A 54,884-nucleotide genomic window follows, 5' to 3' on the forward strand; every position below is an offset into this window, starting at 1 on the left:
TGGAGGAGCGGCCGAACTTGTCGAAGGACAGCCGGAAGCCGTCGGAGAGGTTCTTCTGGACCTGCCACATCTCGGCGCAGTACTCGGCGACGGGCTTGCCGGCCTTGGCGGCGGCGAGCTCGGCGGGGGTGCCGTGCTCGTCGGTGGCGCAGATGAACATCACCTCGTGGCTGCGGGCGCGCATGTAGCGGGCATAGAGGTCGGCGGGTAGCTGGGAGCCGACGAGGTTGCCCAGGTGCTTGATCCCGTTGATGTAGGGGATCGCGGAGGTGATGAGAATCCGGGCCATGAAAGCGTCCTGTCTGGGTTTGCCGGGGCCTTAGCGTATTCGGACGGCAGGGACCAGAGGAGGTGCGCCTGTCCGAGGGTGTCCAAGGTTGGACGGGGGTTCAAGCCCTTGATCTTTATGGTGATACCGCTAACGGCTTCGCGTCCGGGTCCGCGTCCGGGTCATGGCGGGACCGGCGGGTGCAGGATCGGATCAGGGGGCGGACTTTTCTGGAAAAGTCCGGAAGACACGATCTTCTAGAAGATCGTGCCGGGCAGGAATTTCTAGAAATTCCTGCTGTGCGGGGGCGCGCGTTTCGGTCAGGCCGGTGCGGGCGACAGCGGTGCGGCGTGCAGGCGGCCCTCGGCGGGGCTCACGCGCCAGCTGGCCACCGGGGCGGTGCGGGCGCGCAGGCGGTGCAGGTGCCAGGCGCGGACCCCGCCCGGCCCGTGCGCGGCCTGCATCTGCCAGCGCGTCTCGACCCCCGGGGCGCCGCCGGTGCCGGGGGTCAGCAGAAGGCCCAGGGGCGGCGGAACGCCCTCTTCCTCGGCGCCGGTCTCGGCGGCGAGGTGCAGCCGGCGCACCGCCGTCAGCCCCGGCGGCGCGGGCAGGTCGGCCACGGCGAGCGAGACCACGCCGGCGCGCAGCACCTCCTCCAGGCACCACAGCAGATCCTCCGCGCGCTTCGGCTCCAGGAACACCAGGCGGCCGGGGTCGAACAGGTGCAGCACCGCCTCGGGGTTCGGCCGTTCGGGCACCCAGGAGGGGACGATCCAGAACACCGGCCCCTCGGTCCGCGCCGCGACCAGCGCCGCCAGCGTGCGCCGCGCGTCGCCGCAGATCTCGTGCGCCCGGCCCATCGGTAGCGACAGCTCGCCCAGCACCGGCAGGGCGGCCAGGGCGGCGCGCGCGCTCGCGCGCGGGGCGTGGCGGTGGCGGGAGAGGGGCGGGGCGGTCATGGGGCGGAGTATATGTGTTCCTATTTCGTTCTCAAGCGGAACGCCGGAAAAGAAATTTCCTGAAGACATGTATACGAAATCGAATATAGTGATGGGATCGAGAACAGGGAGGAAAAGCCATGAAACGACTCGCACTGGCCGCCGTTCTGGCGGGGCTGCCGATGGCCGCGCTGGCCGAGGGCAAGACCCACTACGTCGCGTTCCATATCGACGACAGCGACAAGCGCGTGATGAACATGGTGCTGAACAACGTGCAGAACACGGCGAACCACTATCGCGCGCAGGGCGACTCGGTGGTGATCGAGGTGGTGGCCTACGGGCCCGGCCTGCAGATGTACGTGGATGGCGGCAGCCCCGTCGCCGACCGCATCGCGGCGATGTCGCTGGAACTCGACGACATCACTTTTTCGGCCTGCGGAAATACCCATCGCAAGATGAGCGAGAAGGCCGGGGCCGAGGTCGCCCTGCTCGACGAGGCCGGCATCGTCCCCTCGGGCGTTGTACGCCTGGTCGAACTGCAGGAAGCGGGATTCGCCTACGTCCGGCCCTGAGGCCAGAGATCGGGACTGATCGGGACCGGACGGTCGCCCCCGTTCCCGGTCCCGCCCCGATCTCCCCTTGTCCCTGCCGGTCGGGTCGTTAGCCTTGCCGCGACGACACGCATAAGGACACGAACTGGGGACAGGGATGGACAAGATCACGCTCGGCCGCAGCGACCTGACGGTCACGCGGCTCTGCCTCGGCACGATGGGCTGGGGCAGCCGCAACACCGAAGACGAGGCCCACGCCCAGCTCGACCGCGCCCATGCGGCCGGGCTGACCTTTCTCGACACCGCCGAGGTCTATCCGACCTATCCGGTGAAACCCGAAACCGTGGGCCGGACCGAGGAGATCCTCGGCACCTGGTTCGCAAGGACCGGACGGCGCGACGACATGGTGCTGGCCACCAAGGTCTCCGCGCCGCGGCAGAAGGCGGCGCGCAACGGCGAGGGCTACAGCGCGGCGGTGCTGCCGAAGACGGTCGACGGCTCGCTGCGGCGCCTGCAGACCGATGTCATCGACCTTTACCAGACGCATTTCCCGACACGTCCGATCTATCACATGCGCGCCAACTGGCGCTGGAACCCCGCGCCCTTCGACATCGCGGCGGTCGAGGCGGAGATGGTCGACGTGCTGGAGGGGATGGACGCCCTGATCCGGGCGGGCAAGATCCGCCACTGGGGCCTGTCGAACGAGACCGCCTGGGGCACGGCGACCTGGCTGCGGCTGGCGGATGCCAACGGGCTGCCGCGCCCGGTGTCGGTCCAGAACGAATACTCGCTGCTGTGCCGCCTTGCCGACACCGACCTCGCCGAGCTCTGCGTCGCCGAGACGGTGCCGCTTCTGCCCTTCTCGCCCCTGGGCATGGGGCTGTTGTCGGACAAGTACGCGCCGGAGGTGACGCCGGAGAACACCCGCCGGTCCGTGGAAGCGACGCTGAACGGCCGGATCAACCCCAAGGTCTGGCCGGCGGTCGAAGCCTACACCGCCATCGCCGCGCGGCACGGGCTGGACCCCTGCGCCATGGCGCTGGCCTGGACGCTGACCCGGCCGATGGTGGCGGCGCCGATCTTCGGGGCGTCCTCGGTGGCGCAGTTGGACGTGGCGCTGACGGCGGCGGAGCTGGAGCTGTCCGACGAGGTGCTGGAAGAGATCGACGAGGCCAACCGGCAGCATCCGATCCCGTTCTGAGCGGTCCGGGCGGGGCCGTCGCGCGGAGCGTGCGGTCGCCTCGCCGGGCCGTGCGGGCGGGATTTTCGTATTTTTCAACGAGAAGAAGCAGGGGGGCGTGTCGCGGGGCTGCGGCCGGCGCGGGCCGCCCGTGCGCCCGGCCCGGAGGGGGCCTTCGCCGGGGGCTGAGCGGCGGGCTGCCGCGCGCCGGGTCTTGCGCGGGCCGGCGGATTCGGGCTCTTCTGAGCGGAGGACCGGGGCGGCCGTGGCGCGGACCGGACCCTTCGGGTGGAGCAGTGAGACAGGGAATGCAGATGCGGTGGATTCTGGCCGGGCTCGTGGTGGTCCTTGTGGCGTCCTGCGGACAGCGGGAGGGCCTCGGCGGGTTCGGAGGCGGCGGCGGGTTCGCCCTGTTCGGGCAGCGCGAGGCGCCTTCGACCCCGCCCCCGGACGGCCCGCCGGACAGCGGCCCGCCGGGGCCGGAGGTGGAGGCGGCGCCCGCGCCGTCCGATCCGCCGGCGCCGCGCAATGTCGACCTGGACCCCGCGAACACCAACGCGCTCGACAGCGACCGGGTGATCTGCGAGGCGAAGGGCGGCCGCTGGAGCCGGGCGAGCGGCAGCAGCTACACCTGCGTCTACCCGACGACCGACGCCAACAAGGCCTGCACCGCGCCCGACCAGTGCGAGGGCTACTGCCTGGCGCGGTCGGGGACCTGCGCGCCGGTCAAGCCGCTCTTCGGCTGCCACGAGATCGTGTCCTCGAATGGCGGGATGCAGACCGTCTGCGTGAACTGACGCCGCCGGACCGGGGCGACCCGGGCGCGGCGGTCAGGTCTTGCGGGCGACGACGAACCAGGTGGCGGGGGCGCCTTCGAAGGCGCGCGCCTCGACGATTTCGAAGCCGGCGGCGCGGATCTCGGCCTCCAGCTGGTCGCGGGTGAACACGTTGACATAGGGCGCCTTGCCGATGGCGCGCAGGACTGGCAGCGCCAGGCGCAAAAGCGGGTTCATGTTGCCGAGGCAGCCGGACTTGGTGATGTAGAGCCCGCCCGGCTTCAGCAGCGCGCGGGCGCGGGCGATCCCGGCGGGCAGGTCGCGCAGCAGGTGCAGAAGGTTGAAGGCGAGGACGGCATCGAAGCTTTCGGGTTCGAACGGGTCGCTGTCGGCCGGCGCCGCGGTGAAGGTCAGATTCGGCACACCGGCCTCGGCGGCCTTCGTCTGCGCGATCTCGATCATCCCGGGCGAGATGTCGGTCGCGGTGTAGTCGGCAACATGCGGCGCCAGCTTCAGCGCGGTGGAGCCGGTGCCGCAGCCGCTTTCGAGAACGCGGTCGGTCTCGGTCAGGTAGCTCCGCACCCGGTCGAGCGTCGCCGCGTAGGCGGCCGTGTTGCGGACGGGGCTGCGAGCATAGCGCGGCGCGGCGCGGTCCCAGAAGGCGGTGTCGGTGGTCATCGGGGTCTCCTTTGCCGCCGCTTTACCCATGCGCGGGCCGCAGGGGAATTGCCTGATTCCGGATATGATGTATACGGAAATGCATGAATTGGGCGGCGATCTCCTTCGACTGGAACCATATCCGCGCGTTCCTGGCCAGCGTCGAGGAAGGCTCGCTCTCGGCGGCGGCCCGCGCGCTGGGCCAGTCGCAGCCGACCCTGTCACGCCAGATCGCGGCGCTGGAGGCCGAGCTGGGGCTGGTGCTGTTCGAACGGGTCGGCCGGCGGCTGGCGCCGACGCCGGCGGCGCTGGACCTGGTGGCGCATGTCCGCGCGATGGGCGAGGCGGCCGGCCGCATCTCGCTGACCGCGGCGGGGCGGTCGGAGGCGGTGGAGGGCACCGTCTCGGTGACGGCGTCCGACAGCTTCTCCGCCTATCTCCTGCCCGGTATCCTGGGGCGGCTGCGCGAGGTGGCGCCGGGGATCACGGTGGACGTGGTGGCCGCCAACGACATCCGCGACCTGCAGCGGCGCGAGGCGGACATCGCGGTGCGCCACGTGCGGCCCGAGCAGCCGGAGCTGGTGGCGCGGCTGATCCGGTCCTCGGGCGCGGGGCTTTACGCGGCGCCGGCCTACCTGGCGGCGCGGGGGCGGCCGGAGACGGTGGAGGCGCTGGCGGGGCACGACTTCGTCGGGTTCCAGCCGGTGGACCGCTTCGTCGAGCTGATGAACGGCTTCGGCGTGCCGGTTGCGCAGGACCGCATCCGCGTTGTCACCGACAGCGGCATCGTCGCCTGGGAGATGGCGCGCGCGGGGCTGGCGATCGGGGTCCAGGCGCGCGAGGTGGCGGCGCTGTTTCCCGAGATGGCCCCGCTTCTGCCGGAGTTCGAGCCGATCCCGGTGCCGATCTGGCTGACCTGCCACCGCGAGCTGCATACCAGCCGGCGGATCAGGCTGGTCTACGACGTCCTGGCCGACGCGCTGACCGAGCTTTCGCGCTCCGACAGGTAGGCGGGAAAGTCGCGGTCGGACACGGTCGCCTCGCGCACCAGAAGGTCGAAATGGCGCGTCAGGATCTGCACGCGCTCGGTGTCGCGGAAGGCGATGTAATGGCCGCCGGCGTAGATCACCGCCTGCAGCGGGCCGAAGATCGTCACCGGCGAACAGTAAAGCCGGCGGGCGTCGAACAGGTAGAGCCGCAGGCGCGGGTAGAGCTGGTCGTAGATCTCGCGGATGCGGGCGGCCTGGCTGCGCCGGAGATCGCGCGGCAGGTCGCGGTAATAGCCCTCGCCGCGCACGAAACAGTCGATCTCGTAGAGCGGCAGGGCGATCTCGTAGTCGGATTGCGCCGTCAGCATGAAGTTCAGCCGGTCCTCGGAGGCGCCGATCGCCTGTTCCGTCGTGCGGCCGAGATGCGGGCTGTACTCCCGTTCCAGCATGGCGCGGGTCTTGAGCATGTCGGGCAGGGCAGCCGGAACATGGCGGATCTTGTAGCCCGCGGCCTCGCGGTGCCAGTCGAAGATCTGCTGATCGACGAGGGCGCGGGGCGCCTCGGTCACGCTGAGCGAGTTGGCGACGAGGTCGGCGGCGCTCTCGGGCCGGTCGGACAGGCCGAGGAGCCAGTCGGCCGAGACGCCGAGCGCCGCGGCGCATTCGCCCACGACCTGCGCATTTGGCAGGCGCGCGCCGTCGCCGGACAGAAGCTGCGAGACCGTGGAGCGGTCGACGCCGATGGCCCGGGCGAGCGCGCTCTGGCTGGTGTGGCTCGTCTCCATCGCCTGGACCAGGCGGGTGCGAAGCAGCATGGCGCGGGTGCGTTTGTCGAGTTTGGACATCTTCGTTGCGTTTTGTCACCAATCGCGGGGTTGAGATAACCATATCCGGAATTCGCAACGGGCCCCAGCGCGATTATCACGGCCGGGAGACGCGACACGACCGGAGGCGAGATGGAGACGCGGCGGAGAACCGTGGTGAAGGCCGTTTTATGGGCCGTCTGGGGCTGGGTGGCGATGGCCGCCGTGGGGCTGGCCTTCACCGGCTCGATGCTGGCGGGCGGCGGCATGGCGGCGGTGAACACCTGTGTCGGGCTGCTGTGCTATGTCGTCTACGAACGGATCTGGGCCAATATCGGCTGGGGGCGCGCGTGAGGCGCGCGCGGGCCGAATGGCCGACGCTGAGGCTCATGGCGCTGTGCTACGGGGTCTGGGCGCTGGGCACGACCTGGGCCGCGGCGCTGTGGCTGCCGCTGGGGATCGGGCTGACGGCGCTGGCGGTGGCGCTGCATTCGTCGCTGCAGCACGAGGCGATCCACGGGCATCCGACGCCCTGGCCCCGGGTCAACGCGGTGCTGATGGCGCCGGGGCTGACGCTGCTGGTGCCGTATCTGCGGTTCCGCGACACGCATCTCGACCATCACGACAACGCGGTGCTGACCGACCCCTATGACGACCCGGAATCCAACTACATGGACCCGGCCGTCTGGGGCCGGCTGCCGCGGCCGGTGCAGGCGCTGCTGGTGGTCAACAACACGCTCCTGGGCCGCGTCACGGTGGGCACGGCGATCGGGCTGGTGGCCTTCCTGCTGGGCGAGGCGCGGCTGGCGCGGCAGGGCGACGCGCGGGTGATCCGCGGGTGGCTGTGGCATGGGCCGGCGCTGCTGCCGGTGGCGGGATGGCTCGCCTTCGTCGCGCAGATGCCGGTCTGGGGCTACCTGCTGGCGGCCTATGGCGGCATGTCGCTGGTGCGCATCCGCACCTTCCTGGAGCATCAGGCGGCGGAGCGGGCGAGCGCGCGGACGGCGATCATCGAGGATCGCGGGCCGCTGGCGTGGCTGTTTCTGAACAACAACCTGCACGTGGTGCATCACATGCATCCGAAGGTGCCGTGGTATCGGCTGCCGGAATTGTACGAGGGCAACAGGGACCGCTATGTGCGGCGGAACGGGGGCTACGTGTACCGCTCCTATGCCGAGATCTTCCGGCGTTACCTTTTGCGGCCGAAGGATCCGGTGCCGCATCCGCTCTGGGGGCGGCGGGGGTAGTCTCGGAGCATCCGCGGGGTCCGATCCAGAGGGCGCTGCGCCCGTCTTCCATCGTGCTTGCTGCACTGGCGCGCCCTTTTGAGTATTTTCAGCCAGAAGAAGGCAGCGGGGCGCTGTCTGCCTTGGGGGCACCGTGCTGGCGGCCGGCGGCGCGGCGCGCTACGGTCGCGGCATGTGCGGACGCTATGCCATAACCCTGCCGCCCGACGCGATGGCGCAGCTGTTCGAGGCGACGCCGGCGAACGACCTGCCGGAGGTGCCGAACTACAACGTCTGCCCGACGAACGACATTCACACCGTCGTCTCGGCCGATGGCGCGCGGCGGCTGGGCGCGATGCGCTGGGGCTTCATCCCGCATTGGTACAAGACGCCGAGCGACGGGCCGCTCCTGATCAACGCGCGCGCCGAGACCGTGGCCGAGAAGCCCGCCTTCCGCGCCGCCTGCCGCACGCGGCGCTGCCTGGTGCCGGCCAGCGGGTTCTACGAATGGACCAAGGACGACGAGGGCGTGCGCTATCCGTGGTATATCACCCACGCGGACGGCACGCCGCTGGTCTTCGCCGGCGTCTGGCAGGTCTGGGAGCGCGGCGGCGAGCGGCTGGTGACCTGCGCCATCGTGACGACCGAGGCGAAGGGCGTGATGAAGGACATCCACCACCGGATGCCGGTGACCGTGACGCCCGAGAACTGGGGCCTGTGGCTGGGCGAGGCGGGCAAGGGCGCGGCGGTGCTGATGCACGAGGCGCCGGGCGAGGGGTTCACGGCGCACCGGGTGGACCGGGCGGTGAACTCGAACCGGGCGAGCGGGCCGGAGCTGATCGAGCCGATCGAAGAGGAATAGCCCGCGCCGAACGCCCCTCGACCGCGCGAAAAAAAGGCCGCGCCAGCGGCACGGCCTGTCCAGTCAGGGAGGAAATCTGGCGCCACACACCAACGCCGTAACTTGCTCTGAACACTTATCGTTACCACTCAACATGGCGCGGAATTGCGGCGACATTGCGGCATTGTCGCGCAAACGGGCGTTGCACCGCGGCGACAACGGGATTGTTCACGTCTCGCGGCCCACCGGGGCGCCGCCCTCGAACAGATTCCCGCCCGTGTAGTCGCAGGGCGCCTCCTGCATCTGCAGGTGCAGCGCGCTGCCCTCGTAGGCATGCGCGCGCGCCAGCGCCTCATCGAAGTCGATGCCCAGGCCGGGGGCCTCCGGCACGGTGATATAGCCGTCCTCGACGCGGATCGTGTCGCGGATCAGCTGGGCGTGGAACGGCGACTCGATGGTCTCGGCGATCAGCAGGTTGGGGATCGACGCGGCGAGGTGGACGTTGGCGGCCCATTCGACGGGGCCGGCATAAAGATGCGGCGCCATCTGGACGTTGAAGCTCTCGGCCGTCGCCGCCAGCTTGCGCATCTCCCAAAGCCCGCCCGCGCGGCCCAGCGCCGGCTGCAGGATCGACGCGCCGCCGGTGCGCAGGAGCGTGGCGAACTCCGCCCGCGTGGTCAGGCGCTCGCCGGTGGCGACGGGGATCGAGGTGGCCCGCGCCACGGTGGCGAAGTCCAGCGGGTTGTCGGGCGGGATCGGCTCCTCGAACCACAGCGGATCGTAGGGCTCGATGGCCTTGGCCATGCGGATCGCGCCGGCGGTGTTGAACTGGCCGTGGGTGCCGAACAGCAGATCCGCCCTGTCGCCGATCGCCTCGCGGATCGACCTGCAGAAGGCGACCGAGGTGGAGATGTCCGACTGCGCCGGGTGATGCCCGCCGCGCACGGTGTAGGGGCCGGCGGGGTCGAACTTCACGGCGGTGTAGCCCTGGCCGACGAGGTGCAGGGCAGACTCGGCCGCGGCCTGCGGGTCGACCCAGAACTCCGGCAGCGCGTGATGCGCCAGCGGGTAGAGATAGCTGTAGGCGCGGATACGCTCGTTCATCCGGCCGCCGAGCAGCGCCCAGACCGGCCGGTCCCGCGCCTTGCCGAGGATGTCCCAGCAGGCGATCTCCAGCCCGGAAAAGGCGCCCATGACCGTCAGGTCGGGGCGCTGGGTGAAGCCCGAGGAATAGACCTTGCGGAACATCCACTCGACATTCTCGGGGCTTTCGCCGGCCATGTGCCGCTCGAAGACCTCCGTAATGACGGCGCGCATGGCATCGGGGCCGACGGTCGCGGCATAGCATTCGCCCCAGCCGGTGATGCCGTCGTCGGTCGTCAGCTTGACGAAGATCCAGTAGCGGCCGCCCCAGCCGGGCGGCGGCGGGGCGGTGACGACGATGTCGAGGTCTTTCAGGCGCATCGGCAGCTCCCTTTACTGCGCACCCTCCGGGAGCACGATCTTCCAGAAGATCGTGCGCGGCAAAATCTTCTAGAAGATTTTGACCCCGCAGGATTTTCTGGAAAATCCTGCAACCTGCGCACGCTCACAGCCGGTGGGTCCGGACGACCCGCCGCAGCACCGGCGCGTAATGCGCGAAGGCCGGCGCCGCATGGTCCGGGTCCTTGCCGATGTCGTCCCATATCCGCACCTTCAGGATCGCGTCGAGATGCGGGGTCTTCTCGAACGCCGCGACCTCCTCGTCCGACATCGGCCCGCCCTGCAGCTTCAGCGAATGCACCGAGGCGTCGGACAGCTTCGCGGCATAGTCCGGATCGGTCGCGCAGAGATACCGCTTGGCGTCGACGTGATACCGCACGCAATCGGTCACCAGCGTCGGAAAGAACCGCGCGACGACGCGGGCGCCGGCGGCCTCGTGACGGGTGTCCACGTCCTGCGCCGCCGCGTCCGCGGGAAACTCGTGGGTGAAATGCCCGATATCGTGCAGGAGCGCCGCGGCGATCAGCTCGTCGCCCGCGCCCTCCCGCTCGGCCAGCTCGGCGCATTGCCGCATGTGCTCGGAGATCGTGACAGGCTCGCCCAGATATTCCTCGGCGCCGCGGCGGGCGAAGATCTCGGCGAGGAAGGGCACGATGGTGTCGGCGCTCAGCGCGTCGGGGCGGGTCATGCGGCGGGCTCCGGGTCGAAGAGGATCACGTTGCGGCGGGCGCCGCCGGTGCGGGTGTCGGCGATGGCCTCGTTGATGCGGTCGAGCGGCCAGCGCCCCGAGATCAGCTCGTCCAGCTTCAGCCGGCCCTGGCGGTACAGCTCCGCCATCCAAGGAATGTCGCGGCGTGGCACCCCGTCGCCCATCTTCGAGCCCAGGATCTGCTGGCCGGTGGCCGAAAAGATCACCGGCTCGTAGCCTGCCGTCTGCCCGTTATGCGGCATCCCCACCAGGGTCATCCGCCCGTGAAAGCCCAGAAAGCGCGGCGCGGTCTCGAATGCCTGGATCGCCCCCGTGGCGACGAAGACGTGATCCGCACCGGTGCCGATGATCTGCCGGACCGCGCGCCACGGCTTCTCCTCCGATCCCAGAACGGCCGCGGTGGCGCCGAATTCCCGCGCGATCTCCAGCTTCTCGGGCACCATGTCGACGGCGACGATATGGGTCGCCCCGGCGAGCCGCGCCCCCTGGATCACGTTCAGCCCGACGCCGCCCGCGCCGATGACCACCGCCGTCTGCCCGGCGCGCAGCCCGGCGGTGTTCACCACCGCGCCGATACCGGTGATCACCCCGCAGGACAGAAGCGCGGCGGAGTCGAGCGGGATGTCGGGCGGGATCGGCACGATCTGGGTCTGGTCGACCACCACGCGCTCGGCGAAGGCGCCGCAGCGGATGCCCTGGGCATAGGGGAGGCCCTCGGTGCCGGAGATCGGGTGGTCGTGGCGGTCGGTCGCGCCCAGGCAGGTCGCGGGCCGGGCCGAGAGGCAGGAGGGGCAGGCGCCGCAGGACTTGAACAGGGTGACCAGCACCGTGTCGCCCGGCGCCAGGCTCGGCACGCCGGGGCCGGTGCGCACCACGTGACCGGCGGCCTCGTGGCCGTAGACCGCGGGAAGATGCCCGCCCCAGCCGCCATCCATCATCGAGATGTCGGAATGGCAGACGGCGCAGGCGGCAAGCCGGACCTCAACCTCGCCGGGGCCGGGATCGGCCAGCGTGACCTCCTCGATCACCAGCGGTTCGCCGAAGGCGCGGCAGACCGCCGCCCTGACCCGTGTCATCCCGTGTGCCTCCCCGGTCTCCTGCCGGGCAGCTTGGACAGCCCCGCCCGCCCGCGCAAGCGGGAATGCGCGCGGCACGGCGTGGCGTTCCGGATGACGCTACGGGACCGGCTATTCCGCCGCGTGACGCGCGGGCGTTGTCTTGGCCGGGCTCACGTCGTCGCCGTACAGGTAGTCGCGCGTCAGCGGCACGTTCTCCTGCTTGGGCGCAAGCTGGAACTGGAACACGCACTGGTCGTTCAGCCGGAAGGTCAGCTCGCAGGCCACCAGGTAGAAGCGCCACATCCGGCAGAACCGCTCGTCATACAGCGCCGCGACCCGGTCGCGGTTGGCCATGAACCGGTCGTGCCAGTGGCGCAGCGTCTCGGCATAGTGCAGCCGCCAGACCTCGATGTCGCAGGTATAGAGATCCTCCTTCTCGATGGCCTGCACCGCCTCGGACATCGACGGGCAATAGCCGCCGGGGAAGATGTACTTGGTGATCCACGGGTTGGTGTGGCCGGGCGGGCAGGTGCGCCCGATGGTGTGGATCAGCGCGACGCCGTCCTCGCTGAGCTTCTCGCGGACCTGGCGGAAATACTCGCGGTAATGCGGCACGCCGACATGTTCGAACATGCCGACCGAGACGATGCGGTCGAAGGTCTCGTCCACGTCGCGATAATCCATCAGCCGGAACTCGCAGCGGTCCTCCAGCCCCTCGGCGCGGGCGCGGGCGTTGGCGATCTTGTGCTGTTCCTCCGACAGGGTCACCCCGACCACTTTCGCGCCGTAGTCGCGCGCCAGCGTCAGCCCCATGCCGCCCCAGCCGCAGCCGATATCCAGCACGCGCATGCCCGGCTCGATCAGCAGCTTGTTGGCGATATGCCGCTTCTTGGCGGTCTGCGCCTCGTCCAGCGTCATGTCGGGCCGGGCGAAATAGGCGCAGGAATACTGTTTGTCGGTGTCGAGAAACAGGTCATAGAGCTGCCCCGACAGGTCGTAGTGATGCGCCACGTTCTCGCGCGCGCGGCCGGCCGGGTTCTTCTGCGCCAGCCAGCGCAGGGCGTTCCGGGTGTGGTTCAGCCCTTTCTGCCAGCGCGTCTCGTGCCCCGAGGCGATGTTGGTGATCGCCATGGTCAGCAGGCCGTAGAGGTCGTCGTCCTCGATGGTGAACGAGCCGTTCATGTAGGACTCGCCCAGCCCCAGCTCGGGGTTCATGGCAAGCGCCCGGACGGTGGCGCGGTCGTGGATCGTCACGCGGACGGGGGCGCCGGTTCCGTCGCCGTATTGCCGCGTGTTGCCCTCGGGATAGGTGATGAACAGCGTGCCCTTGCGCATCAGGTGCCGCATCATCCGGTCGAACAGCGTTTCCATCATCGGTCGTACCCCCAGGTCGGTCTGGCCCTCGCCTTGCGGCCGCGGCGCCCGGCCACCCCGAGGCCGCCGCGCCGCATCCAAAGCGAAAGAAACCCGGTTAATTTGCAACGAATTCGGGGTATTGTCCAGATTTTCGCCTTGCTTTTGCTGATTCTAGCCCATCCGGCGCGTCCGGCCAGTGGCCGGTGCCCGGATTCGCGGCGCGCTGCACGGTCCCTTGACTTCCGCCGTCCGGCGCGGTGTATCGCGCGGGATTTTCATGCCTTGCAGACCGAAGGGACCGTCCCGATGCATGCCTACCGCAGCCATACCTGCGCCGAACTGACCAAGGAGAACGTGGGCGACACCGTGCGCCTGGCCGGCTGGGTCCACCGGGTGCGCGACCATGGCGGCGTGCTGTTCATCGACCTGCGCGACCATTACGGCATGACGCAGGTGCTGTGCGACCCGGACTCGGCGGTGTTCTCCGAGGTCGAGAAGGTGCGCAGCGAGTGGTGCATCCGGATCGACGGCGAGGTCAAGGCGCGCGACCCGGAACTGGTGAACCCCAGGATCGTCACCGGCGAGATCGAGGTCTACATCCGCGACATGGAGGTGCTGGGCGCCGCCGAGGAGCTGCCGCTGCAGGTCTTCGGCGACCAGGAATACCCCGAGGAGACCCGCCTGCGCTATCGCTACCTTGACCTGCGCCGCGAGGTGATGCAGCGCAACATGGCGCTGCGCTCGGACGTGGTCGCCTCGATCCGGCGGCGGATGTGGGACATCGGTTTTCGCGAGTACCAGACGCCGATCATCACCGCTTCCTCGCCCGAGGGCGCGCGCGACTTCCTGGTGCCCTCGCGCCTGCATCCGGGCAGGTTCTACGCGCTGCCGCAGGCGCCGCAGCAGTTCAAGCAGCTGCTGATGGTGTCGGGCTTCGACAAGTATTTCCAGATCGCGCCCTGCTTCCGCGACGAGGATCCGCGCTCGGACCGCTCGCCCACCGACTTCTACCAGCTCGACATGGAGATGTCCTTCGTCGAGCAGCAGGACATCTTCGACACGGTCAAGCCCGTCATCCAGGGCGTGTTCGAGGAATTCGGCGGCGGCCGCAAGGTGGACGCGAGCTGGCCGCAGATCTCCTATGCCGACGCGGCTTTGTGGTACGGCACCGACAAGCCCGACCTGCGCAACCCGATCAAGATGCAGGACGTCTCCGAGCATTTCCGCGACTCGGGCTTCGCGATCTTCGCGAAACTGCTGGAGCAGGAGGGCACCCAGATCCGTGCGATCCCGGCGCAGGGCGGCGGGTCGCGCAAGTTCTGCGACCGGATGAACGCCTTCGCCCAGAAGGAAGGACTGCCCGGCATGGGCTATATCTTCTGGCGTGACGGCTCTGACGGGATGGAAGCCGCCGGTCCCCTGGCCAAGAACATCGGCCCGGAGCGGACCGAGGCGATCCGCCAGCAGCTGGGCCTCGGCACCGGCGACGCCGCCTTCTTCCTCGGCGGCAAGCCGTCGTCCTTCGAGCGCGTCGCCGGCCGTGCCCGCGACGTGATCGGCGAAGAGCTCGGCCTGACCGAGACCGACCGCTTCGCGCTGGCCTGGGTCGTCGACTTCCCGATGTACGAAAAGGACGAGGAGACCGGCGAGATCGACTTCAGCCACAACCCGTTCTCGATGCCGCAGGGCGGGCTGGACGCGCTGTCGGGCGACCCGATGGACGTGCTGGGCTTTCAGTACGATCTGTCCTGCAACGGCTACGAGATCCTGTCGGGCGCGATCCGGAACCACCGCCCCGAGATCATGTTCAAGGCGTTCGAACTCGCCGGCTACGGCGAGGAGGAGGTGCGCAAGCGCTTCGGCGGCATGGTCAACGCCTTCCGCTTCGGCGCCCCTCCGCACGGCGGCTGCGCGGCCGGCATCGACCGGATCGTCATGCTGCTGGCCGACGAGGACAACATCCGCCAGGTCATGCTGTTCCCGATGAACCAGCGCGCCGAGGACCTGATGATGCAGGCCCCGACCGAGCCCTCGCCCGAGCAGCTGATGGAGCTGGGCCTCCGGGTGCTCCCGCGGGAAGAGTGATGTTCGACCGGCTGCGCCGCGCGGGGTTCGACGTTCTGGCGAAGAACCACGCCGAGGCGATCCTGTCGGTCGACTTCCCCACCGTCTCGGACGGGCTGATCGAGGCGCTTCTGTCCTTCTCGCTCGACGCCCGCGAGATCGTGCGCAGCGGCGGCGGTCAGGCGCAGTCGACCATGCGGCTGCGCGACGCGCTCTATGCCGGCGGCTGGCCGAAGCACGAATTCGTCGTCAAGACCATCGTCGACGGCGAGGAACGCGAGGCGGTCAGCCACGAGATCGACCACGTCAAGCGCGCCGACCAGGGCACGCTCGCGCTGGAGATCGAGTGGAACAACAAGGATCCGTTCTTCGACCGGAATCTGGAGAACTTCCAGCGCCTGCACGCGCAGTCGGCGATCTCGCTGGGCGTGCTGATCACCCGCGGCGCCTCGCTGCAGAACGCGATGGTCGACATCGTCGAATGGGTCATCCGCTCCGAGGGCATCCTCGACGCCTGGGAACTGGAGGCCTGGGGCATGAAGGAGCGCACGGCCCGGCAGCGCAATGCGCTCGACCGGCTGATCGAGCGCCGGGTGCCCTTCGCCCGCGCCTTCGCGCAATCCTTCGTGGCCGACAAGTTCGGGCAGGCGACGACGCATTGGGCGAAACTGACCGCCCGCGTGTCGCGCGGGGTGGGCAACCCGTGCCCGCTGTTGCTGATCGGCCTGCCGGTCTCGGCGGTCGGCGACTACTCCGCCGCCATGGCCGAATTGTAGGGATAGGTCTTCCAGCTGGGCTTGTAATCCGCGTCCGCCTGGTTGCCCCAGACGGTCCAGTTCGGCCGGATGCCGCGCCCGAACAGCTCCAGATACGGCCCCCAGGAGCAGCTCTCGATCAGCTCGTACTGCTCGTCGGGCTTGCGCGAATGCTCGCGCTTGCGGGTCTGCATCATGTTCACCTGCCGCCGGCCCGGCCCCAGCGTGCGGGCGTTCTTGCCGCGCGTGCCGAACAGCAGAAGCTCGGTCACGTTGCGGAAATAGAACCCCACGCCGCGCCCGTCGCTGCCGCCGTCCTTGCGCACCTTGTGCCAGACGATGTTCGACTTGTAGTCGAAGCCCCAGGCCTGCAGCACCGCCAGCCCCTCCGGCAGCAGCGCGTTCGGCACCCACAGATAGCAATGCGCCCGGTCCTCCAGGTACTCGGCCACCGGCAGCGCGCAGATCTCCTCCAGCGTCATGGTCGGATAGCGCGACAGCCGCTTGTGCTCCGGCGCGACCTTGCCGGTGCGGTTGGTGAACCGCCAGGGCGGGTCGGCCATCACCGTGCCGAACCGGTCATCCGCCAGGAATGCGCGCAGGTCTTGGGAAGGGGTCATCTGCATATACGACATGTTGGCGTCCCGCGGCGGAAGAGGCAATGAGAACATCTCTGGAACATTGCTACAGGACGGTTGATGACCCGTCAACGCGACAGCGCCGGCGGCGCGGCGCCGAGCGCGGAAACGTGTGTTTGCCGCACCGGCGCCTGTGGTATCCTCCGCGCACGACCTCCGAGGCACTGCGCATGACCCTCTTCGACCGGCCCGTCGGGCCCGAGACCTACGCGATGATCCGCTATGGCTATGGCTGGCCCGCCCGCGGCGCACCGGTGACGGCGCAGGGCATGCTGGGCCGCCTGCTGGCGCCCGATACGGCGCAGGCCCGGTTTCCCAAGGTGCCCTTCGCCGAGGCGGTGACGCTCGGCCGCGACTACATCTCGGCCTCGCGCGAGATGAAGCGCGGGGTGGAGGGCGCCGACCGGCGCCGCAAGCTGGCATGGCGCGCGATCCGGCACGCGCAGCTTCGCGGCCTCGCCGCCGATCTCGCCCGCATGGCCGAGACGGACGATCCCCTCCGCGAGCGGCTGGTGCAGTTCTGGAACAACCATTTCGCCACCCGGACCACCGGCCGCGCGGCGCGCGCCACCGGCCCGGCCTATGCCGACGACGCGATTCGCCCGCATCTCACCGGCTCGTTCGCCGATCTGCTGAAATCGGCGGTGACGCATCCGGTCATGCTGGCCTTCCTCGATCAGCCCTCCTCGGTCGGCCCCAATTCGCCCTACGGCCAGCGGCGCGGCCGCGGGCTGAACGAGAACCTCGCGCGCGAGGTGATCGAGCTGCACACGCTGGGCGTGGGCGCGGGCTATTCCCAGGCCGATGTGCGCCAGTTCGCCGAGCTGCTCACCGGCCTCACCTTCAACCTGCGGCGCGATGCCGAGGGCGTCTTCGACCCGCGCCGCGCCGAACCCGGGGCCGAGACGGTGCTGGGCACCTCCTATGGCGGCGACGGCACAGCGAGCCAGGCGGACATCCACGCGGCGCTCGACGATCTCGCGGCGCATCCGGCCACGGCGGCGCATCTGTCGCGCAAGCTGGTGGCGCATTTCACCGCCGACACCCCCGACCCGGCGCTGGTCGCCGCGGTCGAGGCCGCCTGGCGCGACACCGGCGGCGACCTGTTGGCGGTCTATACCGCGCTGCTGACTCATCCGGCGGCGTGGGACGGCTTCGGCGCCAAGGTCAAGCAGCCCCTCGAATTCATGGGATCGGCGCTGCGCGCGCTGGAGGTCCGGGGCGAGACGCTGCAGGAGATGAAGCCGGGCCTTGTCCTGCGCGCCTTCCTGCGCCCGCTGGCGGATATGGGCCAGGCCTATCACGGCCCGCCGGGGCCCGACGGGGTTCCCGACGAGGCGGCGGCCTGGGTGCAGCCCTTCGGCCTGGCGCAGCGCATCACCTGGGCGGCGGCCGCGGTGGACCGGGCGGCGACCAAGGGGCTGGACCCGGTGGCGTTCGCCCGCGCCGCGCTGGGCGACGCGGCGAGCGAGCGGCTTCTCTGGGCCGCGGCCCGGGCGGAAACGCGCGACCAGGGGCTGGCGCTGGTGCTGGCCTCGGCAGAGTTCAACCGGCGATGAAGGGGACCGGCATGGCGACAGGGATTTCCCGGCGGGGGCTTCTGAAGGGCGGGCTGGGCGCGGCCTGTTCGCTCGCGGCGCACCCGCTGACGTCGACGATGACCATGGCGGCCGCGCCGTGGGACGCGCGGCTGGTGGTTATCGTGCTGCGCGGCGCGATGGACGGGCTGGGCCTTTTGCCGCCCCTGGGCGAGCCGGACTTCGCGCGCTACCGGCCCGCGCTGGGCGCGCGGGCGGCGGAGACGGCGATCCCGCTCGACGGGATGTTCGGGCTGCACCGGGCGATGGCGCCGCTTATGCCGCTGTGGCGGGCGGGCGAGCTGGGCTTTGCGCAGGCGGTCTCGACCCCCTATCGCGACAAGCGCAGCCATTTCGACGGGCAGGATCTGCTGGAGGCCGGCACCGGCATGGACGTGGCCCTCGCGGCGCAGCGCGACGGCTGGCTGAACCGGCTGTTGCAGGCGGTGCCGGGGACCGAGGCGCAGACCGCCTTTGCCGTCGGCCGGCAGGAGATGCGGATCCTGCGCGGCGACGCGCCGGTCTATCAGTGGGAGCCCGAGACCGACATCGAGGTGACGGCGCAGCAGCAGCTTCTGCTGGAGCATGTCTACGCGGCCGACCCGCTGTTCTCGGCGGCGGCGGGCGAAGCGCTGGAGCTCGCCGCGCGCATCGACCGGCAGGACCTGCCGCCGCTGTCCACGGGCGCCCGGCGCGAGCCGCTGGGCGCCTTCGCGGCGGACCGGCTGCTCGAGGACACCCGGATCGTGTCCTATTCGCTGACCGGCTGGGACACGCATCGCCGGCAGAAGGGCGCGCTGGCCCGCGCGCTGGACGATCTGCAGCGCTCGATCCTGTCGCTGCGCGAGGGGCTGGGGCCGGTCTGGTCGAAGACGGCGGTGCTGGCGATGACCGAGTTCGGGCGCACGGTGGCCGAGAACGGCTCGGCCGGGACCGATCACGGCACCGGCGGCGCGATGGTGATGGCCGGCGGCGCGCTGCGCGGCGGGCGCATCTACGGCGACTGGCCGGGGCTGGCAGAGGCCGATCTCTACGACCGGCGCGACCTGATGCCGACGGGCGACGTGCGCGCCTATGCGGCCTGGGCGATGCGCGGGCTCTACGGCCTGGACCGCGCGACGCTGGAGGGCGCAATCTTTCCCACGCTCGACATGGGGGCGGATCCGGGGATGGTGGCCTGAGGCGTCAGCCGACCGGCGATTGCGCCGCCTCGATCACCGCGCTGGCGCCGGGCGCGTCGTCGGACAGGCGGGTGACGGCGGTGGCGGCGACGGCCGTGGTCAGGCTGAACAGGCCGACGGCGAAGACGGTCATGTCGATGCCGCGCTGAAGCCTGTCGCGCATCCGCGCCTCGGTCGGTATCGCTGTCTGCGTCGATGACTGCCTCGCTGTCGGCATCGCGCGCCACTCTCCTCTGGTATTCCTCGCCTGTTGCGGCAAGGTGGCGGCGGATTGCGGCGGCAATGGGAGCCAGGCGGTGACATTTTCCGGTGAAAAAGGTGAGGATTTGTCGACCTGGACGCCGCCCCGGCGCCCGGATGCGGCGGTGCTGGAGGGCCGCTACGCGCGGCTGGAGCGGCTGCGCCCGGACCACGCGCCGGCGCTGTTCGCCGCCAACGCCGAGAGCGACGCGATCTGGGACTGGCTGCCCTACGGCCCGTTCGGCGACCTGGCGGCCTATCGCGACTGGATGACGGCGGCGGCGCTCGGCGCGGACCCGCGCTTTTATGCCATCCGCGACCGGCAGGCGGATGCCTGGGGCGGCGTGGCGAGCTACCTGCGGATCGCGCCGGAGGCGGGGACGATCGAGGTGGGGCACATCAACTTTGCGCCGCGGCTGCAGAAGACCCGCGCCGCGACCGAGGCGATGCTGCTGATGATGCGCTGGGCCTTCGAGGCGGGTTATCGGCGCTACGAGTGGAAATGCAACGCGCGGAACCTGGGCTCCCGGCGGGCGGCGCAGCGGCTGGGCTTCAGCTTCGAAGGCGTCTTCCGGCAGGCGGCGGTGGTGAAGGGCCGCAACCGCGACACGGCCTGGTTCGCCTGCATCGACAAGGAATGGCCGGCGCTTCGGGCGGCCTTCGACGCCTGGCTCGACCCGGCGAACTTCGATGCGCAAGGCCGGCAGCGACAGAGCCTGTCGGCGCTCACCGCCCCGATCCGCGTCGCCTCGGACCCGGCGTTGGGTTAGCCGCGTCGCCTCTGACATGGCGCTGGTTTGACCGCGCCGCCGCGGACCCGGCGCTGGATTGATAGGGGCGCTTCTGACCCGCCATTGGGCTGACCGCGTCGCCGCGGACCCGGCGCCGGTTTGACAGGGCCGCCAGGGCGCCTCGGCGCCGCGACCTGACGCCGGGCCGAGAGCACTGCTGCCCTCGCCCCTCGGCGCCGCGCCACTCCGCCGGTGGCGAGGAGACCACACGAGACGCGCCTCCTGACCCAACGCAGCCCAGCCCGTCCGACAGGGCGCCCCAAACGCCCCCTCAGATCGCCGCGCGCTTGTCCAGCCGGTCCTGCAACAGCCCCGCGACCCGGGCGAGGTCGGTGCCGAACGACCGGCCCAGCGCGCGCTGCCGGGCCAGCCGCTCCGCCGCCTGCTCCAGCGCGTCGTCATGCGCCGATCGCGCCACGCCGGCCAGAAAGTGCGCCGCGTAGTCCAACGTGCGGTCGTCGTCGGAGCCGCTCAGGATCTCGGCCACATGGGCCAGATCGTCGTGAAAGGCGATCGGGTCGGGCACCACGATCTCGGAGGGCACCGCGCGCAGGCCGGCCGGCTGCTGCTCGGGCGGCAGGATGTCCAGCACCGAGGCCTGGAACACCGCCAGGCTCTCGATCGGTTTGCACAGCACGCCGTCCGCGCCGGCATCGTGCGCGGCGGGAAACAACCGGTCGTCGCCGGAGGTCGCCAGAATCACCGGGATGCGGGGCGACGCGCCGGCCAGGTTGCGGATCAGGTCGAGCCCCGAGCCGTCCGGCAGCCCCAGATCCACGATCACCACGCTGGGCCGGTAGACCGACAGGTGCCGGCGCGCCGCCTGAAGCGAATCCGCGCGCCGGATGCGCGCCCCGCTTTTCAGGCACAGAAGGCGCACCGCCTCGGAGGCGAAGCGGCTGTCCTCGATCACGAGCACGGTCAGGCCGGCAAGCGGCCGCTCCGGGCTGGCGCCGGAATGGTGGGCGGGGCGGTCGAGCATCGAAGGCATGGTCGATCTCCTGTCAGCGATCGCCTTCGACCCTAGCGGCAAGAGGATGAATCCCCGGTTAACGCGCCCGGAATTCGACGCAGCCATTTCGCACACGGCCGCGCACGGTCGCGCGATGCGACGATGCGGCGCTGGCAATTCGCCCCGCGCTTTGGCAGGAGGAAGCCGCCCGAGCCAAGGAGGATCCCATGATCGGCCGCCTCAACCATGTCGCCATCGCCGTGCCCGACCTCGACGCCGCGGCGGCGCAGTACCGCGACACCCTGGGCGCCACGGTCGGCGCGCCGCAGGACGAGCCCGACCACGGCGTGACCGTGGTGTTCATCGAGCTGCCGAACACCAAGATCGAGCTGCTCCACCCGCTGGGCGACGCCTCGCCGATCCACGGCTTTCTGGAAAAGAACCCCGCCGGCGGCATCCACCACATGTGCTACGAGGTCGCCGACATCCTCGCCGCGCGCGACCGGCTGACATCGGCGGGCGCCCGCGTCCTCGGCGACGGCGAACCCAAGATCGGCGCCCACGGCAAGCCGGTGCTGTTTTTGCACCCGAAAGACTTCAACGGCGCGCTGATCGAGCTGGAGCAGGTCTGATGGGCATCACCTCCGCGCTCGTCCTCTTTGCCGTGATCTGGTTCATGACGCTCTTCGTGGTCCTGCCGCTGCGGCTGACCACGCAGGGCGACAACGACGACGTGCTGCCCGGCACGATGCCCGGCTCGCCCGAGGTGCATCACCTGAAGAGGAAATTCGTGATCGTGACCGCGATCGCCGTGGTCCTCTGGGCGATCATCGCCGGCATCATCTTTTCCGGCATCGTCAGCGTCTGCGACCTCGACTGGTTCAACCGGACCGATTGCGCGACAGGCGATGGAACATATGGGTGAAGGTCGCCGCGCCCAGGATCGGGATAATCAGGTTCAGAAGCGGCACCGATAGCGGCACCGCCATCAACATCCCGGCGATCCAGATCGGCAGAACGTTCGCGCGATAGATCTCGCGCGCGCCCTGCCGCCCGACCCGGCGCATGGCGGCGATCTGGAAGTATTCCCGGCCCAGCAGGAACCCGTTCACCGCGTAGAAGATGAACGGCGCGAAGGGGGCGAAGACGATGGCCAGGACAAAGGCCACCACGTTGACGCCCACCAGCAGGCAGAAGAAGGACAAGGTATCGGCCAGCACGTCGCGCCACGGGATGCGGGGGACGGGGGGCAGCTCGGGGTAATGCTTCGCCTCCACCGCCGCGGCCACGTCCTCCAGGAACAGCCCCGTGAACAGCGAGGCGACCGGCATCATCAGGACGACGCTGAGCACCAGCATCAGCGCGATCGAGGCGAAGGACAGAAGGTCGTCGACCCAGGCGACCTCGCCGAAATAGGGCAGCAGCACGGTGTCCGGCGCCACCCAGTTCACCAGCCCCAGGAACGCGGCATAGACGCCGAACAGCAGCGCCACGCTCAGCCCCAGCCCCAGCCACAGCACGCGGCGGAAGCGCGGATCGCCGGTCTGCCCCAGCGCCTTCAGGAAATCGCCGAGGATCATGCGTCGAGCCAGGTGGTGATCGCGTCGATATCCGGCCGCGGCCGCTCGGGCGGGGCGACGGTCTCGGTGCCGATATGGATGAACCCGGCCACGTGCTCGTCGCGGCCCAGATCCAGCGCCTCGGTCACGAAGTCCCGGTCGTGGCACGGCCAGCCGGTCAGCCAGTTGGCCCCCCAGCCGGCGGCCAGCGCCGCGTTCAGGAGCGCCAGGCAGACGGCGCCGGCGGAATAGACCTGCTCGATCTGCGGCACCTTGTCGGAGGCGACGGGGGCCGAGATCACCGCCACGGCCAGGTCGGCATCGGCGAACTGCGCGCGCGACTTCGTCACCTTCTCCTCGTCCAGGCCCAGCCGGGCGCCGTGGTCGGGCACCATCGCCGCCAGCCGCGCCAGCGCGTGCTTTTCCAGCACGATGAACCGCCAGGGCTCCAGCTTGCCGTGGTCGGGGCTGCGCGCGGCGGCGGTGAGCAGGGGGCGCAGCGCGTCGCGGCCCGGCACCGGGGTCGTCAGCGTCTTGGCGGGGCGCGAGCGCCGGGTCAGCAGAAAGTCGAGCGCGTCGGGATTCGGGGCGGGCATGGCGTCTCCGTGGTCGTGCCGCTCACATGTCGGCGCTTTGGCGGCCGGATGCAAGGCGGCACCGGCGCAGACCGGCGCAGCGCCCTCCCGTGTCCCGGGCGCGGCCGGTCGTTCCGCGATGCACGAGACGCTGCGTGAAGGGTTAAGTCATTGTTAATAAATTCAAAATGTTTCGCGCGCGAAACATTTGACCCGACGCTCCGCCCCGACGCCCTCTGGCCTCACGGAAACCGGCCTCACGGAAAGAAGAACGCCTCCAGCTCGCCCAGATAGCCCGATAGGAACGCCTCCATCTGCGCGTTCGGCTGACGGATCTCCAGCGTCGGCGCCAGCGGATCGGGCGCCCCGGTCGCGCTGCCCTTCAATTCCTGGATCACGGCATGGCCGCAGAACGGCACATGCGCCTCGGAATAGCCGCCCTCGTGCACCATCACGACCCGCCCGCCGCACAGCTCCTCCGCGGCGGTCATCACCGCGCGCGTCATCAGCCGGAAGGTCTCGGCCGTGGCCATCATCCGCCCCAGCGGATCGAAGGCCGAGGCGTCGTAGCCGCAGGCCACCACGATCGCCTCCGGCGCGAAGGCGCGCAGCTTCGGCAGGATCAGCCGCTCCATCGCCTCCATGTAGGTCGCGTGCCCCGCCCCCGGCGGCAGCGGCAGGTTCATGTTGCAGCCCGCCGCAGCGCCCTCGCCGGTGACCTCCGGCTCGCCGGTATCCAGCGGGTAGTTGTGCTCCTGGTGGATCGACACGGTCAGCACGTCCGGATCGTCGAGAAAGATCGCCTCGGTCCCGTTGCCGTGATGCACGTCCCAGTCCACCACCGCCACGCGCTTCGCCAGCCCGGCGGCGCGGGCGGCGCGGATCGCGATGGCGATATTGGCCAGCAGGCAGAACCCGTTCGGCCTGTCGGGCAGACAGTGATGCCCCGGCGGCCGCGACAGCGCATAGGCATTGTCGGCCGCGCCGGTCAGCACCGCCTCCAGCGCTGCCTTCGACAGCCCCGCCGACAGCGCCGCGATCTCGTAGCCGCCGCGCCCGAACGGCGTGCGCAGACCCAATTCGCCGCCGCCGGCGTCCGACAGGTCGCGAAACGTCTTCAGGAAGTCCACCGGATGCACCCGCGTCAGATCCTCCTCCGTCGCCGGAGGCGCGCTGCCCGCCTCCAGCTCCGCCAGCAGCCCCGTCAGGTCCAGAAGGTTCTTCAGCCGCCGCTTGCTCTCGGGGCTCTCCGGCAGGCCGCCCGCGGCCAGCGGCTGCACCAGCCCGCCCACGGGAAAGGTCAGCGCATAGTTCCCGCCCGCGTGCCAGAAACAGCTCTCGTCCCAGAAAAAGGCGGTGCGGCGCATGAAACCCCCGTTGGTCTTTTCGGCTGCCGCACACTAGAACGCCCCCGCACGGGAGCCAAGCGAATGACCGACCTCACCCACCTGGCCCGCGAAGGCACCGAGATCGCCGTCCGCGTGACGCCCAAGGCGTCGCGGAGCGCGATCAAGCGCGACGGCGACACGCTCCGCGTCTACGTGACCGCGGCGCCCGAGGGCGGCAAGGCCAACGCGGCCGTCGCGAAACTTCTGGCCAAGGCCCTGGGCCTGCCGAAATCCCGCCTCTCGCTGATCCGCGGCCAGACCGCACGCGACAAGGTCTTCCGCGTGCTCTAGCTTCTCTTGGCCGAAATACTCCGGGGAGCGCGAGGGGCCGGCCCCTCGCATCCAAAGAAAAAGCGTGCGCCGCAGGCGCCCCGTCAAAAAGCCGCCTACTCCCCGTAAGGCACCCAGATCGTCTTGACCTCGGTCGCGGCGGCCAGGAACGCGCGGCCTTCGCCCTCCGCCCCGGCCCAGTCGCGCGCCCGGCCGTTATTCACCCAGGTCCGCTTCAGGTTGCCGGCCGACTCGCGCTCGATCAGGCCGGACAGGTCCGACGAGGAGAACGACCACACCGCGTCCACGCCCAGATGCCCGGCCAGATGCGGCGCCAGCTCCTCGTGCTTGCCGGTCAGGATATTCGCCACCCCGCCCGGCACGTCCGAGGTCTCCAGCAGCTGGTAGAAATCCGTCGCCGCCAGCGGGTAGGGCTCAGACGCCACGGCGACCAGCCGGTTGCCCATCGCCAGCGCCGGCCCCAGCACCGAGACGAGCCCCAGAAGCGGCGCCTCGTTGGCACAGAACGCCCCGACGATCCCCACCGGCTCGTTCATCGCCAGCGCGATCCCCCGGAGCGGCACACCCTTCGCCGCGCCGTCGTACTTGTCGGCCCAGGCGGCCCAGGTGAACAGCCGCGAGACCGACTGCTCGACCTCCTCCGCCGCCGCCTTCGCCGGCGCGCCGGTCAGGTGCCGCAGCCGGTCGGCGAACTCGCCCGCGCGCGCCGACAGGTTCTCGCCCAGGTAATAGAGGATCTGCGCCCGCAGATGCCCGGTAGTCCGTCCCCAGCCGGCCGCGCCGCGCGCCGCCTCGACGGCGTTGCGCACGTCCTTGCGGTTGGCGCGCGAGACGTGGCCCAGAAGCTCGCCCTTGGCCGACCAGACTGCCTGGGAATAGCCGCCGTCGGGCCGCGCCTGCTTGCCGCCGATATAGAGCTTCGCCGTCCGGTCCAGCCCGTCGACCTTCGGCTCGGCCGGCGCCGCGACCGGCTCCAGCCGCTTCAGCGGCTTCCGCGCGCCCTTCGGCCGGGTATAGGCCAGAAGCCCCTCCCAGCCGCCTTCGCGCCCGAACCCGCTCTCGCGCACGCCGCCGAAGCCCGCGGCCGCGTCGAACATGTTGGTGCCGTTGACCCAGATCACGCCCGCGGCCAGCTTCGGCGCCACGTCGAGCGCAAGGTTCACATTCTCCGACCAGACCGAGGCCGCCAGCCCGTAGCGGCTGTCATTGGCCAGCTCCACCGCCTCGGCCGGCGTGCGGAAGGTGGTGGAGACGAGGACGGGGCCGAAAATCTCCTCCTGCATCAGCGCGTCGGACGGCGCCAGCCCGGTGACCAGCGTGGGCGGATAGTAACAGCCCTGCTCGGGCAGCGGCGTCGCGGCGTGATAGACCTCGCCGGCAGAGCCGTCGAGCAGGCGCACCACGCGGTCGCGCTGCACCGGGTCGACCATCGCGCCCACGTCGATGCACTTGTCCAGCGGATCGCCCACGCGCAGCCCGTCCATCCGGCGCTTCAGCTTCTCGTGGAACCGCTCGGCCACACCCTCCTGCACCAGAAGCCGCGAGCCGGCGCAGCAGACCTGGCCCTGGTTGAACCAGATTGCGTCGACCAGCCCCTCGATCGCGCTGTCGAGATCGGCATCGTCGAACACGACATAGGGCGACTTGCCGCCCAGCTCCAGCGTCAGCGACTGGCCGTTCCCAGCCGTCGCCTCGCGGATGAAGCGGCCCACGGCGGTGGAGCCGGTGAAGGCGATCTTGTCCAGCCCCTCGTGGCGCACGATCATCTCGCCCACATGCCCGTCGCCGGTGACGATGTTGACCACGCCCTTCGGCAGCCCCGCCTCGCGGCAGAGATCGGCGAAGAGAAGCGCGGTCATCGACGTATACTCGGCCGGCTTCAGCACCACGGTGTTGCCCATCGCGAGGGCCGGCGCGATCTTCCAGGCCAGCATCAGAAGCGGGAAGTTCCACGGCACGATCTGGCCGCAGACCCCCAGCGCCTCGCGGTCCGGCAGCTCGGCCTCCATCAGCTGCGCCATCCCGGCGTGATAGTAGAAGTGCCGCGCGACCAGCGGCACGTCGATGTCGCGGCTCTCGCGGATCGGCTTGCCGTTGTCGAGGCTCTCCAGCACCGCCAGCAGGCGGGAATGCTTCTGCACCAGCCGCGCCAGCGCATAGAGGTACTTCGCCCGGGCATGCCCCGGAAGCTTGGCCCACTTCGGCTGTGCCTTGCGCGCGGCGGCGACGGCGGCGTCGACATCCTCCTGCGTCGCCTGGGTCAGGGTGGCCAGCACCTCGCCGGTCGCAGGGTTCTTCGAGGCGAACTGGTCGCCCGGCTCGGTCATCGCCCCGTCGATGAACAGCCCGTAGCGGCTGCCCCCGTCCACCAGCCAGGCCAGCGCCTCGGCCGCGCTTTCGGGGGCGGGGCCGTAGTCCATCGTGTCGAATATCTCGGGGACGTTCATGGCTTCTTCTCGTTTCAAATACGCAATCGCGCGCCGGTCCGGCCGGGCGCGCGCTCAGGCCATCGGGTGACGGTAGCCGGCGGAGTAGCGGCCGGTGACGTGGTGTTCCAGCTGCCGCTCGATATCGCCCAGCAGCGACGAGGCGCCGAAGCGGAAGAGGTCGGGCTGCAGCCAGCGCGGGCCCAGCTCGTCGCGGATCAGCGTCAGGTAGGTCAGCGCGTCCTTCGCCTTCGAGATCCCGCCGGCGGGCTTGTAGCCGATGCGGTAGCCGGTGCGGTCGTGGTAGTCGCGCAGCGCCCGGATCATCACGAGGCTGACGGGCAGGGTGGCGTTGACCGATTCCTTGCCGGTGGAGGTCTTGATGAAATCGGCCCCGCCCATCATGCAGACGAGGCTCGCCCGGGCGACGTTTCGCAGCGTGCCGAGCTCGCCGGTGGCGAGGATCGCCTTGACATGCGCCTCGCCGCAGGCGGCGCGGAACTGGCGCATCTCGTCGTAGAGCGCCTGCCAGTTGCCGGTCAGCACGTGGCGCCGCGAGATCACGATGTCGATCTCGCGGGCGCCGGCGGCGACCGACAGCTCGATCTCGCGCAGCCGGGTTTCCAGCGGCGAGAGGCCCGCCGGGAAGCCGGTGGAGACGGCGGCGACGGGGATGCCGGAGCCCTCCAGCGCCGCGACGGCGGGCGGCACCATCTCGTGATAGACGCAGACCGCGCCGGTGGTGATCGGGCGCATCTTCAGCGCGTCGAGGATATCGGCACGGACCGGCTGGCGGGCCTTGGCGCAGAGCCGGCGGACCCGGCCGGCTGTGTCGTCGCCCGACAGCGTCGTCAGGTCGATCAGGGTGATCGCCTTCAGGAGCCAGGCGGCCTGGTGGTCCTTCTTGACCGAGCGGCGGCCGGGCAGGGTGGCGGCGCGGCGCTCGATGGCGGAGGTGTTGGCGCGGGCCGACAGGACCCAGTCGAGGTCCAGCTCCTGGCCCGGATTGCGGGCCGCGTGGACCTGCGGAAGCTGCGCGGTCCCGCGATCGTCGCCGGCGCCGGCGGCGGTCTCGGGGCGAGTATCGGCGTGGGTCAAGGGGCTCCTCCGATCCCTCCGGGTGAGGGCCGAGCGTGGCACGCGGTCGGAGGGTTGGCAAGCATCGAGCGGCGGGGCCGCTCAGGGCCAGATGGCGAAGACATAGGCGCCGTATCCGGCCAGCAGCACCAGGCCCTCCCAGCGGACGATCCGCAGCCCGGTGGCGGCGAAGATCACCAGGAGCACGCTGACGCCCAGCATCAGCAGGGTGTCGAAGCTCCGGATCGCCTCCGGCACCGGCGAGGGCGCCAGCAGGGCCGTCGTGCCGCCGATGCCGAGGATGTTGTAGATGTTGGAGCCGACGACATTGCCGAAGGCCACGTCGCTCTGCCGCTTGACGGCGGCGACGAGGGAGGTGACGAGTTCCGGCATCGAGGTGCCGATGGCGACGACGGTCAGGCCGATCACCGTCTCCGGGATCGCGAAGGACTGCGCCAGCGTCACGGCGCCGCGCACCAGGAAGGTGCCGCCGAGGATCACCAGGACCAGCCCGCCGAGGGCGAGGAGCAGCGGCAGCGCCAGGCCGCCCGCCGCCCGGCGCCCCGGCGCGGTGGCGGGGTCGGTGGCCTCCAGTGCGGCCGCCTTGTCGAAGGCGGCGCCGTGGTCGCCGGCGCGGCGCTCCTGCCGGATGGCCAGCGCGATATAGACGACGAGCCCGGCGAGGAAGGCCGCGCCGATCGGCCGGCTCATCGGGGTCACCACGGCCAGCCCGGCGAAGACGGCGGCGACCGCCAGCATCACCACCGCGTCGCGCCGCAACGCCGCGGAGGCGACGGCGATGGGAAACAGGAGCGCCGAGGCGCCGACGATCAGAAGGACGTTCGCGATGTTCGATCCGACGATGTTGCCATAGGCGATGCCGGGCGAGCCGGCCAGCGCCGCCTGGACCGAGGCCACGAGTTCCGGCATCGAGGTGCCGAACCCGACCAGCGTCAGCCCGATCACCAGCGGCGAGACGCCGAGCCGTTCGGCGACCTGCACCGCGCCCCGGACCAGAAGATCGCCGCCCGCGATCATCGCCAGAAGTCCGCCGATGAGCGGCAGCCAGATGTCCATCATGCCCCCTCCTTTCGCCGCGCCGTGCCCGCGGCCGGGCACGGCCTGTCCTGCACTGCGAAGATGGAGGGGCCGGGCCGGGCGTCAATGTTGCGGGGGCAAGGGTGCGTGCTTGCACGCACCGCTCCGCGTTTCCACACGCGACGCCTATTTCGACAATTGGTGCGTGCGAGCACGCACCCTACGCCTGGACCTCGATCGGGATGCAGAGCGGACGTTCGACAGCGTGCCGGGGCTGATCGTGGCGAATTGGGTGGAACAGCACGCGGGTGCAACTGTGTTCCCTACGCGAGAGCGCTTCGATAGTCTGTGCCGTCTCTGAGCATGGCATTCAGGATGGTGAGGAGCTTTCGGGAACAGGCGACGATGGCGACCTTTGTGGGCTTTCCGCGATCCTCCAGCGAGGCCCGGTAGGCCTTCACGCGCGGGTCGAACCTGCTGGCGCCGAAGCCGCCGAGATAGAGGGCGCGGCGGGCCTCTTCGCGGCCGCCCCAGATCCGGCGCTTTCCCTTGGAGAGGCCGCTGTCGCTGGCATGCGGCGCGAGGCCCGCAAGCGCCGCGGCCTGCCGGCGCCCGAGCCGGCCGAGCTCGGGCAGGAAGGCCAGCAGCGTCGCGGCGACGAGCGGGCCGACGCCCGGCACCGTCTGCAGCCGCCGGCCGTCGCGGGCCAGTTCGGCGTCGGCGGCGACCTGGGCCTCGATCTCCCGGGTGATCTTCGCCACGCGGCCGCGCAGCACCCGGATCAGGCTGGAGATGTCCTGCCGCACGGCGCCGTCGCGCGCCCGCCGCAGGCGGTTGGCCTCGGCGCGCAACATGGCGCCGAGCGCCTCGCGGCGGGCCACCAGGTCGGCCAGCCGGCTGCGGGCCACCAGGTCGGCCAGCCGGCTGCGGGCGGGATCGCCCGGCGGCGTGATCCGCAGGGGCAGCGCCCGGCCCATTCCGGCCAGCACCCGGGCATCGACCTTGTCGGTCTTGGCCAGCCGCCCGGTGGCGCGGGCGAACTCGCGCGCCTGGCGCGGGTTGACCCTGGCATAGTCCACGCCGGCCCGGGCCAGCGCCTCGGCCAGGGAGCGCTCGCAGCCGCCGGAGGCTTCGAAGACGACGAGATGACCGCGGGCGCGCAGGGCGAACCGGTCGAGCGCGGCCCGGGTGGTGGCGATCCGTTCGGCGTGGTCGTCCGCGGCGAAGAAGGCATCGATCCATTTCCCGGAAACGTCGACGCCGATCACGTTCTGTGGCAAGGTCATTGGGCCTGTCCTTGATCTGCGGGGTCGGCTGGTGGTGCAGTCGCCCCAGGCAACTTTTCAGGTTTGTCGAGGTCGGCAGGCGCGCCCCAAGCTACGATGCGGGCTTCGCGCCCAAGGGTGCGACGGGGGTCGCGCCTGCCGACACCAAAGATCGCACAGATCAAAGAGACAAGGGTACGTGATTTCACGCACCGCTCCTCGGTTTCCGTACCCGACACGAATGCATTTCGACAAATGGTGCGTGCGAGCACGCACCCTACGCCGGGTCGTAGCGGCCGGCGCGGATGTCGCGGTGAATGGTGGAATAGGGCCAGTCGGGCGGATGCGCGACCAGGCCGTGCTTGACCGGGTTGTGCCAGCAATAGCGGATATGCGCCGCGAGGTCGGGGTCGTCGCGGATGTGGTGCTCCCAGAAACGGCGTTGCCAGATGCCGCGTTCCTGGCGCCGCTCGTGGCTCTGGCGCAGGCGGTTTTTCGGGAGGCCGGCGGAGAAGCGGGACTTGATGAGGCGCCAGCGGGTGGGGAAGTCACGGTCGCCGTCGGGGAGGGTCCAGACGCAATGGAGGTGGTCCGGCAGCACGACCCAGGCGTCGATGCGGAACGGACGCTCGGCCCGCGTGGTGCGGACGGCGTCGCGCAGGCGGGCGATTTCGGTCACCAGCAGGTCGGTGCCGCGGTCGGCGAGGGCGACGGAGAAGAAGATCGTGGCGCCGGGGGCGTTCGGGCGGATATAGCGCGACATCGCGCCATTGGGGGCGGAGGTTGGTTTGGGATTGGTTAACGTAGGGGGATGGGTGCGTGCTTGCACGCACCTTTGGCCGTGGCGGCCGGGAGCCGATATCCGGCGACGGGGATGTTCGTAGATCGCGGAATTGCGTGCGAGCACACGCCAAATGGTGCGTGCAAGCACGCTTCCTACAATTGCGGCACCGTCAGGGCCGCGCAGGCCATCGCGTACCGGGTGCAGAACACGCCGTCCCAGCCGGTGCGGTCGTTGTCGCGCAGGGCCGCGGCGTCGGTCCCCAGCGCGGCCCAGCCGGAATGCACGAGCGTTACCCGGGTGCCGTCGGCGACGGCGGTGAAGGTGACCTCGACATGGCTCGCCTGCGCCTCGGGGCGGCCGACATGCCAGGTCATGGCAAAGCGTTCGCCCGGCACGTAGCCGGTCACGCGGCCCCAGGGGACGGTGGTGCCGTCCGGTTTCGTCTCGGTCACCTCGGCGCCTTCCTCGGCCGGGACGGTCACGGTGCGGGCGGGCGTGCCGTCGCGGGCCGAGAGGGAATGGGTGTCGAGCGGCCACCAGTCGGCCATCTCCTCGGTGAACAGCCGGAAGGCGCGGTCGGGGGCGAGGGGGACGGTGATCTCCTTGACGATTGCGTCGGTCGCGTCGGTCATTTCGGGCTCTCCTGTGCGATCTCGCGGGCGCGGGCGGCGAAACTGTCCATGGCATCGCCCCAGAGCCCGTCGAGCCAGGCGCGTAGCTCGCGCAGGCGGTCGGGGGCGAGGCGGTAGAGGCGGCGCGTGCCCTGCGGCTCCACCTCCAGAAGCCCCGCATCCGACAGCACGCGCAGGTGCTGCGACACCGCCGGGCGGCTGATCGGCAGGTCCGCGGCCAGCCGGCCCACCGGCAGCGGCCCGGCGCGGAGCCGGTCGATCAGCGCCCGGCGGGTCGGGTCGGCGAGGGCGGCGAAGGCCGCGTCGGGCTGGGGGATTGGGTCGGTCATGGCTTACGGTAAGCGGCAACTTACATTCCGGTCAAGCCCGTGTTAGCCTCGATTCGCGTCCCGGCTGCCCTTGCAGCCCGGAAATGGCGTCACTAAGACTCTGTTCACACTTCACCGGTAGGGCCGGTGCGACAGCGAGGCAGGCGAGCAATGACGGACCCGATCGACCAGTACAATCACTACATGAACAACCTCGTCCCGATGGTGGTCGAACAGACCAGCCGCGGCGAACGGGCCTATGACATCTTCTCGCGCCTTCTGAAGGAGCGGATCATCTTCGTGAACGGGCCGGTGCATGACGGCATGTCGAGCCTCGTCGTGGCGCAGCTGCTGTTCCTGGAATCGGAGAACCCGAAGAAGGAGATCTCAATGTACATCAACAGCCCCGGGGGCGTGGTCACGTCCGGGCTGTCGATCTACGACACGATGCAATACGTGCGCCCGCCGGTCAGCACGCTGATCGTGGGGCAGGCGGCGTCGATGGGCTCGCTCCTGGCGTGCTCGGGCGCGAAGGGGATGCGGTTCGCGCTGCCCAACGCGCGGATCATGGTGCACCAGCCCTCGGGCGGCTACCAGGGCCAGGCGACGGATATCATGATCCACGCGGAGGAGACCCAGAAGCTGAAGAAGCGGCTGAACGAGATCTATTCGAAACATTCCGGCCAGCCGGTGGAAGCTGTTGAAGCGGCGCTGGAGCGCGACAACTTCATGTCGCCGCAGGAGGCCCTGGAATGGGGCCATCTGGACGAGATCGTGGAGAGCCGGAGCGCCCTTGAAGAGGGGAAATGACCTCAAGGGCGCGTTACCGCCTTAACCACATTTTGGCGTTGTGCCTGCTATGGCTCTGTCCTAGGCTTGGTCAAATGGCGGGCGCATTGCGGGCCGTCGCGGCGGGCCGCGCCGCGAAAGCATCGGGCGCAGAGGTTTAGATATGGCAAACAATTCAGGCAGCGACAGCAAGAACACCCTCTACTGCTCTTTCTGCGGAAAGAGCCAGCACGAGGTGCGCAAACTGATCGCCGGGCCGACGGTGTTCATCTGCGACGAATGCGTCGAGCTGTGCATGGACATCATCCGCGAGGAGACGAAGTCCTCCGGTCTGAAGTCGACCGACGGGGTGCCGACGCCGAAGGAGATCTGCGAGGTTCTGGACGACTACGTGATCGGGCAGATGCACGCCAAGCGTGTGCTCTCGGTGGCGGTTCACAACCATTACAAGCGGCTGAACCACGCCGGGAAATCCGACATCGAACTGGCCAAATCGAACATCCTGCTGATCGGCCCGACGGGCTGCGGCAAGACGCTTCTGGCGCAGACGCTGGCGCGCATCCTCGACGTGCCCTTCACCATGGCGGATGCGACCACGCTGACCGAGGCGGGCTATGTCGGCGAGGATGTCGAGAACATCATACTGAAACTCCTGCAGGCGTCCGAGTACAACGTGGAACGGGCGCAGCGCGGCATCGTCTATATCGACGAGGTCGACAAGATCACTCGGAAGTCGGACAACCCGTCCATAACCCGCGACGTCTCGGGCGAAGGCGTGCAGCAGGCGCTTCTGAAGATCATGGAGGGCACCGTAGCCTCCGTCCCGCCGCAGGGCGGGCGCAAGCATCCGCAGCAGGAATTCCTGCAGGTGGACACGACGAATATACTGTTCATCTGCGGCGGCGCCTTCGCCGGGCTGGAGAAGATCATCAGCCAGCGGGGCCGCGGCTCGGCGATGGGCTTCGGCGCCGACGTGAAGGACGAGGAAAGCCGCTCGATCGGCGAGACCTTCGGCGAGCTGGAGCCGGAAGACCTGCTGAAATTCGGGCTGATCCCGGAATTCGTGGGCCGTCTGCCGGTGATCGCGACGCTGGAGGATCTGGACGAGGAGGCGCTGGTCATCATCCTGACGCAGCCGAAGAACGCGCTGGTCAAGCAGTACCAGCGGCTGTTCGAGCTGGAGGACGTGACGCTGACCTTCACCGACGACGCGCTGACCGCCGTCGCCAAGAAGGCGATCGAGCGCAAGACCGGCGCCCGCGGCCTGCGGTCGATCCTGGAGGACATCCTGCTGAACACGATGTTCGACCTGCCGGGCATGGAAGCGGTCGAGGAAGTGGTCGTGAACGAGGAGGCCGTGACCTCGGAAAGTTCGCCGCTGATGATCTATGCCGATCACAAGAAGGAAGAGGCGAGCGCGGGCTGAGCCCGGCGCCGCCGTCGTATCGAAAGGCCCGCCCCCCGGAGGCGGGCCTTTTTCGCTTTCGGGAGGAGCCGCATGGCGCGCCATCACATCACCACCGGCTCGCCCTTCGAGCGCGACATCGGCTATGCGCGGGCGGTGGTCTGCGACGGCTGGGTCTTTGTCGCGGGGACCACGGGCTACGACTATGCCACGATGGAGATGCCGGAGGCGGTGACGGATCAGTGCCGCAACGCGCTGGCCACGATCGGGCGGGCGCTGGCCGAGGCGGGCGCGACGCTGGAGGACGTGGTGCGGGTGCGCTACATCCTGCCCGACCCGGCGGACTGGCCTCCCTGCTGGCCGGTGACCGCCGAGGCGTTCCGCGTGGCGCGGCCGGCGGCGACGATGCTGTCCGCCGGGCTGCAGGCGCCGGAGATGAAGATCGAGATCGAGGCGACCGCCCGGCTGCCCGGCTGAGGGGCCGCCATAAGGTGCGCCTGCGGCGCAAGCTGTCTGGCACTGCGTGCGGTTTGGCGCCCCTGGCCGGCGGTGCTCTGCAGGTTCAAAAGGGCCGCCCCGCGGAATGGCCATTTCTGCGCGGGGACCGATCGGTTACGCTGCGGCGCGGACTGGCGGGGAGACGCGGCGTGACACCCATCGAATTCTGGTACTCGATCGGCAGCACCTACAGCTATCTGACGGTGATGCGGCTGGGCGCGGTGGCGCGCGCGGAAGGGCTGGACGTGACCTGGCGGCCGTTCAACGTGCGCGCGATCATGGTCGCCCAGAACAACATTCCCTTCCGGGACAAGCCGGTGAAGGCCGCCTACATGTGGCGGGACATCGAGCGGCGGGCCGCGAAATACGGGCTGCCGGTGCAGGTGCCCGCGCCCTATCCGCTGGCCGGGCTGGAGATCGCCAACCGCGTGGCGCTGGTCGGGATGGAGGAGGGCTGGGGCGTGTCCTATACCGTCGAGACCTACCGCCGCTGGTTCCAGCACGGCCAGCCCGCGGGATCGGAGCCGAACCTGTCGGAAAGCGTCGCCGCCGCCGGGCAGGACCCCGAGCGGGTGCTCGAGGCGGCGATGGCCGACCGCACCGGCGCGGCGCTGGCGAAGGAGACCGCGACGGGCGAGGGGCTGGGCGTGTTCGGCTCGCCGACATTCGTGGTCGGGGGCGAGGTGTTCTGGGGCGACGACCGGCTGGACGACGCGATTGCCTGGGCGCGGGCGGGGCGGCTGGACGCCTGAGCCGCGACGGCGGGCGGCTGACGGTCCGGCCCTTGGCGGGCGGCCGCCGGGCCCGCCTTGCCGCTGGACCTCGGCCGCCGCTTGCGGCATACGGGACGCGATGGATTGCGGAGGTGCCGATGGGCATTCTGAAGACGCTGGTCAGGGCCGTGACCTGGTGGAACGGCCAGACGCTGAACACCCAGTTCTGGACCTGGCGCAAGGGCGTCAAGGTCGGCGAGGACGAGGAGGGCAACACCTTCTACCAGACCCGCGACGGCAAGAAGCGCTGGGTGCTCTATAACGGCGAGGCCGAGGCGAGCCGGGTCAGCCCCGACTGGCACGGCTGGCTGCATTACACCTATGACGAGCCGCCGACCGACCGGCCGCTGCCGCACAAGCCGTGGGAGAAGCCGCATCAGGAGAACCTGACGGGCACCATGCTGGCCTATGCGCCGCCCGGGTCGATCCGCCGCCCCGATCCCGCGGAGCGGCGCGACTACGAGGCGTGGCAGCCGGACTGATCATGGCGGAACGCACCACAGAAGTCCTGGTGGGCGGCGTCGTCCTGGCGGTTGCGGCGGGGTTCCTGTTCTATGCCGGCAGCTTCGCCGAGCTCGGCGGCGGCGGGGCCGGCGCGGCGCAGTATTCCGCCTCGTTCCGCTCGGCCGAGGGCGTGTCGGTGGGCACCGACGTGCGCATGGCCGGCGTGAAGGTCGGCAGCGTGACGGCGATGGACCTGGACCCGCAGACCTTCCGCGCCGAGACCACCTTTACGGTCAGCGACGACATCCGCCTGCCGACCGACACCGCCGTGGTGATCGCCTCGGAGGGGCTGCTGGGCGGCACCTATATGGAGATCGTGCCGGGCGGGATGCTGGAGGAATACGCACCGGGCGATGAGATCCTCGACACGCAAAGCGCGGTCAGCCTGATCTCGCTTCTGCTGAAATTCGTGGGCGGCGAGGGCGGCGACAGCGGCGCGACGGGGGCGGAATGATCCGCAGCGCCGTGCTGGGGCTGATGCTGGCGGCCGGGGCCGCGGCGGCGCAGGAGGGCGAAATCCTGATCGTGCCGCCGGAGGAGGACGGCACGCTGATCGAGCCGGAGCGGCTGCCCGACGGCTCGCTGCTGGAGCCCGACCTCGACCTGGACTTCGTGCCCGACATGCAGGAGCCCGAGGAGCCGCAGGTCACCGCGATCACCGCCGGCGGCGCGGTGGTGCGCGGGCTGGACCGGATGTCCGGCGCCGTGGTGGACATGCAGCTCGCCACCGGCGAGACCGCGGGTTTCGGCCGGCTGCAGATCACCCTGGGCGAATGCCGCTATCCCGAGGGCAACCCGTCGGGCGATGCCTGGGCCTATCTGGTGATCCGGTCGGAGCGCGAGGAGGTGCCGCTCTTCGAGGGCTGGATGATCGCCTCTTCCCCGGCGCTGAACGCGATGGATCACGCGCGCTACGACGTCTGGCTTCTGCGCTGCAGGATATCCGAGACGGCGGGCGGCGACGGGTAGGCGCCGAAATCGGCCTGGCCGGTCAGCGCGGCCTGCAGTTTGGCGTGATAGGCGTCGCGCGGGATCTCCACCGCGCCCAGGCTGGCCAGATGCGGCGTCAGGAACTGGGTGTCGAACAGGGTGAAGCCGCAGCGGTCGAGATGCGCCGTCAGAAAGGCCAGCGCGCGTTTCGAGGCGTTCGGGCGGCGCGAGAACATGCTCTCGCCGAAAAAGGCGGTGCCCAGCGTCACGCCATAGACGCCGCCGGTCAGCAGCCCATCCTGCCAGATCTCGATGGAATGCGCGTGGCCCATCCGGTGCAGCGCCATGTAGAGCGCGAAGATCGTGGCGTTGATCCAGGTCTCGTCCCGGTCGGCGCAGCCGCGCACGACGCCTTCGAAATCCCGGTCCAGCGTGACGTCGTAGTCGTCGCGCCGCAGCGACCGGGCGAGCGAGCGCGAGATGTGGAAGCCGTCCAGCGGAAACACCCCCCGGCGGCGCGGATCGACCCAGAAGATCTCGTCGGACTCCGCTCCCTCGGCCATCGGGAAGATGCCGGCGGCATAGGCGCGCAGCAGCGTCTGCGGCGTGAGGGTCGGGTCGCGTGGGTGCATCGGATCGGCCGTAGCGCCAGTCTAGAGCATGTCGCAGGCAAGTTGGAACCGGTTTTGTGCGTCCCGGACATGCGAAATCAATAAGTTAACGCGCGGTGCGCAATGGCGAACGGATGCGACACGCCCTGATTGACCGCGCCGCAAAGCGAAAACCGGCTCGATCTGCACGCCCCCCTGTTGCTTCTTCTCGTTGCAAATACGCTCAGGGGGGTCTGGGGGGATGAAATCCCCCCAGCGGATCGGAGCGCGCCAGCGGTCCGAAACCACGCCGCCGACCTCCCGCCAGGGGTTGTTTTTCAACACCTTTCCCGGAAAGATCCACTTTGGCCTCCGACCCGTGACACATTTCCGCCTTATTTCGGCGGGATACAGGCGCCGGACGCCAAGCCGTCGGCAGAACGGCCCCAGCGCGGAAGAAAGAGTAGTCGCATGTCCCTTCCCATCGTCGCCTCGCTCTGGATCGGCGGCAGCCTGAGTTTCCTCGAACGGGTCTGCCTGAAAAGCTTCGTCGACCACGGCCACCGGACCATCCTTTACACCTACGGCAAGGTCGCAGGGGTGCCGGAGGGCGTGGAGGTGCTGGACGCCAACCGTATCTTTCCCAACGACAATTACATCCGCCACGCGAAGTCCGGCAGCCCGGCGGTGCATGCCGATGCCTTCCGCTACCGGATGATCGAGCTGCAGAACGTGATCTGGATCGACGCCGACATCCTGTGCATGCAGCCCTGGGATTTCCGGGATCAGTGGGTCTTCGGCTGGGAGAAGCCCGGCAAGCTGGTGTGCAACGCGGTGCTGGGCCTGCCGCGGTTCTCCAAGACGCTGAAGAAGCTCAACGCGCTGTGCGAGACCGAATACCCGATCCCGCCCTGGGCGCCGCCGGAGGAGAAGGCGCGGCTGGAGGCCGCCGCGCAGGCGGGGCGCCCGGTGCACGTGTCGGAGCTGGAATGGGGCGTGTGGGGGCCCTCCGCGCTGACCCATTTCCTCAACGAGACCGGAGAGATGCAGCACGTGCTGCCGCAGATGGCGTTCTATCCGATCTCGTTCCGGGATCGCCGCGACCTGCTGGTGCCGGGCGACGTGATCGACGCGCAGCTCGACGCCGGCTGCTATGGCGTGCACCTCTGGAACCGTCGTCTGCGCCGCCGGATCGTCACGCACGAGAACGGCGTGCCGCATCCCGACAGTTTCCTCGGCCGCGCGCTGGCGCGTCACGGCATCGACACCGCCGACCACCCGATCCCCGACGTACCGCCGGGGCAAGTGCTGACCGAGCGCGAGGAGGCGGCGCTGCACGCGGCTCCGCGCCCAAGCTCGTCCGCACCCGCCGGCCGGCCCAGCGCGGCCCGGGCGATCCCCGCCGCCGGTGCGCCGGACCCGTCGAAGCTGGCCTCGCAGAACCCCAACGTCACCGCCCGCCGCCCCGCCGCGCTGGCCGCGCTGCCGGTGACGGAATGGAAGCAGAGCGCCGACTATCAGCGCGCCATCGACGAGCTGGAGGGGCGCACCGGCAACATCACCGGCTGGCTGACGCCGCCGGAAGAGCCGGTGAAGAACGACAACATCCTGATCGTCACCTCGATGAAGAACGAGGCGCCGTTCATCCTGGAATGGATCGCTTATCATCTCGGGATCGGGGCGACGCATTTCCTCGTCTACACCAACGACTGCACCGACAACACCAACGCCATCCTCGACCGGCTGCAGGCGCTGGGCCATGTCACCCGCAAGCCGAACCCCTGGGATCCGGCCTCGGGCAAGAAGCCGCAGCACGAGGCGCTGAATGACGCGGTCAAGCAGGACTGCTACCGGCAGGCCGACTGGGTGCTGACCATCGACGTGGACGAGTTCGTCAACATCCATGTGGGCGACGGCACCTTCGCCGACCTGTTCCGCGCCGCGAACTATCCCAACGTGATCTCGTTCACCTGGAAATTCTTCGGCAACAGGGGCGTCCATGCCTACGAGGACCGCCCCGTCACCGAGCAGTTCACCGCCTGCGCGCCGGAGTTCATTCCGAAGCCGCGGCTCGGCTGGGGCTTCAAGTCGATGGTCCACTCGTCCGCGCCCTATGCCCGGATCGGGGTGCATCGCCCGCTCGGGATCGAGGAGGAGGACGCGGGCAAGGTGCGCTGGGTCAACGGCTCGGGCCGGGCGATGCCGGACCAGTTGCTCACCAATAACGGCTGGCGGTCGACCAAGCGGTCGCTGGGCTATCGGCTGGCCACGCTGAACCACTATGTCCTGCGCTCGACCGAGAGCTTCCTGGTCAAGCGCGAGCGCGGCCGGATCAACCACACCGAGCACGACCAGGGGCTCGACTACTGGACCCGCCGCAACTATGCGACCGAGACCGACGACCGGATCGTCGCCCGCCACGCGCTGATGCGGCCCCACCTCGACGCCTTCCTGGCGGACGACACCCTGCGCGGGCTGCACGCCGACGCGGTCGCCTGGCACAAGGCGCGCATCGCGTATCTCAAGGACCAGCCCGACTATCGCCAGCTGTTCGACGACCTGCGGGATCCGGACCGGCCCGATGCCCTGTTCATCGACAAGTCGACCGAGGAGCTGCAGCAGGATCCGGAAGAGGCCGAAGACGCCAAGGCCGAAGACGCCAAGGCCCGGGCGCCGTCGCCGACGCCGGAGCGCCGCCTGACCCCGGCCGCGCCGCTGCCCTCGGCGCAGGCTGTCTCGGTGCCCGCCAGCGCGCTGGACGCGCCCGCCGACGCCCGCTGGGACGAGGGGCGCGCCTTTGCCCATGCCCGGGGCGGGTTCCACTGGGAGGGGCCGGACAACGCGCTGATGTTCGTGCCGAACTCGAAGCGGCTGGTCGTCACCTTCGACAACATCCACGTCACCCGCGCGGAGGGGCCGCGCTGGCCCTGGGGCTTCGACGTGCTGTTCAATAAGATGGGCGCCTCGGTCCTCGGCGTGATGGGAAGCCAGCGCAACTGGTTCCGCCACGATTTCGTGCATGACAGCTTCGAGGCGCTGGCCGCGCAGGGCTTTTTCGAGCGGTTCGACCAGGTGCTGTTCTACGGCGCCTCGATGGGTGGGTTCGGCGCGCTGACCTATCAGCGGCTGTGTCCCGGGGCCAACGTGCTGGCGATCGCGCCGCAATCCACGATGCGGGCCGAGACGCTGCCCGACGAGGACCGCTGGCGCTGGACGCAGAAGCTGGACTGGTCGGCACGCTACGAGGACGCGGCGGGGCATCTGGACACGGCCGGGCGGGTCTGGGTGATCGGCGATCCGTATTTCCGGCCCGATTACGACCAGATCGTCCGCCTGATGGGCGACAACGTGACCTGGCTGCGCACGCCCTTCATGGGCCACCAGCTGCCCAACGCCTTCCTGACGATGGGCATGCTGAAGGACCTGCTGTACGGTGCGATGGAGGGGACGCTGGACGCGCCCACCTTCTATCGCCTGTTCCGCGCCCGTCGCGATCTGCCGCGCTTTCAGCACGACCTGCTGATGCATGCCGAGGAGCGCGGCAAGCTGCGCTCGGCGCTCAGGATATGCGAGTACACGCTGAAAAAGCGCGATGCGGGCAACATCAAGCGCACGCGCGACCGCCTGAAGGAGGAACTGGCGGCGCAGGGGACGCGGGCGGCGGCGGAGTAGGCGCGATGGCGGGCACGAAACTCATCATCACCTGCATGAAGAACGAGGGGCCGTTCATCCTGGAATGGCTGGCCTATCACCGCTCCATCGGGTTCGACGATTTTCTCGTCTTCACCAACGATTGCGACGACGGCACGGTGGAGCTGCTGGATTGCCTGGCGGGGCACGGGCTGCTGACCCGGATGGACAACCCGTATCTGCAGGTCGAGGGCGCGCCGAACCCGCAAAAGGGCGCGCTGGCCTACGCGGGCGGTCTCGATCAGGTGGCGGCGGCCGAGCAGATCCTGGTCTCGGACGTCGACGAATACGTCAACATCCATGCGGGCGACGGCACGCTCGACGCGCTGTGGACCGCGGTCGGCGCGGAGGTCGACAACATCTCGATGCAGTGGCGCCTGTTCGGCAGTTCGGATGTGGACAGCTACCGCGACCGGTGGGTGACCGAGCAGTTCGACCATTGCGCGCCGAAATTCTGCCCCTCGCCGGTGCAGGCCTGGGCGGTCAAGACGCTGATCCGCACCACGGGGGGCAAGTGGCCCTGCGGCCGGTTCAAGCAGCTGGGCGTGCATCGCCCGATCGAGCCGGGGCGGGGCGCCACGCGGCACACGAAATGGGTCGATGGCTGCGGCCGCCCGGTGCAGGACAAGTTCCTGGAGGCCGGCTGGCGGTTCGGCACGCATTCCTATGGCTACGACCTGGTCACGCTGAACCACTACGCCGTGCGCTCGGCCGAGAGCTTCGTGGTCAAGCGCGACCGGGGCCGGGTGAACCACGTCACCCACGACCAGGGGCTGGCCTACTGGCTGCGGATGAACATCAACATGGAGCGCGACGACAGCATCCGCCGCCACCTGCCGCGGGCGCGGGCGGAATACGCGCGGATCCTGGGCCTGCGCGGGGTCAAGACCCGCCACGCTGCGGCGGCCAAGGCGCACCGGGCGAAGATCCGCGCGCTGCTGGCGCGCGAGGACATGGCGGCGTTCTATGCAGAGATCACCTCGCCCCGGATGAAGCTTCTGTCGCGGCACCTGAACCTTCTGACCCGCGGGCAGATGGATGCCGGGCCGGAGAGCGTGCCGGAGGAGGTTTTCGACCGGATCGAGCGGGTGCCGGACCTGATGGCCGGCTGAGGCCGGCGCGGTGCCCCGTCGCCTTCGGTCCCCGTCGCCTATGCCGTCAGCCGCTCCAGCACCAGCTCCAGCAGCCGCCCCGCCAGCGGGCTGATCGGCATCCGTTTCTGCCGGATCAGGTGGTAGGGCGACAGGGTGATCCGCTCGGTCATCGGCAGTTCCGCGACGCCGCCCGATCCGGTGCCGACCAGCAGGTCCGACACCTCGCGCGCGACCGGCGAGATCGCGTCGGAGCCGTGCAGATAGGCCAGCGTCATCAGCAGCGAAGAGGATTCGATCACGTCCTGCGGCGGGTCGATGCCGGCGATCACGTGGCGCTGCTCGATCGCCTCGCGGATCGGCATCCCCTGTTTCTGCGCGATCCAGGCGCAGCCGGCGAGGTCCTTCAGCTGCAACCCCGTCTCCCGCAGGAGCGGATGTCCCGACCGGGCCAGCAGCGCCAGATGCTCCACCCGGCCGTGCAGCACCTCCAGCCGGCCGACCTCGACGCCGCGGGGCACCCGGCTCAGCACGAAATCCAGATCGCCGTTCAAGAGGCTGTCCATCAGGTCGACGCTGGGCGCGACCTCGACCCGGACCGCGGGGTTGTTCGCCTCGCGCTTCAGCGCGCGGATCGCGGGGACGACGAAACCCACGGCGGCGCCGGTGACCGCGCCGACGCGCACGGTGCCGGAGCGGCCGGCGCGGAAGGCGCCCAGTTCCGCTTCCGCCTGGTCCAGCCCGCCCAGCAGCAGCCGGGCGTGCCGCGCCATCACCTCGCCCACGGGCGTCGGGCGCATCCCCTTGGCGTGCCGCTCGAACAGCGGCGCGCCGATCAGCCGCTCGGTCTCGGCCAGCGTGCGCGAGGCGGCGGGCTGGGTCATCGCGAGGTGGTCGGCGGCGACGGAGAGCTGGCCGTGCTCGGCCACCGCGCCGATCAGCCGGAAGTGGCGGAGCTGCAGCCGCGAGACGGGGTCAGTCATACGCTAACATACCGTTAATGGTATGAAGATGGCAAGAATACTCATTTGACCTGCATACAGATCGGCGACTACCGAGGAGTCAGGCGTGCCAGTCCGGCGTGCCGCTAGAAACTTGAACGATCGCGCGACGGTGCCGTTCCGGGCCGCCGCGCCTACGGGAGGACCCCATGAAGACATTGATCACAGGGCTCGCGGCCCTGGCGCTTGGCGTATCCGCGCTCGCGGCCCCGGCCATCGCCCAGGACAAGGGCACCATCGGCATCGCCATGCCCACCAAGTCCTCGGCCCGCTGGATCTCGGACGGCGAATCCATGGTCGCCCAGTTCGAGGAGGCCGGCTACGACACCATCCTGCAATACGCCGAGGACGACATCCCGAACCAGCTCGCGCAGGTCGAGAACATGATCACCAACGGCGTCGACGCGCTGGTGATCGCGGCCATCGACGGCACCACGCTGTCGAACGCGCTGGAGAACGCCTATTACTCGGACATCCCGGTCATCGCCTACGACCGCCTGATCCGCGACAGCGAGCATGTCAGCTATTACGCCACCTTCGACAACTTCAAGGTCGGCGTGCAGCAGGCCAACTCGCTGGTGAAGGGGCTGAAAGAGCGCTTCCCCGACGAAGACACCTGGAACGTCGAGCTGTTCGGCGGCTCGCCCGACGACAACAACGCCTATTTCTTCTATGATGGCGCCATGTCCGTGCTCGACCCGATGATCGAGGAAGGCAAGATCAACATCGTGTCCGGCCAGCGCGGCATGGACACGGTCGGCACCCTGCGCTGGGACGGCGCGGTGGCGCAGGCCCGCATGGATAACCTGCTGTCGGCGCACTACACCGACACCCAGATCCATGGCGTGCTGTCGCCCTATGACGGCCTGTCCATCGGCATCCTGTCCTCGCTGAAGGGCGTGGGCTACGGCTCGGGCGACCTGCCGATGCCGATCGTCACCGGCCAGGACGCCGAGCTGCCCTCGATCAAGTCGATCATCGCGGGCGAGCAGTATTCGACCATCTTCAAGGACACCCGCGAACTGGCGAAAGTGACCGTCAGCATGGTCGATGCCGTCCTGCAGGGCAGCGAGCCCGAGATCAACGACACCGAGACCTATGACAACGGCGTCAAGGTCGTCCCCTCCTACCTGCTGGAGCCGGTGGCGGTGGATGCCGACAACTACGAGGAAGTCGTGATCGACTCCGGCTACCACGACGAAGAAGATCTCTGAGCCAACGGAGACACAGGTCCCGTCCGCGTTCGCGGGCGGGGCGCATCGAAGGGGGGAGGCCCATGAGCGCACTGCTGGAGATGCGCGGCATCACCAAGACCTTTCCGGGCGTCAAGGCGCTGGACCAGGTCAACCTCGAGGTCCGCGAAGGCGAGATCCACGCCCTCGTCGGCGAGAACGGCGCCGGCAAGTCGACCCTGATGAAGGTGCTCTCGGGCGTCTATCCCCACGGGTCCTACGAGGGCGACATCCTCTATGCCGGCAACCCCGCCGAGTTCGGCGGCATCGCCGACAGCGAACGCGAAGGCATCATCATCATCCACCAGGAACTGGCGCTGGTGCCGCTTCTGTCCATTGCCGAGAACATCTTCCTGGGCAACGAGCGCGCCACGAGCGGCGTGATGAACTGGCACGAGACCTACCGCCGTTCCGAGGAGCTGTTGCGGCGGGTCGGGCTGAAGGACGCGCCGGGCACGCTGGTCGACAAGATCGGCGTCGGCAAGCAGCAGCTGGTTGAGATCGCCAAGGCGCTGTCCAAGGAGGTGCGCCTTTTGATCCTGGACGAGCCGACCGCGGCGCTGTCCGAGGGCGACAGCCAGGCGCTGCTCGACCTGATCCTGGAGCTGAAGACCCAGGGCGTCACCTCGATCATCATCAGCCACAAGCTGAACGAGGTGCGCCGCGTGGCCGACACGATCACCGTGATCCGCGACGGCTCCACCGTCTCGACCATCGACGCGCGCGGCCAGGAGGTCACCGAGGACCGGATCGTGCGCGACATGGTCGGCCGCGACATGTCGCAGCGCTATCCCGAGCGGACCCGCCACGCGGGCGAGATGCTGTTCGAGGTCGCCGACTGGCAGGTGACGCATCCCGAACACGCCGACCGGCTGGTCGTCCACGACGTCGGCTTCAACGTCCGCGCGGGCGAGGTTGTCGGCATCGCCGGGCTGATGGGGTCGGGGCGCACCGAACTGGCGATGAGCCTGTTCGGCCGCTCCTACGGGCGCAACATCTCCGGCGAGGCGAAGATCCGGGGCAAGCCGGCGGACCTGTCCACCGTGGCCCGCGCCATCGACGCCGGGCTCGCCTATGTCACCGAGGACCGCAAGGAACTGGGCCTGATCCTGGACGAGACGATCCGCACCAACATCACGCTGTCGCATCTGGACGGCGTGTCGCGCACCGGCGTGCTGAACGAGGCCGAGGAGACCAAGGTCGCCGAGAAGTACCGCAAGGCGATGGGCATCCGCACGCCCAGCGTCATGCAGAGGGTGGTGAACCTGTCGGGCGGCAACCAGCAGAAGGTGGTGCTGTCGAAGTGGCTGTTCGCCAATCCCGACATGCTGATCCTCGACGAGCCGACGCGCGGCATCGATGTCGGCGCGAAATACGAGATCTACAACCTCATCAACGAGCTGTCGGCCGAGGGCCGCGGCGTGCTGATGATCTCGTCGGAGATGCCCGAGCTTCTGGGCATGTGCGACCGGATATACGTCATGAACGAGGGCACCTTCGTGGGCGAACTGGACGCCGCCGAAGCCAGCCAGGAGCGCATCATGTCGCTCATCGTCACCGATTAGGGAGGCCGAGATGACCGAGACCGTTTCCCACGAGGAGGGCCAGGAGGCCCGCCCCGCCGGCAAGGGCCTGATGCACTACCTCGCCGGGCACATGCGCGAATACGGGCTGCTCTTCGCCCTGATCGCGATCATGATCTTCTTCCAGATCGTCACCGGCGGCACGCTGATGCGGCCGATCAACATCACCAACCTGGTGCTGCAGAACAGCTATATCGTCATCATGGCGCTGGGGATGCTGATCGTCATCGTCGGCGGCAATATCGACCTGTCGGTGGGCTCGGTCATGGGCTTCATCGGCGCGCTCGCGGCGGTGATGATCGTGAACTGGGAGGTGCCGGTCTTCTGGACCATCCTCGCCTGTCTCGCGATGGGCCTCGTGATCGGCGCGGCGCAGGGCTACTGGGTGGCCTACTGGGCGATTCCGTCCTTCATCGTGACGCTCGCCGGCATGCTGGTGTTCCGCGGCCTGTCGCTGTGGCTTCTGGAGGGGCAGTCGGTCGGGCCGTTCCCGCGCTCGTTCCAGTCGCTCTCCACCGGGTTCATCCCGGACGTGTTCGGCGTCGACCGGCCGAACGTGACGGCGCTCGCGGTCGGCATCGTCTGCGTCGCGGTCATCGTCTGGGCCGGCCTGCGCAAGCGCGCTCGCAACGCCGAATACGGCATCGAGGACGAGCCGCTGCCGTTCTTCGTCGTGCGCAACCTGATCGTCGCCGGCGCCTTCATGTTCCTGGTCTACAAGCTGTCGACCTTCCGCGGCCTGCCCAACGTGCTGATCACCATGGGCATCCTGTTCATCGTCTACGCCTTCGTGACCGAGCAGACGACGCTGGGCCGCCGCATCTACGCCCTCGGCGGCAACAGGAAGGCGGCGAAGCTGTCGGGCATCGCGACCGAGCGGCTGACCTTCCTGACCTTCGTGAACATGGGCTTTCTGGCGGCGCTGGCCGGCCTGGTCTTTGCCGCGCGGCTGAACACGGCGACGCCGAAGGCCGGCTTCGCGCTGGAGCTCGACGTGATCGCGGCCGTGTTCATCGGCGGCGCGTCGATGTCGGGCGGCGTGGGCAAGATCGTCGGCGCCGTGGTGGGCGCCTTCATCATGGGCGTGATGAACAACGGCATGTCGATCATGGGTATCGGCATCGACTATCAGCAGGTCATCAAGGGCCTGGTGCTGCTCGCCGCCGTGATCTTCGACGTCTACAACAAGCAGAAACAGGGGTGAGGGGGCCGGATCGCCCGCCCTACGCGCACCGCGCGACCCCGTAGGGTGGGCAAGTCTGCCCACCGCCCCCTCGGGAGGATAGAATGAGCTTCAAGCCGGCCGAGTGGCCCCGGAAACTGCGTTCCCAGGAATGGTACGGCGGCACGTCGCGGGATTCGATCTATCACCGCGGCTGGCTCAAGAACCAGGGCTACCCGCACGACCTGTTCGACGGCCGCCCGGTCATCGGCATCCTGAACACCTGGTCCGACCTGACCCCCTGCAACGGCCACCTGCGCGAGCTGGCCGAGAAGGTGAAGGCCGGCGTGTGGGAGGCCGGGGGCTTCCCGCTGGAAGTGCCGGTCTTCTCGGCGTCCGAGAACACCTACCGCCCCACCGCCATGATGTACCGCAACCTCGCCGCGCTGGCGGTCGAGGAGACGATGCGCGCCCAGCCGATCGACGGCGCCGTGCTGCTGGTGGGCTGCGACAAGACCACGCCCTCGCTGATGATGGGCGCGGCCTCGACCGACATCCCCTCGATCGTCGTCACCGGCGGGCCGATGCTGAACGGCTGGTTCCGGGGCGAGCGGGTCGGCGCCGGCACCCACCTTTGGAAGTTCTCCGAGGCGGTGAAGGCCGGCGAGATGACCCAGGAGGATTTCGTCGAGGCCGAGGCCGCCGTCACCCGCTCGTCGGGCACCTGCAACACCATGGGCACCGCCAGCACCATGGCCAGCATGGCCGAGGCGCTGGGCATGGCGCTGTCCGGCAACGCGGCGATCCCGGCGGTGGACGCCCGGCGCCGGGTGATGGCGCAGATCAGCGGCCGGCGCATCGTGCAGATGGTCAAGGACGACCTGAAGCCCTCCGACGTGATGACCCGCCAGGCGTTCGAGAACGCGATCCGCACCAACGGCGCCATCGGCGGGTCGACCAACGCGGTCATCCACCTGATGGCCATCGCCGGGCGCGCCGGCGTCGACCTGACGCTGGACGACTGGGACCGGCTGGGCCGCGACGTGCCGACCATCGTGAACCTGCAGCCCTCGGGCAAGTACCTGATGGAGGAGTTCTTCTATGCCGGCGGCCTGCCGGTCGTGCTGAAGCGGCTGGGCGAGGGGGGGCAGCTGCACAAGGACGCGCTGACGGTCTCCGGCGCCACGATCTGGGACGAGGTCGCCGAGGTCGTCAACTGGAACGAGGACGTGATCCGCCCGGTGGACCGGGCGCTGACGGCGCAGGGCGGCATCGCGGTGCTGCGCGGCAATCTCGCCCCCGACGGCGCGGTGGTGAAGCCCTCGGCCGCCTCGCCCGAGCTGATGCAGCACCGGGGCCGGGCGGTGGTGTTCGAGGATATCGACGACTACAAGGCGAAGATCGCCGACGACGCGCTCGACATCGACGAGACCTGCATCATGGTGCTGAAGATGTGCGGCCCCCGCGGCTATCCCGGCATGTCCGAGGTCGGCAATATGGGCCTGCCGCCCAAGGTGCTGCGCAAGGGCATCACCGACATGGTCCGCATCTCGGACGCGCGGATGTCCGGCACAGCCTATGGCACCGTGGTCCTGCACACCTCGCCCGAGGCGGCGCGGGGCGGGCCGCTGGCCATCGTGCAGGACGGCGACATGATCGAGATCGACGTCGCCGCGCGCCGCATCCACCTGGACGTGCCCGACGACGAGATCGCCCGCCGCCTCGCCGCCTGGACCTGTCCCGAGGCGCCGCCCGAAAGCGGCTATGCCCGGATGTTCTACGACCATGTCGAGGGGGCCGATACCGGCGCCGACTTCGACTTCCTCAAGGGCTGCCGCGGCGCGGCCGTACCCAAGGACTCCCACTGATGAGCAAGAAGATCGCCCTGGTCGGCATCGGCAAGATCGCCCGCGACCAGCACATCCCCTCGCTCGCCGCCAGCGCCGCCTTCGAGCTGGCCGCCACCGCCAGCCGCCACGGCACGGTGGAGGGCATCGACGCCTATCCCGACCTTGCGTCGCTGCTGGCCGAGCGCCCCGACATTCCCTGCATCTCGCTCTGCACCCCGCCGCATGTGCGCTACGATGACGCGCGCCGGGCGCTGGAGGCGGGGCGGCACGTGATGCTGGAAAAGCCGCCGGGCGCGACGCTGTCGGAGGTGCACGACCTCGCGGCGCTGGCCGAGGCGAAGGGGCTGACCCTGTTCGCCACCTGGCACTCGCGCCACGCCCCCGCCGTCTCGGCCGCGCGCGACTGGCTGGCGAACCAGACGATCCGGCGGCTGGAGATCCGCTGGAAGGAGGACGTGCGCCACTGGCATCCCGGGCAGGACTGGATCTGGGAGCCCGGCGGTCTCGGCGTGTTCGACCCCGGCATCAACGCGCTGTCGATCCTGACGGCGATCTATCCGCATCCGCTGCACCTGACCCGCGCCGACCTGCGCTTTCCGGAGAACCGCGACACGCCTGTCGCGGCCGACCTGACCTTCGCCGACGGCCGCGGCACCGACCTGCGCGCCGCCTTCGACTGGCTGAAGGAGGGCAGCCCGGAATGGGACATGCATATCGACACCGACGCGGGCTATGCGCTTCTCAGCGAGGGCGGCGCGCGGCTGTCGATCAACGGGGTCGAGACCTCGGCCCATGCCGGCCCGGAGCTTGAGGGCGAGTATCCCGCGCTCTACGCCCGCTTCGCCGACCTGCTCGCCGCCGGCGCCTCCGACGTCGACCTGTCGCCGATGCGCCATGTGGCCGACGCCTTCACGCTCGGCCGCCGCACCACCGGCGCCGCCTTCAACTGGTGAGCCCGAGAGAAAGGATAGCCATGACCCAGCCCCTGACCGGAATCCTCCCCGTCGCCCCCACGCCGTTCCACGCCGACGGCCGGGTGGACGAGGACGGCATGCGCCGTGTGCTCGACTGCCTGATCGACCAGGGCGTCGACGCGATCTGCATTCTCGCCAACTACTCCGAGCAGTTCGTGCTGTCCGACGCCGAACGCGAGACGCTGATGCGTATCAGCCTGGAGCATGTCGCCGGCCGCGTTCCGGTGATCGTGACCACGAGCCACTATTCCACCGGCATCGCCGTGGAGCGGGCGAAGGCGGCCGAGTCCCTGGGCGCGGCGATGATCATGATGATGCCGCCCTATCACGGGGCGGGGCTCAAGGCCGACGAGACCGGCATCTACGAGCATTTCCGCGACGTCTCGGACGCGATCTCGATCCCGATCATGGTGCAGGACGCGCCGTTGTCGGGCGTCAACCTTCCGGTGCCGCTGCTGGTGCGCATGGCGAAAGAGCTGGAGAACGTGGGCTACTTCAAGATCGAGTGCCCGTTCGCCGCCGACAAGCTGGCCGCGCTGATCGAGGCGGGGGGCGAGCATATCCTCGGCCCCTGGGACGGCGAGGAGGCGGTGACGCTGCTGGCCGACCTCGACGCCGGCTGCACCGCCACGATGACCTCGGGGATGTTCCCCGAGCACATCCGCCCGATCGTCACCCACTACCTCGCGGGCGACAAGGACGCGGCCTACGACCAGTGGCGCAAGTGCCTGCCGCTGATCAACCACGAGAACCGGCAATGCGGCCTGCGCGCCTGCAAGACGGTCTATGCCGAGGGCGGCGTGATCGGCTCGGACCACGTGCGCCACCCGCAGAAGCCGATGTCGCCGCGCACCAAGGCGCGGCTCCTGGAGCTGGCGCGGGAGCTGGACCTGACCGCGCTGCGCTGGGGCAAGTAGCCGCGGCCGGGCGCCGTCGGGGAAAGGTCGCGCCGGCTGGTCTTTGCGGGCTGCGCCGTTACACTCGGGGCAGACGCCGCAACCGGACAGGAGAGACCCGATGCACACAATCGACCACCTTCGCGCGGCCGGCCTGAGCGAGACCGAACTGACCGGCGGCACGCTGACCGTGCGCTCGCCCATCGACGGGGCCGAGATCGCCAAGGTCCACCAGACCCCGGCCAGCGACATGCCCGCGATCATCGCCAAGTCGAAGGCCGCCTTCGACGCCTGGCGCCGCACGCCGGCCCCGCAGCGGGGCGAATTGGTCCGCCTGTTCGGCGAGGAACTGAGGAAGGCCAAGGACGACCTCGGCGCCATCGTCACGCTGGAGGCGGGCAAGATCACCTCGGAAGGCCTTGGCGAGGTGCAGGAGATGATCGACATCTGCGACTTCGCCGTGGGCCTGTCGCGCCAGCTCTACGGGCTGACCATCGCCTCCGAGCGCCCCGGCCACCGGATGGCCGAGACCTGGCACCCGATCGGGCCGGTGGGCGTGATAACCGCCTTCAACTTTCCGGTCGCGCCCTGGGCCTGGAACACCGCCATCGCGCTGGCCTGCGGCGATCCGGTGATCTGGAAGCCGTCGGAAAAGACGCCGCTGACCGCGATGGCCTGCGTCCGCATCCTGGAACGCGCGATGGAGCGGTTCGGCGAGGCGCCCGACGGGCTGATCCAGCTGGCCATCGGCGGGCCGGAGATCGGCGATGCGCTGGCGACCTCGCCGGATGTCCCCGTGGTCTCGGCCACCGGCTCCACCCGGATGGGGCAGATCGTCGGGCCCAAGGTGACCGGGCGCTTCGGCAAGCCGATCCTGGAGCTCGGCGGCAACAACGCGATGATCGTGGCGCCCTCGGCGGACCTCGACATGGCCGTCCGCGCCATCGTCTTCTCGGCCGTCGGCACGGCGGGCCAGCGCTGTACCTCGCTGCGCCGGCTGATCGTGCACGACTCGATCAAGGACGATCTGGTGAAGACGCTGGCCACGGCCTATGCGAGCCTGCCCATCGGCGACCCACGCGAGGACGGCACGCTGGTCGGCCCGCTGATCGACGCGGGCGCGGTCGACCGGATGCAGGAGGTACTGGCGCAGGCGAAATCCGAGGGCGGCACCGTCCATGGCGGCGCCCCGGTGACGGAGGGCGTGCCGGCGGGCGGCGCCTATGCCGCGCCGGCCATCGTCGAGATGCCGGAGCAGACCGACACGGTGCGCGAGGAGACCTTCGCGCCGATCCTCTACGTGATGGGCTACGAGGATCTGTCCGACGCCATCGCCATGCACAACGACGTGCCGCAGGGCCTGTCCTCCTGCATCTTCACGCTCGACCTGCGCGAGGCGGAGACGTTCCTGTCGGCCGTCGGCTCCGACTGCGGCATCGCCAACGTCAATATCGGCCCGTCCGGGGCGGAGATCGGCGGCGCCTTCGGGGGCGAGAAGGCCACCGGCGGCGGGCGCGAGAGCGGCTCGGACGCCTGGAAGGGCTATATGCGGCGCCAGACCAGCACCGTGAACTTCTCGACGGAACTGCCGCTGGCGCAGGGCGTCAAGTTTGACATCTGACACGGGCGCGCTCTGGCGGGCGAGCGTTCGCGAGAGGGTCGAGGCCCCGCCGCTCGCCGCCGACGCGGCCGTGGATCTGGCCATCGTCGGCGGCGGCTTCACCGGCTGTTCGGCGGCGCTGGCGGCGGCGGGGCACGGCGCCTCGGTCTGCCTGCTGGAGGCCGAGCATGTCGGCCATGGCGGGTCGGGGCGCAATGTCGGGCTGGTCAATGCCGGGCTGTGGATGCCGCCGGACGACATCTGCGCCGCGATGGGCGCGGCGGCGGGCCGCCGGCTGATCGAGGTGCTGGCGGAGGCGCCGGCGCGCGTCTTCGAGCTGATCGCGCGGCACGGCATCGACTGCGAGGCCACGCGCAACGGTACGCTGCACTGCGCCCATGCTCCGGCCGGGCTGCGCGACCTGCAAGACCGGTTTCGGCAGGGCAACCGTTTCGGCGCGCCGGTTTCGCTGCTGGACGCGGACGAGACCGCGCGGCATACCGGCGCGGCGGGCTATGTCGGCGCGCTGTTCGATCCGCGCGCCGGGACGGTTCAGCCATTGGCCTATTGCCTGGGCCTCGCCCGCGCGGCGCAGGCGGCCGGGGCGCGGCTCCACGGGCAGAGCCCGGTAACGGCGCTGGAGCGGGACGGCGACGGCTGGCGGCTCACGGCGAACGGCCGGAGTATCCGCGCCGGCGCCGTGCTGGTCGCGACGAATGCCTACCACCGCGCGCTCGGTCCCGCCGTGCGGCCGCGGTTCACGACGGTGCATTTCTCGCAATTCGCCACCGCGCCGCTGTCCGAGCGCGACCGCGCCGGGCTTCTGGAGGGCGGCGAGGGCTGTTGGGACACCGCGCTGGTGATGAACGCCTTTCGCACCGACCAGGCGGGCCGGCTGATCCTGGGCGCCATCGGCAACCGCGCGGGGCCGGCGGGCGCCGTCCACGCGGCCTGGGCGCGGCGCAAGCTGAAGCAGCTGTTTCCGCGGCTGGCGCAGGTTCCGTTCGAGCACGCCTGGACCGGCCGCATCGCGATGACCTCCGACCACCTGCCCAGGATCGTCGCCTTCGGGCCGCGGGCGCTGGCCGTCTACGGCTATTCCGGCCGCGGCATCGGCCCCGGAACGGTGTTCGGTGCGGCGGCGGCGCGGGCCCTGCTGACGGGCTCGGAGGAGGGGCTTCCGGTCGCGCCCGTGGCGGCCCATTCCGAGCGCCTGACCGGCCTGCGCAGCGCCTATTACGAGGCCGGCGCGCTTCTGACCCACGCGACGCGCCCGGCGCCGTTCCGGTAGCGCGGGACGGCTCCCGGTGCGGTCCGGGGCGTGTGCCCGGGGCCCGCCGGGCATTGACGCCGCGCGGGCGGGCGCCCAATGTCGCGCCATGGACGAGCGGTTCACAGGCAGCTTCACCCAGCAGGAGCCGATCCCGGAGGCGGGCATCGCCGCCGCCGTCGACGTGATGCGGCACGGGCGGCTGCACCGCTACAACGTGGCCGAGGGCGAGACCGCCGAGGCGGCGCGGCTGGAGCAGGAGTTCGCGGCCTTCACCGGCGCCGATTACTGCCTCGCGGTCACGTCGGGCGGCTATGCCATGGCCTGCGCGCTGCGCGCGGTGGGCGTGACGCCCGGCGAGGCGGTGCTGTCGAACGCCTTCACGTTGGCACCGGTCCCCGGAGCGATCGCCAATGTCGGCGCGGTGCCGGTCTTCGTCGAGGTGACCGAGAGCCTGACGCTGGATCTGGACGACCTGACCGAGAAGATCGCCGCCAGCGGCGCGCGCGTCCTGCTTTTGAGCCACATGCGCGGCCATATCTGCGACATGGGGCGGCTGATGGAGATCTGCGACCGCGCCGGGGTCACGGTCGTGGAGGACTGCGCCCACACCATGGGGGCGGAATGGGACGGGGTGCCGTCGGGGCGGCACGGGCGGGTGGCCTGCTATT

The 54,884-nt window shown here is 69.7% G+C and carries 56 protein-coding genes (2 of these 56 running past the window's edge); 33 read left to right on the top strand and 23 right to left on the bottom strand.

Annotated elements, in window-relative coordinates; translation table 11 throughout:
• Window positions 1-289: the 5' end (the start) of a methionine--tRNA ligase gene (gene metG, locus P1J78_RS00280; RefSeq protein WP_275565304.1), read on the bottom strand. Its footprint begins 1,430 nt before the window's first position; the window shows 289 of its 1,719 coding nt (coding positions 1-289); the start codon lies at window positions 287-289; its stop codon lies beyond the left edge, outside the window.
• 299 nt (window positions 290-588) lie between these two features.
• A complete protein-coding gene (locus tag P1J78_RS00285; RefSeq protein ID WP_275565305.1) occupies window positions 589-1,227 on the bottom strand; it encodes an ImuA family protein in 639 nt (212 codons plus the stop codon).
• 119 nt (window positions 1,228-1,346) lie between these two features.
• Between P1J78_RS00285 and P1J78_RS00290 the strand changes: the two genes are divergently transcribed.
• From P1J78_RS00290 to P1J78_RS00300, 3 genes are all read left to right on the top strand, one after another.
• A complete protein-coding gene (locus P1J78_RS00290; RefSeq protein WP_275565306.1) occupies window positions 1,347-1,778 on the top strand; it encodes a DsrE family protein in 432 nt (143 codons plus the stop codon).
• A 136-nt stretch (window positions 1,779-1,914) separates the two neighbouring features.
• On the top strand, window positions 1,915-2,958 hold the full coding sequence (locus P1J78_RS00295) for an aldo/keto reductase (protein ID WP_275565307.1): 1,044 nt from the start codon (window positions 1,915-1,917) through the stop codon (window positions 2,956-2,958).
• 293 nt (window positions 2,959-3,251) lie between these two features.
• Window positions 3,252-3,734 (top strand): hypothetical protein, encoded by a 483-nt coding sequence (locus P1J78_RS00300; protein ID WP_275565308.1) that lies wholly within the window; start codon window positions 3,252-3,254, stop codon window positions 3,732-3,734.
• A 33-nt stretch (window positions 3,735-3,767) separates the two neighbouring features.
• On the opposite strand, the gene P1J78_RS00305 is transcribed toward P1J78_RS00300, so the two are convergent.
• Window positions 3,768-4,391, bottom strand: a complete 624-nt coding sequence (locus P1J78_RS00305) for a class I SAM-dependent methyltransferase (protein ID WP_275565309.1) — start codon at window positions 4,389-4,391, stop codon at window positions 3,768-3,770.
• Between the two features lie 83 nt (window positions 4,392-4,474).
• Here P1J78_RS00305 and P1J78_RS00310 point away from each other — a divergent pair, with 83 nt between their 5' ends.
• Window positions 4,475-5,380, top strand: a complete 906-nt coding sequence (locus P1J78_RS00310) for a LysR family transcriptional regulator (protein ID WP_275565310.1) — start codon at window positions 4,475-4,477, stop codon at window positions 5,378-5,380.
• On the opposite strand, the gene P1J78_RS00315 is transcribed toward P1J78_RS00310, so the two are convergent.
• Window positions 5,329-6,204: a helix-turn-helix domain-containing protein gene (locus P1J78_RS00315; RefSeq protein ID WP_275565311.1), complete on the bottom strand. Its 876-nt coding sequence runs from the start codon at window positions 6,202-6,204 to the stop codon at window positions 5,329-5,331. The two genes, P1J78_RS00310 and P1J78_RS00315, sit on opposite strands and share 52 nt — an antisense overlap.
• Window positions 6,205-6,339: 135 nt before the next feature.
• Between P1J78_RS00315 and P1J78_RS00320 the strand changes: the two genes are divergently transcribed.
• From P1J78_RS00320 to P1J78_RS00330, 3 genes are all read left to right on the top strand, one after another.
• The gene (locus P1J78_RS00320; protein ID WP_309568052.1) at window positions 6,340-6,516 is read left to right on the top strand and encodes a DUF2061 domain-containing protein; all 177 of its coding nucleotides are present in this window, start codon (window positions 6,340-6,342) and stop codon (window positions 6,514-6,516) included.
• Between the two features lie 35 nt (window positions 6,517-6,551).
• Window positions 6,552-7,409, top strand: coding sequence for a fatty acid desaturase (locus P1J78_RS00325; protein WP_275565428.1), 858 nt, complete (start codon window positions 6,552-6,554; stop codon window positions 7,407-7,409).
• Window positions 7,410-7,581: 172 nt separating this feature from the next.
• A complete protein-coding gene (locus tag P1J78_RS00330) occupies window positions 7,582-8,250 on the top strand; it encodes an SOS response-associated peptidase (RefSeq protein WP_275565429.1) in 669 nt (222 codons plus the stop codon).
• 207 nt (window positions 8,251-8,457) lie between these two features.
• On the opposite strand, the gene P1J78_RS00335 is transcribed toward P1J78_RS00330, so the two are convergent.
• From P1J78_RS00335 to P1J78_RS00350, 4 genes are all read right to left on the bottom strand, one after another.
• Window positions 8,458-9,693, bottom strand: coding sequence for a mandelate racemase/muconate lactonizing enzyme family protein (locus tag P1J78_RS00335; RefSeq protein ID WP_275565313.1), 1,236 nt, complete (start codon window positions 9,691-9,693; stop codon window positions 8,458-8,460).
• Between the two features lie 124 nt (window positions 9,694-9,817).
• Window positions 9,818-10,399 carry an HD domain-containing protein gene (locus P1J78_RS00340; RefSeq protein WP_275565314.1) on the bottom strand — a complete coding sequence of 194 codons (582 nt, stop codon included), beginning with the start codon at window positions 10,397-10,399 and terminating at the stop codon, window positions 9,818-9,820.
• Complete coding sequence (locus P1J78_RS00345) at window positions 10,396-11,496, bottom strand: Zn-dependent alcohol dehydrogenase (protein ID WP_275565315.1); 1,101 nt, start codon at window positions 11,494-11,496, stop codon at window positions 10,396-10,398. The genes P1J78_RS00340 and P1J78_RS00345 overlap by 4 nt, the downstream gene beginning before the upstream one ends.
• A 111-nt stretch (window positions 11,497-11,607) precedes the next feature.
• Window positions 11,608-12,852, bottom strand: a complete 1,245-nt coding sequence (locus P1J78_RS00350) for an SAM-dependent methyltransferase (protein ID WP_275565316.1) — start codon at window positions 12,850-12,852, stop codon at window positions 11,608-11,610.
• Between the two features lie 288 nt (window positions 12,853-13,140).
• Between P1J78_RS00350 and aspS the strand changes: the two genes are divergently transcribed.
• Both aspS and P1J78_RS00360 read left to right on the top strand, forming a co-directional pair.
• Window positions 13,141-14,919, top strand: coding sequence for an aspartate--tRNA ligase (aspS, locus tag P1J78_RS00355; RefSeq protein ID WP_275565317.1), 1,779 nt, complete (start codon window positions 13,141-13,143; stop codon window positions 14,917-14,919).
• Window positions 14,919-15,674 (top strand): BglII/BstYI family type II restriction endonuclease, encoded by a 756-nt coding sequence (locus P1J78_RS00360; protein ID WP_275565318.1) that lies wholly within the window; start codon window positions 14,919-14,921, stop codon window positions 15,672-15,674. The genes aspS and P1J78_RS00360 overlap by 1 nt, the downstream gene beginning before the upstream one ends.
• On the opposite strand, the gene P1J78_RS00365 is transcribed toward P1J78_RS00360, so the two are convergent.
• Entirely contained in the window at window positions 15,647-16,279 is a 633-nt protein-coding gene (locus P1J78_RS00365) for an MT-A70 family methyltransferase (protein WP_275565319.1), read from the bottom strand. The two genes, P1J78_RS00360 and P1J78_RS00365, sit on opposite strands and share 28 nt — an antisense overlap.
• 182 nt (window positions 16,280-16,461) lie before the next feature.
• On the opposite strand from P1J78_RS00365, the gene P1J78_RS00370 reads away from it, so the two are divergent.
• Window positions 16,462-17,850, top strand: a complete 1,389-nt coding sequence (locus tag P1J78_RS00370) for a DUF1800 domain-containing protein (RefSeq protein ID WP_275565320.1) — start codon at window positions 16,462-16,464, stop codon at window positions 17,848-17,850.
• Between the two features lie 11 nt (window positions 17,851-17,861).
• The gene (locus P1J78_RS00375) at window positions 17,862-19,049 is read left to right on the top strand and encodes a DUF1501 domain-containing protein (protein ID WP_275565321.1); all 1,188 of its coding nucleotides are present in this window, start codon (window positions 17,862-17,864) and stop codon (window positions 19,047-19,049) included.
• 4 nt (window positions 19,050-19,053) lie between these two features.
• On the opposite strand, the gene P1J78_RS00380 is transcribed toward P1J78_RS00375, so the two are convergent.
• Window positions 19,054-19,212 (bottom strand): hypothetical protein, encoded by a 159-nt coding sequence (locus P1J78_RS00380; protein WP_275565322.1) that lies wholly within the window; start codon window positions 19,210-19,212, stop codon window positions 19,054-19,056.
• 133 nt (window positions 19,213-19,345) lie between these two features.
• On the opposite strand from P1J78_RS00380, the gene P1J78_RS00385 reads away from it, so the two are divergent.
• On the top strand, window positions 19,346-20,059 hold the full coding sequence (locus P1J78_RS00385) for a GNAT family N-acetyltransferase (protein WP_374213121.1): 714 nt from the start codon (window positions 19,346-19,348) through the stop codon (window positions 20,057-20,059).
• Window positions 20,060-20,351: 292 nt separating this feature from the next.
• On the opposite strand, the gene P1J78_RS00390 is transcribed toward P1J78_RS00385, so the two are convergent.
• Entirely contained in the window at window positions 20,352-21,071 is a 720-nt protein-coding gene (locus tag P1J78_RS00390) for a response regulator (protein ID WP_275565323.1), read from the bottom strand.
• Between the two features lie 188 nt (window positions 21,072-21,259).
• Between P1J78_RS00390 and mce the strand changes: the two genes are divergently transcribed.
• Window positions 21,260-21,664: a methylmalonyl-CoA epimerase gene (mce, locus tag P1J78_RS00395; RefSeq protein WP_275565324.1), complete on the top strand. Its 405-nt coding sequence runs from the start codon at window positions 21,260-21,262 to the stop codon at window positions 21,662-21,664.
• Window positions 21,664-21,957 carry a DUF1467 family protein gene (locus P1J78_RS00400; protein WP_275565325.1) on the top strand — a complete coding sequence of 98 codons (294 nt, stop codon included), beginning with the start codon at window positions 21,664-21,666 and terminating at the stop codon, window positions 21,955-21,957. The genes mce and P1J78_RS00400 overlap by 1 nt, the downstream gene beginning before the upstream one ends.
• On the opposite strand, the gene P1J78_RS00405 is transcribed toward P1J78_RS00400, so the two are convergent.
• From P1J78_RS00405 to P1J78_RS00415, 3 genes are all read right to left on the bottom strand, one after another.
• Window positions 21,914-22,612, bottom strand: coding sequence for an EI24 domain-containing protein (locus tag P1J78_RS00405; RefSeq protein WP_275565326.1), 699 nt, complete (start codon window positions 22,610-22,612; stop codon window positions 21,914-21,916). The two genes, P1J78_RS00400 and P1J78_RS00405, sit on opposite strands and share 44 nt — an antisense overlap.
• Complete coding sequence (locus P1J78_RS00410; RefSeq protein WP_275565327.1) at window positions 22,609-23,187, bottom strand: nitroreductase family protein; 579 nt, start codon at window positions 23,185-23,187, stop codon at window positions 22,609-22,611. Before P1J78_RS00410 ends, P1J78_RS00405 begins: the two co-directional genes overlap by 4 nt.
• A gap of 236 nt (window positions 23,188-23,423) precedes the next feature.
• Window positions 23,424-24,533 carry a histone deacetylase-like amidohydrolase gene (locus tag P1J78_RS00415; RefSeq protein WP_275565328.1) on the bottom strand — a complete coding sequence of 370 codons (1,110 nt, stop codon included), beginning with the start codon at window positions 24,531-24,533 and terminating at the stop codon, window positions 23,424-23,426.
• Between the two features lie 63 nt (window positions 24,534-24,596).
• Between P1J78_RS00415 and P1J78_RS00420 the strand changes: the two genes are divergently transcribed.
• Window positions 24,597-24,845, top strand: a complete 249-nt coding sequence (locus P1J78_RS00420; protein WP_275565329.1) for a DUF167 domain-containing protein — start codon at window positions 24,597-24,599, stop codon at window positions 24,843-24,845.
• Between the two features lie 95 nt (window positions 24,846-24,940).
• On the opposite strand, the gene P1J78_RS00425 is transcribed toward P1J78_RS00420, so the two are convergent.
• The 7 genes from P1J78_RS00425 to P1J78_RS00455 all read right to left on the bottom strand — a co-directional run bounded on the left by P1J78_RS00425 (window position 24,941) and on the right by P1J78_RS00455 (window position 32,396).
• The gene (locus P1J78_RS00425) at window positions 24,941-27,292 is read right to left on the bottom strand and encodes an aldehyde dehydrogenase family protein (RefSeq protein ID WP_275565330.1); all 2,352 of its coding nucleotides are present in this window, start codon (window positions 27,290-27,292) and stop codon (window positions 24,941-24,943) included.
• 54 nt (window positions 27,293-27,346) lie between these two features.
• Window positions 27,347-28,369, bottom strand: a complete 1,023-nt coding sequence (gene deoC / locus P1J78_RS00430; RefSeq protein ID WP_275565331.1) for a deoxyribose-phosphate aldolase — start codon at window positions 28,367-28,369, stop codon at window positions 27,347-27,349.
• Between the two features lie 81 nt (window positions 28,370-28,450).
• A complete protein-coding gene (locus P1J78_RS00435) occupies window positions 28,451-29,428 on the bottom strand; it encodes a calcium/sodium antiporter (protein WP_275565332.1) in 978 nt (325 codons plus the stop codon).
• Window positions 29,429-29,709: 281 nt separating this feature from the next.
• Window positions 29,710-30,666, bottom strand: a complete 957-nt coding sequence (locus P1J78_RS00440) for an IS110 family RNA-guided transposase (protein WP_275565431.1) — start codon at window positions 30,664-30,666, stop codon at window positions 29,710-29,712.
• A 262-nt stretch (window positions 30,667-30,928) separates the two neighbouring features.
• The gene (locus P1J78_RS00445; protein WP_275565333.1) at window positions 30,929-31,414 is read right to left on the bottom strand and encodes an REP-associated tyrosine transposase; all 486 of its coding nucleotides are present in this window, start codon (window positions 31,412-31,414) and stop codon (window positions 30,929-30,931) included.
• A gap of 173 nt (window positions 31,415-31,587) precedes the next feature.
• Entirely contained in the window at window positions 31,588-32,067 is a 480-nt protein-coding gene (locus P1J78_RS00450; RefSeq protein WP_275565334.1) for an SRPBCC domain-containing protein, read from the bottom strand.
• Window positions 32,064-32,396 (bottom strand): ArsR/SmtB family transcription factor, encoded by a 333-nt coding sequence (locus tag P1J78_RS00455; protein WP_275565335.1) that lies wholly within the window; start codon window positions 32,394-32,396, stop codon window positions 32,064-32,066. Before P1J78_RS00455 ends, P1J78_RS00450 begins: the two co-directional genes overlap by 4 nt.
• A gap of 150 nt (window positions 32,397-32,546) precedes the next feature.
• Here P1J78_RS00455 and P1J78_RS00460 point away from each other — a divergent pair, with 150 nt between their 5' ends.
• The 7 genes from P1J78_RS00460 to P1J78_RS00490 all read left to right on the top strand — a co-directional run bounded on the left by P1J78_RS00460 (window position 32,547) and on the right by P1J78_RS00490 (window position 37,313).
• Window positions 32,547-33,185: an ATP-dependent Clp protease proteolytic subunit gene (locus P1J78_RS00460; protein WP_275565336.1), complete on the top strand. Its 639-nt coding sequence runs from the start codon at window positions 32,547-32,549 to the stop codon at window positions 33,183-33,185.
• Between the two features lie 142 nt (window positions 33,186-33,327).
• Window positions 33,328-34,590 (top strand): ATP-dependent Clp protease ATP-binding subunit ClpX, encoded by a 1,263-nt coding sequence (gene clpX, locus P1J78_RS00465; protein WP_275565337.1) that lies wholly within the window; start codon window positions 33,328-33,330, stop codon window positions 34,588-34,590.
• 72 nt (window positions 34,591-34,662) lie between these two features.
• Window positions 34,663-35,046, top strand: a complete 384-nt coding sequence (locus P1J78_RS00470; protein ID WP_275565338.1) for a RidA family protein — start codon at window positions 34,663-34,665, stop codon at window positions 35,044-35,046.
• Between the two features lie 170 nt (window positions 35,047-35,216).
• The gene (locus P1J78_RS00475) at window positions 35,217-35,819 is read left to right on the top strand and encodes a 2-hydroxychromene-2-carboxylate isomerase (protein WP_275565339.1); all 603 of its coding nucleotides are present in this window, start codon (window positions 35,217-35,219) and stop codon (window positions 35,817-35,819) included.
• A gap of 119 nt (window positions 35,820-35,938) precedes the next feature.
• Window positions 35,939-36,322 carry an NADH:ubiquinone oxidoreductase subunit NDUFA12 gene (locus P1J78_RS00480; RefSeq protein ID WP_275565340.1) on the top strand — a complete coding sequence of 128 codons (384 nt, stop codon included), beginning with the start codon at window positions 35,939-35,941 and terminating at the stop codon, window positions 36,320-36,322.
• Window positions 36,323-36,324: 2 nt separating this feature from the next.
• Window positions 36,325-36,798 carry an outer membrane lipid asymmetry maintenance protein MlaD gene (gene mlaD, locus P1J78_RS00485; protein WP_275565341.1) on the top strand — a complete coding sequence of 158 codons (474 nt, stop codon included), beginning with the start codon at window positions 36,325-36,327 and terminating at the stop codon, window positions 36,796-36,798.
• Complete coding sequence (locus tag P1J78_RS00490) at window positions 36,795-37,313, top strand: DUF2155 domain-containing protein (protein ID WP_275565342.1); 519 nt, start codon at window positions 36,795-36,797, stop codon at window positions 37,311-37,313. The genes mlaD and P1J78_RS00490 overlap by 4 nt, the downstream gene beginning before the upstream one ends.
• On the opposite strand, the gene aat is transcribed toward P1J78_RS00490, so the two are convergent.
• The gene (gene aat, locus P1J78_RS00495; RefSeq protein WP_275565343.1) at window positions 37,256-37,906 is read right to left on the bottom strand and encodes a leucyl/phenylalanyl-tRNA--protein transferase; all 651 of its coding nucleotides are present in this window, start codon (window positions 37,904-37,906) and stop codon (window positions 37,256-37,258) included. The genes P1J78_RS00490 and aat overlap by 58 nt on opposite strands.
• A gap of 429 nt (window positions 37,907-38,335) precedes the next feature.
• On the opposite strand from aat, the gene P1J78_RS00500 reads away from it, so the two are divergent.
• Window positions 38,336-41,536: a glycosyltransferase family 92 protein gene (locus tag P1J78_RS00500; RefSeq protein WP_275565344.1), complete on the top strand. Its 3,201-nt coding sequence runs from the start codon at window positions 38,336-38,338 to the stop codon at window positions 41,534-41,536.
• 5 nt (window positions 41,537-41,541) lie between these two features.
• Window positions 41,542-42,666, top strand: coding sequence for a glycosyltransferase family 2 protein (locus P1J78_RS00505; RefSeq protein WP_275565345.1), 1,125 nt, complete (start codon window positions 41,542-41,544; stop codon window positions 42,664-42,666).
• 38 nt (window positions 42,667-42,704) lie between these two features.
• On the opposite strand, the gene P1J78_RS00510 is transcribed toward P1J78_RS00505, so the two are convergent.
• On the bottom strand, window positions 42,705-43,628 hold the full coding sequence (locus P1J78_RS00510; RefSeq protein ID WP_275565346.1) for a LysR substrate-binding domain-containing protein: 924 nt from the start codon (window positions 43,626-43,628) through the stop codon (window positions 42,705-42,707).
• A 167-nt stretch (window positions 43,629-43,795) separates the two neighbouring features.
• Between P1J78_RS00510 and chvE the strand changes: the two genes are divergently transcribed.
• From chvE to P1J78_RS00555, 9 genes are all read left to right on the top strand, one after another.
• Window positions 43,796-44,860 carry a multiple monosaccharide ABC transporter substrate-binding protein gene (gene chvE, locus P1J78_RS00515; protein ID WP_275565347.1) on the top strand — a complete coding sequence of 355 codons (1,065 nt, stop codon included), beginning with the start codon at window positions 43,796-43,798 and terminating at the stop codon, window positions 44,858-44,860.
• Between the two features lie 62 nt (window positions 44,861-44,922).
• Entirely contained in the window at window positions 44,923-46,443 is a 1,521-nt protein-coding gene (gene mmsA / locus P1J78_RS00520) for a multiple monosaccharide ABC transporter ATP-binding protein (protein ID WP_275565348.1), read from the top strand.
• A gap of 10 nt (window positions 46,444-46,453) precedes the next feature.
• Window positions 46,454-47,665: a multiple monosaccharide ABC transporter permease gene (gene mmsB / locus P1J78_RS00525; protein WP_374213123.1), complete on the top strand. Its 1,212-nt coding sequence runs from the start codon at window positions 46,454-46,456 to the stop codon at window positions 47,663-47,665.
• 83 nt (window positions 47,666-47,748) lie between these two features.
• A complete protein-coding gene (gene araD / locus P1J78_RS00530) occupies window positions 47,749-49,491 on the top strand; it encodes an L-arabinonate dehydratase (protein WP_275565349.1) in 1,743 nt (580 codons plus the stop codon).
• A complete protein-coding gene (locus P1J78_RS00535) occupies window positions 49,491-50,426 on the top strand; it encodes a Gfo/Idh/MocA family protein (RefSeq protein ID WP_275565350.1) in 936 nt (311 codons plus the stop codon). Before araD ends, P1J78_RS00535 begins: the two co-directional genes overlap by 1 nt.
• Before the next feature lie 20 nt (window positions 50,427-50,446).
• A complete protein-coding gene (locus P1J78_RS00540) occupies window positions 50,447-51,364 on the top strand; it encodes a dihydrodipicolinate synthase family protein (RefSeq protein ID WP_275565351.1) in 918 nt (305 codons plus the stop codon).
• 100 nt (window positions 51,365-51,464) lie between these two features.
• Window positions 51,465-52,964, top strand: coding sequence for an L-piperidine-6-carboxylate dehydrogenase (amaB, locus tag P1J78_RS00545; RefSeq protein WP_275565352.1), 1,500 nt, complete (start codon window positions 51,465-51,467; stop codon window positions 52,962-52,964).
• A complete protein-coding gene (locus P1J78_RS00550) occupies window positions 52,954-54,234 on the top strand; it encodes an NAD(P)/FAD-dependent oxidoreductase (RefSeq protein WP_275565353.1) in 1,281 nt (426 codons plus the stop codon). The genes amaB and P1J78_RS00550 overlap by 11 nt, the downstream gene beginning before the upstream one ends.
• Window positions 54,235-54,322: 88 nt before the next feature.
• Window positions 54,323-54,884 carry the start of a DegT/DnrJ/EryC1/StrS family aminotransferase gene (locus tag P1J78_RS00555; protein ID WP_275565354.1) on the top strand. Its footprint extends 662 nt past the window's final position, so the window shows 562 of its 1,224 coding nt (coding positions 1-562); the start codon lies at window positions 54,323-54,325; its stop codon lies off the right edge, out of view.

The sequence above is a fragment of the Psychromarinibacter sediminicola genome (assembly GCF_029168335.1).
GTDB classification, from domain to species: domain Bacteria; phylum Pseudomonadota; class Alphaproteobacteria; order Rhodobacterales; family Rhodobacteraceae; genus Psychromarinibacter; species Psychromarinibacter sediminicola.

Excerpts from the sequence above, each read along its gene's own strand:
- P1J78_RS00285 (WP_275565305.1), bottom strand. The coding sequence starts at position 1,227 with ATGACCGCCCCGCCCCTCTCCCGCCACCGCCACGCCCCGCGCGCGAGC.
- P1J78_RS00290 (WP_275565306.1), top strand. The coding sequence starts at position 1,347 with ATGAAACGACTCGCACTGGCCGCCGTTCTGGCGGGGCTGCCGATGGCC.
- P1J78_RS00295 (WP_275565307.1), top strand. The coding sequence starts at position 1,915 with ATGGACAAGATCACGCTCGGCCGCAGCGACCTGACGGTCACGCGGCTC.
- P1J78_RS00300 (WP_275565308.1), top strand. The coding sequence starts at position 3,252 with ATGCGGTGGATTCTGGCCGGGCTCGTGGTGGTCCTTGTGGCGTCCTGC.
- P1J78_RS00305 (WP_275565309.1), bottom strand. The coding sequence starts at position 4,391 with ATGACCACCGACACCGCCTTCTGGGACCGCGCCGCGCCGCGCTATGCT.
- P1J78_RS00310 (WP_275565310.1), top strand. The coding sequence starts at position 4,475 with ATGAATTGGGCGGCGATCTCCTTCGACTGGAACCATATCCGCGCGTTC.
- P1J78_RS00315 (WP_275565311.1), bottom strand. The coding sequence starts at position 6,204 with ATGTCCAAACTCGACAAACGCACCCGCGCCATGCTGCTTCGCACCCGC.
- P1J78_RS00325 (WP_275565428.1), top strand. The coding sequence starts at position 6,552 with ATGGCGCTGTGCTACGGGGTCTGGGCGCTGGGCACGACCTGGGCCGCG.
- P1J78_RS00330 (WP_275565429.1), top strand. The coding sequence starts at position 7,582 with ATGTGCGGACGCTATGCCATAACCCTGCCGCCCGACGCGATGGCGCAG.
- P1J78_RS00335 (WP_275565313.1), bottom strand. The coding sequence starts at position 9,693 with ATGCGCCTGAAAGACCTCGACATCGTCGTCACCGCCCCGCCGCCGCCC.
- P1J78_RS00340 (WP_275565314.1), bottom strand. The coding sequence starts at position 10,399 with ATGACCCGCCCCGACGCGCTGAGCGCCGACACCATCGTGCCCTTCCTC.
- P1J78_RS00345 (WP_275565315.1), bottom strand. The coding sequence starts at position 11,496 with ATGACACGGGTCAGGGCGGCGGTCTGCCGCGCCTTCGGCGAACCGCTG.
- P1J78_RS00350 (WP_275565316.1), bottom strand. The coding sequence starts at position 12,852 with ATGATGGAAACGCTGTTCGACCGGATGATGCGGCACCTGATGCGCAAG.
- aspS (WP_275565317.1), top strand. The coding sequence starts at position 13,141 with ATGCATGCCTACCGCAGCCATACCTGCGCCGAACTGACCAAGGAGAAC.
- P1J78_RS00360 (WP_275565318.1), top strand. The coding sequence starts at position 14,919 with ATGTTCGACCGGCTGCGCCGCGCGGGGTTCGACGTTCTGGCGAAGAAC.
- P1J78_RS00365 (WP_275565319.1), bottom strand. The coding sequence starts at position 16,279 with ATGCAGATGACCCCTTCCCAAGACCTGCGCGCATTCCTGGCGGATGAC.
- P1J78_RS00370 (WP_275565320.1), top strand. The coding sequence starts at position 16,462 with ATGACCCTCTTCGACCGGCCCGTCGGGCCCGAGACCTACGCGATGATC.
- P1J78_RS00375 (WP_275565321.1), top strand. The coding sequence starts at position 17,862 with ATGGCGACAGGGATTTCCCGGCGGGGGCTTCTGAAGGGCGGGCTGGGC.
- P1J78_RS00380 (WP_275565322.1), bottom strand. The coding sequence starts at position 19,212 with ATGCGCGACAGGCTTCAGCGCGGCATCGACATGACCGTCTTCGCCGTC.
- P1J78_RS00390 (WP_275565323.1), bottom strand. The coding sequence starts at position 21,071 with ATGCCTTCGATGCTCGACCGCCCCGCCCACCATTCCGGCGCCAGCCCG.
- mce (WP_275565324.1), top strand. The coding sequence starts at position 21,260 with ATGATCGGCCGCCTCAACCATGTCGCCATCGCCGTGCCCGACCTCGAC.
- P1J78_RS00400 (WP_275565325.1), top strand. The coding sequence starts at position 21,664 with ATGGGCATCACCTCCGCGCTCGTCCTCTTTGCCGTGATCTGGTTCATG.
- P1J78_RS00405 (WP_275565326.1), bottom strand. The coding sequence starts at position 22,612 with ATGATCCTCGGCGATTTCCTGAAGGCGCTGGGGCAGACCGGCGATCCG.
- P1J78_RS00410 (WP_275565327.1), bottom strand. The coding sequence starts at position 23,187 with ATGCCCGCCCCGAATCCCGACGCGCTCGACTTTCTGCTGACCCGGCGC.
- P1J78_RS00415 (WP_275565328.1), bottom strand. The coding sequence starts at position 24,533 with ATGCGCCGCACCGCCTTTTTCTGGGACGAGAGCTGTTTCTGGCACGCG.
- P1J78_RS00420 (WP_275565329.1), top strand. The coding sequence starts at position 24,597 with ATGACCGACCTCACCCACCTGGCCCGCGAAGGCACCGAGATCGCCGTC.
- P1J78_RS00425 (WP_275565330.1), bottom strand. The coding sequence starts at position 27,292 with ATGAACGTCCCCGAGATATTCGACACGATGGACTACGGCCCCGCCCCC.
- P1J78_RS00435 (WP_275565332.1), bottom strand. The coding sequence starts at position 29,428 with ATGATGGACATCTGGCTGCCGCTCATCGGCGGACTTCTGGCGATGATC.
- P1J78_RS00445 (WP_275565333.1), bottom strand. The coding sequence starts at position 31,414 with ATGTCGCGCTATATCCGCCCGAACGCCCCCGGCGCCACGATCTTCTTC.
- P1J78_RS00450 (WP_275565334.1), bottom strand. The coding sequence starts at position 32,067 with ATGACCGACGCGACCGACGCAATCGTCAAGGAGATCACCGTCCCCCTC.
- P1J78_RS00455 (WP_275565335.1), bottom strand. The coding sequence starts at position 32,396 with ATGACCGACCCAATCCCCCAGCCCGACGCGGCCTTCGCCGCCCTCGCC.
- P1J78_RS00460 (WP_275565336.1), top strand. The coding sequence starts at position 32,547 with ATGACGGACCCGATCGACCAGTACAATCACTACATGAACAACCTCGTC.
- clpX (WP_275565337.1), top strand. The coding sequence starts at position 33,328 with ATGGCAAACAATTCAGGCAGCGACAGCAAGAACACCCTCTACTGCTCT.
- P1J78_RS00470 (WP_275565338.1), top strand. The coding sequence starts at position 34,663 with ATGGCGCGCCATCACATCACCACCGGCTCGCCCTTCGAGCGCGACATC.
- P1J78_RS00480 (WP_275565340.1), top strand. The coding sequence starts at position 35,939 with ATGGGCATTCTGAAGACGCTGGTCAGGGCCGTGACCTGGTGGAACGGC.
- mlaD (WP_275565341.1), top strand. The coding sequence starts at position 36,325 with ATGGCGGAACGCACCACAGAAGTCCTGGTGGGCGGCGTCGTCCTGGCG.
- P1J78_RS00490 (WP_275565342.1), top strand. The coding sequence starts at position 36,795 with ATGATCCGCAGCGCCGTGCTGGGGCTGATGCTGGCGGCCGGGGCCGCG.
- aat (WP_275565343.1), bottom strand. The coding sequence starts at position 37,906 with ATGCACCCACGCGACCCGACCCTCACGCCGCAGACGCTGCTGCGCGCC.
- P1J78_RS00500 (WP_275565344.1), top strand. The coding sequence starts at position 38,336 with ATGTCCCTTCCCATCGTCGCCTCGCTCTGGATCGGCGGCAGCCTGAGT.
- P1J78_RS00505 (WP_275565345.1), top strand. The coding sequence starts at position 41,542 with ATGGCGGGCACGAAACTCATCATCACCTGCATGAAGAACGAGGGGCCG.
- P1J78_RS00510 (WP_275565346.1), bottom strand. The coding sequence starts at position 43,628 with ATGACTGACCCCGTCTCGCGGCTGCAGCTCCGCCACTTCCGGCTGATC.
- chvE (WP_275565347.1), top strand. The coding sequence starts at position 43,796 with ATGAAGACATTGATCACAGGGCTCGCGGCCCTGGCGCTTGGCGTATCC.
- mmsA (WP_275565348.1), top strand. The coding sequence starts at position 44,923 with ATGAGCGCACTGCTGGAGATGCGCGGCATCACCAAGACCTTTCCGGGC.
- mmsB (WP_374213123.1), top strand. The coding sequence starts at position 46,454 with ATGACCGAGACCGTTTCCCACGAGGAGGGCCAGGAGGCCCGCCCCGCC.
- araD (WP_275565349.1), top strand. The coding sequence starts at position 47,749 with ATGAGCTTCAAGCCGGCCGAGTGGCCCCGGAAACTGCGTTCCCAGGAA.
- P1J78_RS00535 (WP_275565350.1), top strand. The coding sequence starts at position 49,491 with ATGAGCAAGAAGATCGCCCTGGTCGGCATCGGCAAGATCGCCCGCGAC.
- P1J78_RS00540 (WP_275565351.1), top strand. The coding sequence starts at position 50,447 with ATGACCCAGCCCCTGACCGGAATCCTCCCCGTCGCCCCCACGCCGTTC.
- amaB (WP_275565352.1), top strand. The coding sequence starts at position 51,465 with ATGCACACAATCGACCACCTTCGCGCGGCCGGCCTGAGCGAGACCGAA.